This window comes from Mycobacterium sp. 852002-51613_SCH5001154, assembly GCF_001667425.1.
Classification (GTDB): Bacteria; Actinomycetota; Actinomycetes; order Mycobacteriales; family Mycobacteriaceae; genus Mycobacterium.
The window spans coordinates 1-56334 of record NZ_LZII01000025.1; the positions used below are offsets into that span (position 1 = coordinate 1).

54 protein-coding genes and 2 pseudogenes (1 of these 56 only partly in view) are annotated in these 56334 nt (G+C 69.2%); 25 read left to right on the top strand and 31 right to left on the bottom strand.

Annotated features, from left to right (window positions below; all coding sequences use genetic code 11):
• Positions 1 to 149 precede the first annotated feature (149 nt).
• Both aceA and A5750_RS06725 read right to left on the bottom strand, forming a co-directional pair.
• Entirely contained in the window at positions 150 to 1436 is a 1287-nt protein-coding gene (gene aceA, locus A5750_RS06720; RefSeq protein ID WP_066952161.1) for an isocitrate lyase, read from the bottom strand.
• Between the two features lie 269 nt (positions 1437 to 1705).
• Positions 1706 to 2500, bottom strand: a complete 795-nt coding sequence (locus tag A5750_RS06725; RefSeq protein WP_066952159.1) for an acyl-[acyl-carrier-protein] thioesterase — start codon at positions 2498 to 2500, stop codon at positions 1706 to 1708.
• Between the two features lie 161 nt (positions 2501 to 2661).
• On the opposite strand from A5750_RS06725, the gene ramB reads away from it, so the two are divergent.
• Together ramB and A5750_RS06735 are read left to right on the top strand one after the other, a co-directional pair.
• The gene (ramB, locus tag A5750_RS06730) at positions 2662 to 4086 is read left to right on the top strand and encodes an acetate metabolism transcriptional regulator RamB (protein ID WP_066952157.1); all 1425 of its coding nucleotides are present in this window, start codon (positions 2662 to 2664) and stop codon (positions 4084 to 4086) included.
• On the top strand, positions 4083 to 4643 hold the full coding sequence (locus tag A5750_RS06735; RefSeq protein WP_066952155.1) for a carboxymuconolactone decarboxylase family protein: 561 nt from the start codon (positions 4083 to 4085) through the stop codon (positions 4641 to 4643). Before ramB ends, A5750_RS06735 begins: the two co-directional genes overlap by 4 nt.
• Positions 4644 to 4654: 11 nt before the next feature.
• Here the strand turns inward: A5750_RS06735 and A5750_RS06740 are convergent, their stop codons facing one another.
• Genes A5750_RS06740 through A5750_RS06765 form a run of 6 tightly spaced genes read right to left on the bottom strand, consistent with a single transcriptional unit; the run spans position 4655 to position 9226 of the window.
• On the bottom strand, positions 4655 to 4927 hold the full coding sequence (locus tag A5750_RS06740) for a hypothetical protein (RefSeq protein WP_066952153.1): 273 nt from the start codon (positions 4925 to 4927) through the stop codon (positions 4655 to 4657).
• Between the two features lie 4 nt (positions 4928 to 4931).
• Complete coding sequence (gene lpdA / locus A5750_RS06745; protein WP_067261732.1) at positions 4932 to 6326, bottom strand: dihydrolipoyl dehydrogenase; 1395 nt, start codon at positions 6324 to 6326, stop codon at positions 4932 to 4934.
• 33 nt (positions 6327 to 6359) lie between these two features.
• On the bottom strand, positions 6360 to 6929 hold the full coding sequence (locus tag A5750_RS06750) for a hypothetical protein (protein WP_066952149.1): 570 nt from the start codon (positions 6927 to 6929) through the stop codon (positions 6360 to 6362).
• Positions 6922 to 7200: a putative holin gene (locus tag A5750_RS06755; RefSeq protein ID WP_156659441.1), complete on the bottom strand. Its 279-nt coding sequence runs from the start codon at positions 7198 to 7200 to the stop codon at positions 6922 to 6924. The genes A5750_RS06750 and A5750_RS06755 overlap by 8 nt, the downstream gene beginning before the upstream one ends.
• 19 nt (positions 7201 to 7219) lie before the next feature.
• Positions 7220 to 7702 carry a DUF779 domain-containing protein gene (locus A5750_RS06760; RefSeq protein ID WP_066952147.1) on the bottom strand — a complete coding sequence of 161 codons (483 nt, stop codon included), beginning with the start codon at positions 7700 to 7702 and terminating at the stop codon, positions 7220 to 7222.
• Positions 7703 to 9226 carry an aldehyde dehydrogenase family protein gene (locus A5750_RS06765; protein WP_066952145.1) on the bottom strand — a complete coding sequence of 508 codons (1524 nt, stop codon included), beginning with the start codon at positions 9224 to 9226 and terminating at the stop codon, positions 7703 to 7705.
• Positions 9227 to 9293: 67 nt separating this feature from the next.
• On the opposite strand from A5750_RS06765, the gene A5750_RS06770 reads away from it, so the two are divergent.
• The 4 genes from A5750_RS06770 to A5750_RS06785 are packed head-to-tail and all read left to right on the top strand — an operon-like array spanning position 9294 to position 13178.
• Positions 9294 to 11381: a prolyl oligopeptidase family protein gene (locus A5750_RS06770; protein ID WP_066952181.1), complete on the top strand. Its 2088-nt coding sequence runs from the start codon at positions 9294 to 9296 to the stop codon at positions 11379 to 11381.
• 10 nt (positions 11382 to 11391) lie between these two features.
• Positions 11392 to 11703: a hypothetical protein gene (locus tag A5750_RS06775; protein ID WP_066952143.1), complete on the top strand. Its 312-nt coding sequence runs from the start codon at positions 11392 to 11394 to the stop codon at positions 11701 to 11703.
• 7 nt (positions 11704 to 11710) lie between these two features.
• The gene (locus A5750_RS06780; RefSeq protein ID WP_066952140.1) at positions 11711 to 12628 is read left to right on the top strand and encodes a crotonase/enoyl-CoA hydratase family protein; all 918 of its coding nucleotides are present in this window, start codon (positions 11711 to 11713) and stop codon (positions 12626 to 12628) included.
• A gap of 52 nt (positions 12629 to 12680) precedes the next feature.
• Positions 12681 to 13178 carry a DUF5078 domain-containing protein gene (locus A5750_RS06785; protein WP_066952138.1) on the top strand — a complete coding sequence of 166 codons (498 nt, stop codon included), beginning with the start codon at positions 12681 to 12683 and terminating at the stop codon, positions 13176 to 13178.
• 119 nt (positions 13179 to 13297) lie between these two features.
• Here A5750_RS06785 and A5750_RS06790 read toward each other — a convergent pair whose 3' ends face one another.
• The 3 genes from A5750_RS06790 to A5750_RS06800 all read right to left on the bottom strand — a co-directional run bounded on the left by A5750_RS06790 (position 13298) and on the right by A5750_RS06800 (position 17514).
• A complete protein-coding gene (locus tag A5750_RS06790; RefSeq protein WP_067261735.1) occupies positions 13298 to 16228 on the bottom strand; it encodes an RND family transporter in 2931 nt (976 codons plus the stop codon).
• Positions 16225 to 16773, bottom strand: coding sequence for an MmpS family transport accessory protein (locus tag A5750_RS06795; protein ID WP_066952134.1), 549 nt, complete (start codon positions 16771 to 16773; stop codon positions 16225 to 16227). The genes A5750_RS06790 and A5750_RS06795 overlap by 4 nt, the downstream gene beginning before the upstream one ends.
• A gap of 72 nt (positions 16774 to 16845) precedes the next feature.
• Positions 16846 to 17514, bottom strand: coding sequence for a TetR family transcriptional regulator (locus tag A5750_RS06800; RefSeq protein WP_066952132.1), 669 nt, complete (start codon positions 17512 to 17514; stop codon positions 16846 to 16848).
• Between the two features lie 100 nt (positions 17515 to 17614).
• Here A5750_RS06800 and A5750_RS06805 point away from each other — a divergent pair, with 100 nt between their 5' ends.
• The gene (locus A5750_RS06805) at positions 17615 to 19294 is read left to right on the top strand and encodes a cytochrome c biogenesis protein DipZ (RefSeq protein ID WP_067261738.1); all 1680 of its coding nucleotides are present in this window, start codon (positions 17615 to 17617) and stop codon (positions 19292 to 19294) included.
• Here A5750_RS06805 and A5750_RS06810 read toward each other — a convergent pair.
• Together A5750_RS06810 and A5750_RS06815 are read right to left on the bottom strand one after the other, a co-directional pair.
• The gene (locus A5750_RS06810; protein WP_067261740.1) at positions 19291 to 20160 is read right to left on the bottom strand and encodes a hypothetical protein; all 870 of its coding nucleotides are present in this window, start codon (positions 20158 to 20160) and stop codon (positions 19291 to 19293) included. The genes A5750_RS06805 and A5750_RS06810 overlap by 4 nt on opposite strands.
• A 12-nt stretch (positions 20161 to 20172) precedes the next feature.
• Positions 20173 to 20697 (bottom strand): mycothiol transferase, encoded by a 525-nt coding sequence (locus A5750_RS06815; protein ID WP_066952126.1) that lies wholly within the window; start codon positions 20695 to 20697, stop codon positions 20173 to 20175.
• Between the two features lie 54 nt (positions 20698 to 20751).
• Here A5750_RS06815 and A5750_RS06820 point away from each other — a divergent pair, with 54 nt between their 5' ends.
• The 4 genes and pseudogenes from A5750_RS06820 to A5750_RS06835 all read left to right on the top strand — a co-directional run bounded on the left by A5750_RS06820 (position 20752) and on the right by A5750_RS06835 (position 24142).
• Positions 20752 to 22491 carry an amidohydrolase family protein gene (locus A5750_RS06820; protein ID WP_067261742.1) on the top strand — a complete coding sequence of 580 codons (1740 nt, stop codon included), beginning with the start codon at positions 20752 to 20754 and terminating at the stop codon, positions 22489 to 22491.
• Between the two features lie 38 nt (positions 22492 to 22529).
• A pseudogene (locus tag A5750_RS06825) lies at positions 22530 to 23102 on the top strand (PPE family protein); the annotation flags it as partial.
• Between the two features lie 62 nt (positions 23103 to 23164).
• A complete protein-coding gene (locus A5750_RS06830) occupies positions 23165 to 23563 on the top strand; it encodes a hypothetical protein (RefSeq protein ID WP_067261745.1) in 399 nt (132 codons plus the stop codon).
• 18 nt (positions 23564 to 23581) lie between these two features.
• Positions 23582 to 24142 carry a carboxymuconolactone decarboxylase family protein gene (locus tag A5750_RS06835; RefSeq protein WP_067261747.1) on the top strand — a complete coding sequence of 187 codons (561 nt, stop codon included), beginning with the start codon at positions 23582 to 23584 and terminating at the stop codon, positions 24140 to 24142.
• Here the strand turns inward: A5750_RS06835 and A5750_RS06840 are convergent.
• The 3 genes from A5750_RS06840 to A5750_RS06850 all read right to left on the bottom strand — a co-directional run bounded on the left by A5750_RS06840 (position 24131) and on the right by A5750_RS06850 (position 27506).
• Entirely contained in the window at positions 24131 to 24955 is an 825-nt protein-coding gene (locus tag A5750_RS06840) for an SDR family oxidoreductase (RefSeq protein WP_067261790.1), read from the bottom strand. The genes A5750_RS06835 and A5750_RS06840 overlap by 12 nt on opposite strands.
• A gap of 155 nt (positions 24956 to 25110) precedes the next feature.
• On the bottom strand, positions 25111 to 26736 hold the full coding sequence (gene groL / locus A5750_RS06845; RefSeq protein ID WP_066952118.1) for a chaperonin GroEL: 1626 nt from the start codon (positions 26734 to 26736) through the stop codon (positions 25111 to 25113).
• 203 nt (positions 26737 to 26939) lie between these two features.
• Complete coding sequence (locus A5750_RS06850; RefSeq protein ID WP_066952116.1) at positions 26940 to 27506, bottom strand: TetR/AcrR family transcriptional regulator; 567 nt, start codon at positions 27504 to 27506, stop codon at positions 26940 to 26942.
• 102 nt (positions 27507 to 27608) lie between these two features.
• Between A5750_RS06850 and A5750_RS06855 the strand changes: the two genes are divergently transcribed.
• Positions 27609 to 28523: an SDR family NAD(P)-dependent oxidoreductase gene (locus A5750_RS06855; protein ID WP_066952114.1), complete on the top strand. Its 915-nt coding sequence runs from the start codon at positions 27609 to 27611 to the stop codon at positions 28521 to 28523.
• Here A5750_RS06855 and A5750_RS06860 read toward each other — a convergent pair.
• On the bottom strand, positions 28504 to 29238 hold the full coding sequence (locus A5750_RS06860) for a M24 family metallopeptidase (protein ID WP_066952112.1): 735 nt from the start codon (positions 29236 to 29238) through the stop codon (positions 28504 to 28506). The genes A5750_RS06855 and A5750_RS06860 overlap by 20 nt on opposite strands.
• Here A5750_RS06860 and A5750_RS06865 point away from each other — a divergent pair.
• The gene (locus A5750_RS06865; protein WP_066952110.1) at positions 29237 to 29731 is read left to right on the top strand and encodes a cupin domain-containing protein; all 495 of its coding nucleotides are present in this window, start codon (positions 29237 to 29239) and stop codon (positions 29729 to 29731) included. The genes A5750_RS06860 and A5750_RS06865 overlap by 2 nt on opposite strands.
• Positions 29732 to 29741: 10 nt before the next feature.
• Here the strand turns inward: A5750_RS06865 and A5750_RS25755 are convergent, their stop codons facing one another.
• The 3 genes from A5750_RS25755 to A5750_RS06875 all read right to left on the bottom strand — a co-directional run bounded on the left by A5750_RS25755 (position 29742) and on the right by A5750_RS06875 (position 31888).
• On the bottom strand, positions 29742 to 29900 hold the full coding sequence (locus tag A5750_RS25755) for a hypothetical protein (protein ID WP_156659437.1): 159 nt from the start codon (positions 29898 to 29900) through the stop codon (positions 29742 to 29744).
• Between the two features lie 81 nt (positions 29901 to 29981).
• Positions 29982 to 31424 (bottom strand): NAD(P)/FAD-dependent oxidoreductase, encoded by a 1443-nt coding sequence (locus tag A5750_RS06870; RefSeq protein WP_067261749.1) that lies wholly within the window; start codon positions 31422 to 31424, stop codon positions 29982 to 29984.
• Entirely contained in the window at positions 31415 to 31888 is a 474-nt protein-coding gene (locus A5750_RS06875) for a VOC family protein (RefSeq protein WP_067261751.1), read from the bottom strand. Before A5750_RS06875 ends, A5750_RS06870 begins: the two co-directional genes overlap by 10 nt.
• Positions 31889 to 32044: 156 nt before the next feature.
• Here A5750_RS06875 and glp point away from each other — a divergent pair, with 156 nt between their 5' ends.
• Entirely contained in the window at positions 32045 to 33250 is a 1206-nt protein-coding gene (gene glp, locus A5750_RS06880; RefSeq protein ID WP_067261754.1) for a gephyrin-like molybdotransferase Glp, read from the top strand.
• A 2-nt stretch (positions 33251 to 33252) separates the two neighbouring features.
• Here the strand turns inward: glp and A5750_RS06885 are convergent, their stop codons facing one another.
• Positions 33253 to 34449: an MFS transporter gene (locus tag A5750_RS06885; RefSeq protein ID WP_067261756.1), complete on the bottom strand. Its 1197-nt coding sequence runs from the start codon at positions 34447 to 34449 to the stop codon at positions 33253 to 33255.
• Positions 34450 to 34514: 65 nt separating this feature from the next.
• Between A5750_RS06885 and A5750_RS06890 the strand changes: the two genes are divergently transcribed.
• The 3 genes from A5750_RS06890 to A5750_RS06900 are packed head-to-tail and all read left to right on the top strand — an operon-like array spanning position 34515 to position 38271.
• Entirely contained in the window at positions 34515 to 35234 is a 720-nt protein-coding gene (locus A5750_RS06890; protein WP_067261759.1) for a phosphatidylserine decarboxylase, read from the top strand.
• Positions 35234 to 36097 carry a CDP-diacylglycerol--serine O-phosphatidyltransferase gene (gene pssA, locus A5750_RS06895; RefSeq protein WP_066952099.1) on the top strand — a complete coding sequence of 288 codons (864 nt, stop codon included), beginning with the start codon at positions 35234 to 35236 and terminating at the stop codon, positions 36095 to 36097. Before A5750_RS06890 ends, pssA begins: the two co-directional genes overlap by 1 nt.
• On the top strand, positions 36094 to 38271 hold the full coding sequence (locus A5750_RS06900) for an AAA family ATPase (protein WP_067261761.1): 2178 nt from the start codon (positions 36094 to 36096) through the stop codon (positions 38269 to 38271). The genes pssA and A5750_RS06900 overlap by 4 nt, the downstream gene beginning before the upstream one ends.
• On the opposite strand, the gene A5750_RS06905 is transcribed toward A5750_RS06900, so the two are convergent.
• The gene (locus tag A5750_RS06905; protein WP_066952095.1) at positions 38245 to 38841 is read right to left on the bottom strand and encodes a TetR/AcrR family transcriptional regulator; all 597 of its coding nucleotides are present in this window, start codon (positions 38839 to 38841) and stop codon (positions 38245 to 38247) included. The two genes, A5750_RS06900 and A5750_RS06905, sit on opposite strands and share 27 nt — an antisense overlap.
• 21 nt (positions 38842 to 38862) lie before the next feature.
• Here A5750_RS06905 and A5750_RS06910 point away from each other — a divergent pair, with 21 nt between their 5' ends.
• Complete coding sequence (locus tag A5750_RS06910; protein ID WP_066952093.1) at positions 38863 to 39645, top strand: hypothetical protein; 783 nt, start codon at positions 38863 to 38865, stop codon at positions 39643 to 39645.
• The gene (locus tag A5750_RS06915; protein ID WP_067261764.1) at positions 39642 to 40583 is read left to right on the top strand and encodes an SDR family NAD(P)-dependent oxidoreductase; all 942 of its coding nucleotides are present in this window, start codon (positions 39642 to 39644) and stop codon (positions 40581 to 40583) included. The genes A5750_RS06910 and A5750_RS06915 overlap by 4 nt, the downstream gene beginning before the upstream one ends.
• On the opposite strand, the gene A5750_RS06920 is transcribed toward A5750_RS06915, so the two are convergent.
• Genes A5750_RS06920 through A5750_RS06950 form a run of 7 tightly spaced genes read right to left on the bottom strand, consistent with a single transcriptional unit; the run spans position 40537 to position 45679 of the window.
• On the bottom strand, positions 40537 to 41349 hold the full coding sequence (locus A5750_RS06920; RefSeq protein ID WP_066952089.1) for an enoyl-CoA hydratase/isomerase family protein: 813 nt from the start codon (positions 41347 to 41349) through the stop codon (positions 40537 to 40539). The two genes, A5750_RS06915 and A5750_RS06920, sit on opposite strands and share 47 nt — an antisense overlap.
• Entirely contained in the window at positions 41346 to 42368 is a 1023-nt protein-coding gene (locus tag A5750_RS06925; RefSeq protein ID WP_066952087.1) for a TIGR03617 family F420-dependent LLM class oxidoreductase, read from the bottom strand. The genes A5750_RS06920 and A5750_RS06925 overlap by 4 nt, the downstream gene beginning before the upstream one ends.
• Positions 42369 to 42384: 16 nt before the next feature.
• Positions 42385 to 43011, bottom strand: coding sequence for an LON peptidase substrate-binding domain-containing protein (locus A5750_RS06930; protein ID WP_066952085.1), 627 nt, complete (start codon positions 43009 to 43011; stop codon positions 42385 to 42387).
• Positions 43011 to 44141 carry a glutamate--cysteine ligase gene (locus A5750_RS06935; protein ID WP_066952083.1) on the bottom strand — a complete coding sequence of 377 codons (1131 nt, stop codon included), beginning with the start codon at positions 44139 to 44141 and terminating at the stop codon, positions 43011 to 43013. Before A5750_RS06935 ends, A5750_RS06930 begins: the two co-directional genes overlap by 1 nt.
• Positions 44131 to 44850 (bottom strand): superoxide dismutase family protein, encoded by a 720-nt coding sequence (locus A5750_RS06940; RefSeq protein WP_066952081.1) that lies wholly within the window; start codon positions 44848 to 44850, stop codon positions 44131 to 44133. Before A5750_RS06940 ends, A5750_RS06935 begins: the two co-directional genes overlap by 11 nt.
• A 28-nt stretch (positions 44851 to 44878) precedes the next feature.
• Positions 44879 to 45352: a LytR C-terminal domain-containing protein gene (locus A5750_RS06945; RefSeq protein ID WP_066952079.1), complete on the bottom strand. Its 474-nt coding sequence runs from the start codon at positions 45350 to 45352 to the stop codon at positions 44879 to 44881.
• A gap of 18 nt (positions 45353 to 45370) precedes the next feature.
• Entirely contained in the window at positions 45371 to 45679 is a 309-nt protein-coding gene (locus tag A5750_RS06950) for a DUF3263 domain-containing protein (RefSeq protein ID WP_007167558.1), read from the bottom strand.
• A 202-nt stretch (positions 45680 to 45881) separates the two neighbouring features.
• On the opposite strand from A5750_RS06950, the gene A5750_RS06955 reads away from it, so the two are divergent.
• The 5 genes from A5750_RS06955 (at position 45882) to A5750_RS06975 (ending at position 53198) form a co-directional block, all read left to right on the top strand.
• Complete coding sequence (locus A5750_RS06955; protein ID WP_067261768.1) at positions 45882 to 46475, top strand: peptide deformylase; 594 nt, start codon at positions 45882 to 45884, stop codon at positions 46473 to 46475.
• Complete coding sequence (locus A5750_RS06960) at positions 46475 to 47254, top strand: GCN5 family acetyltransferase (protein ID WP_067261771.1); 780 nt, start codon at positions 46475 to 46477, stop codon at positions 47252 to 47254. Before A5750_RS06955 ends, A5750_RS06960 begins: the two co-directional genes overlap by 1 nt.
• Positions 47255 to 47256: 2 nt before the next feature.
• On the top strand, positions 47257 to 48078 hold the full coding sequence (locus tag A5750_RS06965; RefSeq protein ID WP_066952074.1) for an exodeoxyribonuclease III: 822 nt from the start codon (positions 47257 to 47259) through the stop codon (positions 48076 to 48078).
• A gap of 213 nt (positions 48079 to 48291) precedes the next feature.
• A complete protein-coding gene (locus A5750_RS06970) occupies positions 48292 to 48741 on the top strand; it encodes a hypothetical protein (RefSeq protein ID WP_067261773.1) in 450 nt (149 codons plus the stop codon).
• A 50-nt stretch (positions 48742 to 48791) separates the two neighbouring features.
• Positions 48792 to 53198 carry a cation-translocating P-type ATPase gene (locus A5750_RS06975; protein ID WP_156664290.1) on the top strand — a complete coding sequence of 1469 codons (4407 nt, stop codon included), beginning with the start codon at positions 48792 to 48794 and terminating at the stop codon, positions 53196 to 53198.
• Here A5750_RS06975 and A5750_RS26515 read toward each other — a convergent pair.
• Positions 53164 to 53241, bottom strand: a pseudogene (locus A5750_RS26515) (hypothetical protein); the annotation flags it as partial. The gene A5750_RS06975 and the pseudogene A5750_RS26515 overlap by 35 nt on opposite strands.
• Before the next feature lie 63 nt (positions 53242 to 53304).
• Here A5750_RS26515 and A5750_RS06980 point away from each other — a divergent pair.
• Positions 53305 to 53580: a hypothetical protein gene (locus A5750_RS06980; RefSeq protein ID WP_156659746.1), complete on the top strand. Its 276-nt coding sequence runs from the start codon at positions 53305 to 53307 to the stop codon at positions 53578 to 53580.
• Positions 53581 to 53587: 7 nt separating this feature from the next.
• Here A5750_RS06980 and A5750_RS06985 read toward each other — a convergent pair whose 3' ends face one another.
• Positions 53588 to 56334 carry the 3' portion of a SpoIIE family protein phosphatase gene (locus A5750_RS06985; protein WP_066957106.1) on the bottom strand. 1099 nt of this gene lie beyond the right edge of the window, so only the last 2747 of its 3846 coding nucleotides appear in the window; its start codon lies beyond the right edge, outside the window; the stop codon is at positions 53588 to 53590.

Genomic DNA, 56334 nt, shown 5'->3' on the forward strand with positions numbered 1-56334 from the left:
GTCTGGCCCCCTCGCGGGCCGAGGCCCGCTCGTCCTCAGTGCCTCAAGCCATCGGTTTCACTTCGTCCTCGCGGGCCGAGGCCCGCTCGTCCTCAGTGCCTCAAGCCATCGGTTTCACTTCGTCCTCGCGGGCCGAGGCCCGCTCGTCCTCAGTGAAACTGACCCTCTTCGGTGGAGCCGGTCAGCGCGGTGGTCGACGAGGTGGGGTCAACCGTGGTGGCGATGCGGTCGAAGTAACCGGCACCGACCTCGCGCTGGTGCTTGGTCGCGGTGTAACCGCGCTCCTCGGCGGCGAACTCGCGCTCCTGCAGCTCCACGTACGCGGTCATCTGGTTGCGGGCGTAGCCGTAGGCCAGATCGAACATCGAGTAGTTCAGCGCGTGGAAGCCGGCCAGCGTGATGAACTGGAACTTGAATCCCATTGCGGCAAGCTCCTTTTGGAACTTCGCGATGGTGGCGTCATCCAGGTGCTTGCGCCAGTTGAACGACGGCGAGCAGTTGTAGGCCAGCATCTGGTCGGGGAACTCAGCCTTGACGCCCTCGGCGAACTTGGCGGCCAGGTCGAGGTCCGGTGTGCCGGTCTCCATCCAGATCAGGTCGGCGAACGGCGCGTAGGCCTTGGCCCGGGCGATGCAGGGCTCCAGGCCGTTGCGCACCCGGTAGAAGCCTTCCTTGGTCCGCTCACCGGTGATGAACGGCTGGTCACGCTCGTCGACGTCGGAGGTGATCAGGGTCGCCGCCTCGGCATCCGTCCGGGCGATGACGACGGTCGGCACGTCGCAGACGTCGGCCGCCAGGCGGGCCGAGGTCAGCGTCCGGATGTGCTGCTGGGTCGGGATGAGCACCTTGCCGCCGAGGTGACCGCACTTCTTCTCCGACGCGAGCTGGTCCTCCCAGTGCGAGCCCGCGACGCCCGCCGCGATCATCGCCTTCTGCAGCTCATAGACGTTCAGCGCACCGCCGAAGCCGGCCTCACCGTCGGCCACGATCGGGGCCAGCCAGTTCTCCACCGAGGTGTCGCCCTCGACCCGGGCGATCTCGTCGGCGCGCAGCAGCGCGTTGTTGATGCGACGCACCACCTGCGGCACGGAGTTGGCCGGGTACAGGCTCTGGTCGGGGTAGGTGTGGCCGGACAGGTTGGCGTCACCGGCGACCTGCCAACCCGACAGGTAGATCGCCTTCAGGCCGGCGCGGACCTGCTGAACGGCCATGTTGCCGGTCAGAGCGCCGAGCGCGTTGATCCATTCCAGGTCGTGCAGCTGCTCCCACAGCACCTCGGCGCCGCGGCGAGCCAGCGTGTGCTCCTCGACCACGGTGCCCTGCAGGGCGACGACGTCCTCGGCGCTGTAGGTGCGGGTGACACCCTTCCAACGCGGGTTGGTGTCCCAGTCCTTCTGGATCTGTTCCGGGCTCTTGGGGGTGCCAACGACAGACATTGGGCATGCTCCTTAACGAATCTTCACTACTGGGTGGATGAAACGCTTCACCGGCGGCAGCTAGCGGCTCAACTTCGCTGGTGTGCTAATTCGAAGATGGCACAGCCATTGGCGCAGGTCCACCCGTTTCATTTGCCAATTTCGGCAACGACTCCGCCCCGATTAGCAAATCTTGCGAAGATGAACGGGAACTTAACCGTTTCAGAAACTACCGGTCAGTAACCCAATATCCGCTGGTCAGCGGTAATTTAGCGGGACGCTTGTCCGGTTTAGCGGTTGAAGAGCGCGGCGACCGCTTTCGTCTCGTCGCCGACCACATATGTGAGCGTTGTAACAGGGCGGTCGACCAGCCCGGGACCGAACTGCTCGGTCGAACCGGCCGGATGGATGTGCGAGATGATCTCCAGCTTGTCGCCCAGCGCCACCGGCGCCTCGTGCTCGATCGTGATGCGTAGCGGCCGCGCCATCAATGCCAGGTGCGATGCCAAATAGTCCTCGACGACGCTCCAGTACACGGAGTTGTTCATGTGGTCGAACAGGTCGATGTCGGTGACGCGGACGGGAAACTCGTGGATCTCCTGCGCGTCGTCGCGGCTGCCCGGCTTCAGGTAGCCCTTCCACCGCAGGCGGTCGACGGAGGTGGTCTTGTGCAAGCCCGCGAGGAAGTCGTCGGAGATGCGCGACGGCATCTGGGTTTCCCGGTTGATGTTGATCCAGAAGGCCTCGGACTCGATCAGTCCGCCCTTGCGCCCGTCGACGCGGACCCGCATCTCACACCACCGGTTCGAGGTGCCCGAACACCACCTGCGACAGCGCAGCATGTCCTGGAATTCGATCGGACGGATCAGGTCGAGCATCGTGCGGCGAACGATCCACAGCGGGTGCGTCTCCTCGAAACCCATCTCGCGCAGCTGGTCCTGGCCGATGTCCTGGATGTGCCGGCACGCTGCGTCCAGCCGCAGCCGGCCCGTGCGGTCGATGTCGGCCACCCGCAGCGGCCATTCGCGATCGAACACATCGGGGTGGCCGTCGGGAACCGGCATCAGTTCTTTGTCCAGGCTCACGGCTGTGCTCCCCGTTTCCTCCTCGTGGGCACCCCAGGCCAACCCTGGGGCCTCCGTTGCGAATCATGCCAACGCCCCCGGCCAAAAACCAATTGCGACGCGATCCGCGCCGCTGCGAACTCTGCCAACCTCCACTTCGCAACCCCGGTACCCTGGGGGAAGTGTCCAAGACCTTCGTCGGCTCCCGGGTCCGCCAACTGCGCCACGAGCGCGGCTTCTCCCAAGCCGCCCTAGCCCAGATGCTGGAGATCTCCCCGAGCTACCTGAACCAGATCGAGCACGACGTGCGTCCCCTCACGGTGGCGGTGCTGCTGCGGATCACCGAGGTGTTCGGCGTGGATGCGACGTTCTTCGCCTCGCAGGACGACACCCGGCTGGTCGCCGAGCTGCGCGAGGTGACCATGGACCGCGACCTGGACATCGACGTCGACCCGACCGAGGTGGCAGAGATGGTCAGCGCCCACCCCACCCTGGCCCGCGCGGTGGTCAACCTGCACCGGCGCTACCGGATCACCACGGCGCAACTGGCCGCCGCGACCGAGGAGCGGTTCTCCGACGGCAGCGGCAGCGGCTCGATCACCATGCCGCACGAGGAGGTGCGCGACTACTTCTACCAACGCCAGAACTATCTGCACGAGCTGGACACCGCCGCCGAAGATCTCACGATCCAGATGCGGATGCACCACGGCGACCTGGCCCGCGAGCTGAACCGCCGGCTGACCGAAGTGCACGGCGTGCACATCAACAGGCGGATCGATCTCGGTGACACCGTGTTGCACCGGTACGACCCCGGGACCAAGACGCTCGAGATCAGCAACCACCTCTCGCTCGGTCAGCAGGTGTTCAAGATGGCCGCCGAATTGGCCTACCTCGAGTACGGCGACCTCATCGATCACCTGGTGGAGGAGGGCAAGTTCACCAGCGACGAGTCGCACACGCTGGCGCGACTGGGGCTGGCCAACTACTTCGCCGCGGCCGCGGTGCTGCCCTACCGCCAATTCCACGACGTCTCGGAGAACTTCCGCTACGACGTCGAGCGGTTGTCCTCCTTCTACTCGGTGAGCTACGAGACCATCGCGCACCGGCTTTCGACGCTGCAACGGCCATCGATGCGCGGCGTGCCGTTCTCGTTCGTCCGCGTCGACCGTGCCGGCAACATGTCAAAACGCCAGTCCGCCACCGGGTTCCACTTCTCGTCCAGCGGTGGCACCTGTCCGCTGTGGAACGTGTACGAAACGTTCGCCAACCCGGGCAAGATCCTGGTCCAGATCGCCCAGATGCCCGACGGCCGCAACTACATGTGGGTGGCCCGGACCGTGGAGCGACGGGCCGCCCGGTATGGTCAGCCGGGTAAAACCTTCGCGATCGGGCTGGGCTGCGAGCTGCGCCATGCGCACCGGCTCGTCTACTCGGAAGGACTCGACGTCTCGGGGGATTCAGGAACAGTGGCCACACCGATCGGCGCGGGTTGCCGGGTCTGCGAACGCGACAACTGCCCGCAGCGGGCGTTCCCGGCCTTGGGGCGCGCCCTGGATCTCGACGAGCACCGCAGCACGGTCTCCCCGTATCTGGTGAAGCAACCGTGACCGGCGCTGCGAACGGCCGCATCCCGTCGGGGCGGTTCCGCGAACTGGGCCCGGTCAACTGGGTTCTCGCGAAGCTGGCCGCGCGCACGGTCCGGGCGCCCGAGATGCATCTGTTCACCACGCTGGGTCAGCACCGCCTGCTGTTCTTGGCGTGGAGCATTTACAGCGGCCGCGTGCTGCGGGGCCGGCTGCCGGCGATCGACACCGAGCTGGTGATCCTGCGGGTCGCGCATGTGCGCGGTTGCGAATACGAACTGCAGCACCATCGCCGGATGGCCGCCAAGCAGGGGCTCGACGCCGACCTGCAGGCCGCCATCTTCGCGTGGCCCGAACGGCAGGACCGCGTCGAGGCGCGCCTGACCGTGCGCCAGCAGGCGCTGCTGACGGCCACCGACGAGTTCGTCAAGGACCGCACCATCACCGACGCCACGTGGCAGCAGCTCGCGGAGCACCTGGACCGGCGTCAGCTGATCGAATTCTGCTTGCTGGCAAGCCAATACGACGGCCTGGCCGCGACGATGGCGGCCCTGGACATTCCGCTGGACAACCCCCGCTAGACCCGCGCCCGTCAGAGGTAGACGCTGGCGAGCACGGCAAGCGTCAGCAGCAGCGGCGGCACGGAGAGCCCGAACCCGAATCCCGACCAGGCGTATTTCCTGCGCCGGCGCAGCAATGACGCCCACATCGTGGCGCAGACCGCCAGCGCGAGCGACAGCAGCAACACCGTCGGGGCCCACTGCCCCACCGCCGCGTTGTCGTCGGCGATCGAAAAGGCCGCCAACCACAGGACGTAGCCCGCGGCGAGGCCGCCGATGGCCCCCAGAACGATGTCGCTGCGCATGTGGTCAGAAGTTGATCATGTGGCCGACCAGGCCGTGGAAGCACTCCTGCAGCGCCTCCGACATGGTCGGATGCGTGTGCACGTTGCGCGCCAGCTCGTTGGCGGTCAGGTCCCACTTCTGCGCCAGCGTCAGCTCGGGCAGCAGCTCGGACACGTCGTGGCCGATCAGGTGCCCGCCGAGCAGCTCGAGATGCTTCGCGTCGGCGACCAGCTTGACGAAGCCGCTGGGGTCGCCCAGGCCATGCGCCTTGCCGTTGGCGGTGAACGGGAACTTCGCCACCACGACGTCGTGGCCTTCGTCGCGTGCCTGCTGCTCGGTCAGCCCGAAGCTGGCCACCTGGGGCTGGCAGAACGTGGCCCGCGGCAGCATCCGGTAGTCGCCGAGCGCCAAAGTCTCTGCGCCGGCGATGGTTTCGGCCGCCACCACACCCATCGCCTCGGCGACGTGGGCCAGCATCAATTTCCCGGTGACGTCACCGATGGCGTAGATGTGCGGCACGCTGGTGATCATGTATTCGTTGATACCGATGGCCTTGCGGTCGGTCAGCGCGACGCCGGCATTCTCCAGGCCATAGCCCTCGACGTTGGGCGCAAAACCGATGGCCTGCAACACTTTTGCGGCCTTGATTTCCTCGGAATTACCGCCCTTGCTGACCACGACGGTCACCTCGGCACCGTTGTCGGAGATGGACTCGACCTTGGTCCCGGTGAGGATCTTGATGCCCAGCTTCTTGAATTGCTTCTCGATCTCCTTGGAGACGTCGGCGTCCTCGTTGGGCAGCGCGCGCGGCAGGAACTCCACGATGGTCACGTCCACGCCGTAGTTCTTCATGACGTAGCCGAACTCCATGCCGATCGCGCCGGCACCGGCGATGACGATCGACTCGGGCAGCTCGCGGGAGAGGATCTGTTCCTCGTAGGTCACCACGTTGGCCGACAGCGACGTTCCGGGCACCAGCCGGGTGCTGCTGCCGGTGGCGATGATGGCGTTGTCGAACGTAAGGGTCTCGGTCCCGCCGTCGTTGAGGTCCACCGACAACGTGTTGGCGTCGGTGAATCGGCCGTACCCGTTGATCTCGGTGATCTTGTTCTTCTTCATCAAGAAGTGCACGCCCGCGACCCGACCCTCGGCCACCTTGCGGCTGCGATCGAAGGCGGCGCCGTAGTCGAACGTCGCCTCGCCGTTCATCCCGAAAGCCTTGGCCTCTTTGGTGAAGATGTGGACCAACTCGGCGTTGCGCAGCAACGCCTTGGACGGGATGCAGCCGACGTTGAGGCAGACTCCGCCCCAGTATTTCGGCTCGACGACTGCGGTGTTCAGGCCGAGCTGTGCGGCGCGAATGGCTGCGACATATCCGCCGGGACCGGCCCCGAGGACGACGACGTCAAAATGGGTCACGGCCCCTACCCTAGTGGCCGTCCGGGCGGGGCGTTAATACGGAATGAGGCCGAGGAGGCAGTGGCCCACCCGCGCGCAGTGGTAATAGCCGTGCAGGGGCGCCGCGGCGGCCAGGGAGGCGAACGGCCCCGACATCACCGCCAGCGAGAGCGCCGAGACCAGCGGCCTGCCCTCGACCATCGCGAGCAGCACGCCACCGACGGCGCACGCCACCACGTACACCAGGACCGCGAAGAGCGCTGCGGTCTGGTCGGTCGAGTGATACCACCAATAGAACAGGCCGAACCCGACGACGGCCGCCACACACCACACCCCGAGGATCGTCAGCAGCAGCTTCCACCACTTCAGGTAGAGGTAGCGCCCGGGAACGGTGACGGGTTGCACCGGCGCGACAGCGGATTCGGCGTCGGCGCCCTGTTCGGACGCGGCCGGCTCGGCCCTTTCCGGTTCGTCCTTCGCGGCGGCGGGCTGCTCGCCGGCGTCCTCGGAGTCGTCCGAGAAGTCCGGCACCCACGATTGGGTGCCGGTGTCCTCGTCGGAATCGGAGAAGTCGGGCTTCCACGCCTGGGTGCCCGGGCTCGACGGGGTGTCGTCGTCAGCCATGGGCGGTCACCTGGAGGGCGACGAGCACACCGAACCAGCCGGGCGCCAGCGCCAGGATGAACGCGCCGAGCATCGTCACCCACCGACGTCCGGAGAAGAGGATTGTCAGCAGCCCGGCGACGCTCGGAATCCCGACCACCAGCGCGACGGCGAAGACCGGGCGGTAGCTCGGATGGACGGTCCCGGCGAGTCCCACCCCCGCCAACAGCCCGACGGCGGCGCCGATCAGCATGGCGCCGGCCAACAACCGCGGACGCGGGAGGGGGATCACGATTTCGACATTACTGGTGTCACCGACCCGGAGGGCACGTTCGGAATGCCGCGTCAGTCACCACCTGACCGCGCGCGCAAGGGCGTTCGCCACGTTCGTAGTCGGCGCCGGTGATGACCCGGGCGTCCCGCAGCCCGGCCTGTTCGTCGTCGGTGAAGACGCGGCCGCGGGACAGGAACCGCACCCCTTCGGGCGCCTCCAGGCTGAACCCGCCGCCCCGGCCCGGGACCACGTCGATGACGAGCTGGGTGTGCTTCCAGGTCTGATACTGCGGGCCGGAGATCCACACCGGCACCCCGTCCGTTCCGACGTCGAGCACCCCGAGCAACACGTCGCGGTCGCCGACGAGGAAATCACCGAGGGGGTAGCACATCGGCGACGACCCGTCGCAGCAGCCGCCGGACTGGTGGAACATCACCGGGCCGTGCCGGTCCTGCAGTCGCTCCAACAATTCGGCGGCGTCCGCGGTGATGACCACCCCTGTTACGGGACCCGATGCCATCTAGAAGAAGCCCTGCGCCTTATCGGAGTAGGACACCATCAGGTTCTTGGTCTGCTGGTAGTGGTCGAGCATCATCTTGTGGTTCTCCCGGCCGATGCCCGATTGCTTGTAGCCGCCGAACGCGGCGTGGGCGGGATACACGTGGTAGCAGTTGACCCACACCCGACCGGCCTGGATGTCCCGCCCGGCCCGGTAGGCGGTGTTGCCGTCGCGGCTCCACACCCCCGCACCCAGACCGTAGAGGGTGTCGTTGGCGATCGAGATCGCGTCGTCGTAGTCGGAGAACGACGTCACCGCCACCACCGGGCCGAAGATCTCCTCCTGGAAGATCCGCATCTTGTTGTTGCCGGCGAAAATCGTCGGCTGCATGTAGTAACCGCCGGACAGGTCGCCGCCAAGCTCGGCGCGCTCCCCGCCGGTGATGACCTTGGCGCCCTCGTCCTTGCCGATCTCGATGTAGGACAACACCTTTTCCAGCTGGTCGTTGGATGCCTGCGAACCCAGCATCGTCTCGGTGTCCAGCGGATCACCCTGCCGCACCGCCTTGGTCCGGATGGCGGCCAGCTCCAGGAACTCGTCGTAGATGTCGGACTGGACCAGGCTGCGCGACGGGCAGGTGCACACTTCGCCCTGGTTGAGGGCGAACATGGTGAAGCCCTCGAGCGCCTTGTCCTGGAAGTCGTCGCCCTTGGCCATCACGTCGGAGAAGAAGATGTTGGGGCTCTTGCCGCCGAGCTCGAGGGTGACCGGGATCAGGTTCTGCGACGCGTACTGCATGATCAGCCGTCCGGTGGTGGTCTCCCCGGTGAACGCGATCTTGGCGATCCGGTTGCTCGACGCCAGCGGCTTGCCCGCCTCGGCGCCGAACCCGTTTACGACGTTGACCACACCCGCGGGCAACAGGTCACCGATCAGCGACATCAGGTAGAGCACCGAAACCGGCGTCTGCTCGGCGGGTTTGAGCACCACCGCGTTGCCGGCCGCCAGCGCGGGGGCCAGCTTCCAGGTGGCCATCAGGATCGGGAAGTTCCATGGAATGATCTGCCCGACCACGCCGAGCGGCTCGTGGAAGTGGTAGGCGACGGTGTCCTCGTCGATCTGGGACAGTGAACCCTCCTGCGCGCGGATCGCCCCGGCGAAGTAGCGGAAATGGTCGACCGCCAGCGTGATGTCGGCGCCCAGCGCCTCGCGGATCGGTTTGCCGTTGTCCCACACTTCGGCCACCGCCAGCGCGGCCTTGTTCTCCTCGATCCGGTCGGCGACCTTGTTCAGGATCGCCGCCCGTTCGGCCGGTGGGGTCTTGCCCCACCCCCCTGCCGCCCCGTGGGCCGCGTCGAGCGCCTTCTCGACATCGGCCTCGTCGGACCGGGCCACCTCGCAGAACGGCTGGCCGGTCACCGGTGTCGGGTTCTCGAAATAGCGGCCCTGCGCGGGCCGGACCCATTCGCCCCCGATGAAGTTGTCGTAGCGGGCTTCATACGACATCAACGCCCCAGCGGAACCTGGACGTGCGAAAACAGTCATCTGCTCTCACTCCTCGCTCACCTGTGTAATACACCTCACACTACCGCCGGAGGCCACAATGGCGGTCATGACATCGCAAGCCCCTGCGGCCCCCGACGACGACCGTGACCCCTACCTGTGGCTCGAAGACGTCACCGGCGAGGAGGCGCTGGATTGGGTGCGGGCACGCAACGAACCGACGCTGGCGACCTTCCGCGACGCGGAGTTCGAGCGAATGCGCACCGAGGCGCTCGAGGTGCTCGACACCGACGCCCGCATCCCGTACGTGGTCCGCCGCGGCGAGTACCTCTACAACTTCTGGCGCGACGCCGACAACCCGCGCGGGCTGTGGCGGCGCACCACGCTGGAAAGCTATCGGACCGATGCCCCCGCCTGGGACGTGCTGATCGATGTCGACGAGTTGGGCCGCACCGACGACGAGAAGTGGGTGTGGGCCGGCGCCGGCGTCATCGAACCGGAGTACACGCGCGCCCTGGTCGCGCTGTCCAGGGGCGGCTCGGACGCCTCCATCGTGCGTGAATTCGACATGGCCACATGCGAATTCGTCCGTGACGGATTCGCGCTGCCGGAGGCCAAGTCGCAACTGGCGTGGGTGGATCCCGATACCGTCCTGGTGGGAACGGACTTCGGCGCCGACTCGCTCACCGATTCGGGCTACCCGCGGGTGATCAAGCGGTGGCGGCGGGGCACCCCGCTGGCCGACGCGGAAATCGTGTTCGAAGGCGCGCGCAGCGACGTCCGCGTGTCCGCCTCGGTGGACCGCACCCCAGGCTTCGAGCGCACCCTGCTGGGGCGGGCCCTCGACTTCTGGAACGAAGAGGTCTACGAACTGCGCGGCCCCGAGCTGATCCGGATCGACGCGCCCACCGACGCGAGCCTGTCGATACACCGGGAGTGGCTGCTGATCGAACTGCGCACCGATTGGTTCTACGGCGCTCAGAGCTATCCCGCCGGCTCCCTGCTGGCGGCCAACTATGACGAATTCTTATCGGGCACGGCCGAATTGAGCGTGGTGTTCGAGCCGGACGAGCACACCGCGCTGAACCACTACGCCTGGACGCGCGACCGCCTGTTGATGGTCACCCTCGCCGACGTGGCCAGCCGGGTGGAGATCGTCACGCCGCCCTCGCGTGACGACCCCCTGCGCCCGGCTTCGCCGCGCTTGCGATCGTCACCGAGTATCTGGCGGCGCGAGCCGGTCGCCGGCATCCCCGACGCGACCAACACCGTCGTCGTCGCCGCCGACGACACCGGCGACGAGTTCTTCCTCGACTCCAGCGGATTCGTCACGCCCTCGCGGCTCATGCGCGGCACCGGCGCCGGCCCACTCGAGCAGATCAAGTCGGCGCCCGCCTTCTTCGACGCCGGGAACCTCACGGTGGCACAGCATTTCGTGAACTCGCAGGACGGGACGCCGATCCCGTACTTCGTGGTGCGGCCCGCCGATGCGCGGGGGCCGGGGCCGACCATGCTGTACGGCTACGGCGGCTTCGAATCCGCGAATACCCCCGCCTACAGCGGCGTGCTCGGCCGGCTGTGGCTGGCCCGCGGCGGCACCTACGTGCTGGCCAACATCCGCGGCGGCGGTGAGTACGGGCCCGGCTGGCACACCCAGGCCATGCGCGAGAACCGGCACAAGGTGGCGGAGGACTTCGCCGCGGTGGCAACCGATTTGGTGAATCGCGGCATCGCAGGCGTCGACCAGCTCGGCGCGCAGGGCGGCAGCAATGGTGGTCTGCTGATGGGCATCATGCTGACCCAGTACCCGGAGCGATTCGGCGCGCTGGTCTGTAGCGTGCCGTTGCTGGACATGAAGCGCTACCACCTGCTGCTCGCGGGCGCCTCGTGGATGGCCGAATATGGCGACCCCGACAACCCGGACGACTGGGCGTTCATCTCCGAATACTCGCCCTACCAGAACATCTCGGCTACGCGTCACTACCCGCCGGTGCTGATGACCACGTCCACCCGCGACGATCGGGTGCATCCGGGCCACGCCCGCAAGATGACGGCCGCGCTGGAGGCGGCGGGTCATCGCGTCTACTACTACGAGAACATCGAGGGCGGCCACGCCGGGGCGGCCGACAACCAACAAGTCGCGTTCAAATCGGCGCTGACCTACTCGTTCCTGTGGCGGATGCTGACCAGGCCATAAGATCGTCGGCGTGTCAGCGACCCAACGCATCGAACTCACCCTGCTGGCGACCGGATTGATCTTCGTCCTGGTCTCGGCGGCGCAGGCACGCTACCGCTTCATCGGTGACCGCCGTGCCGGCCGCCGGTTCTACTGGGCGACCGCGATCATCGGCACCGTCTGCTTCGCGGCCGGCACGGGCAGGCTCTGGCCCAACGCCGTCTGCGTGGCGGTGATCTTCTCCGGCCTCGTCGTCCTGTCGGCTTACCTGACGACGCCGTATCTGAAGATCGGCGACCGCATCTACGCGTCGTTACCGGAAAACCGTCAGCCCGACCCGTAAGGAAGCCATGCCGACCAGCGACTTCGAGACGCTCCTGTACACGACGGCCGGCCCGGTGGCCACCATCACGCTGAACCGTCCGGAGCAGCTCAATACGATCGTGCCGCCCATGCCCGACGAGATCGAGGCGGCCGTCGGGCTGGCGGAGCGGGACCCGGCCGTCAAGGTCATCGTGCTGCGCGGCGCGGGCCGGGCGTTCTCCGGCGGTTACGACTTCGGCGGCGGCTTCGTGCACTGGGGCGAGTCGATGATGACCGACGGCAAGTGGGATCCCGGCAAGGACTTCGCGATGGTCACCTCCCGCGAGACCGGGCCGACGCAGAAGTTCATGGCCATTTGGCGGGCATCCAAGCCGGTCATCGCCCAGGTGCACGGCTGGTGCGTGGGCGGGGCCAGCGACTACGCGCTGTGCGCGGACCTGGTCATCGCCAGCGACGACGCGGTGATCGGCACCCCGTACAGCAGGATGTGGGGCGCATACCTGAGCGGGATGTGGCTCTATCGGCTCAGCTTCGCCAAGGCCAAGTGGCATTCGCTGACCGGGCGGCCGCTGACCGGCGTGCAGGCGGCCGAGGTCGAGCTGATCAACGAGGCGGTGCCGTTCGAGCGCCTCGAGGCCCGCGTCGCCGAGATCGCCGGCGAGCTGGCCCGGATTCCGCTGTCGCAGCTGCAGGCGCAGAAGCTGATCGTGAACCAGGCCTACGAAAACATGGGGTTGGCGTCCACCCAGACGCTCGGCGGCATCCTCGACGGCCTGATGCGCAACACCCCCGACGCCCTGGACTTCGTCAAGACCGCCGAAACCCAGGGCGTTCGGGCCGCGGTCGAGCGCCGCGACGGTCCATTCGGCGACTACAGCCAGGCCCCGCCGGAGCTGCGGCCCGACCCCACGCACGTCATCGTGCCTGATCGGGGCCAATGCTGAGATGGACTAGGAACCTGTCCCCCGGCGCACAAAAAGTGTTACCGTAACAACTATGTCCCGGCTAATCACTGGCCTGCGTGCAGGCGTCGCTGTCTTCGCTTTGGGGATCGCCGCTACGGCGTTCCCGAAAACCGCCGTGGCCGATTCCACGGAGGACTTCCCGATCCCGCGCAGGATGATCAACACCACCTGCGACGCGGAGCAGATCATGGCGGCCACCCGCGACACCAGTCCGGTGTACTACCAGCGCTACATGATCGACTTCGACAACCACCCGAACGTCCAGCAGGCGACGATCGACAAGGTGCATTGGTTCTACTCGCTGTCGCCGGAGGACCGCCGGACGTATTCCGAGAACTTCTTCAACAACGACCCGCTCTGGTACGCGTGGCCGAACCACATGAAGCTCTTCTTCAACAACAAGGGCGTCGTGGCCAAGGCCACTGACGTGTGCGCCCAATACCCGCCCGGCGACATGGCGGTCTGGGACTGGGCCGAGCCAACTGGTCCTCCTGGCTGGCCGGGACCCGTCCGCGGCAGGGCTCAGTAATTCCGCGGTAGGGCTCAAGTAATGCGGTGACGCCGCCGGGAACCAGTCTGTGTTGGGTCGTCCCGGCGCCGTCCTCGTGGTACCGCATGTAGGCGCACCGCCGACCGCAGCACGTCAGATCAGCGCGGCTGTACCAATCCGCCCGCCGGGTGCTCCTCGACGTTCTTCAGGAGCAAATCGCGCACAGCGGGACGCGGTCCATACGGACGCAGCATTGTGCTGGCCGGCCGCGGACGCACGTGCTGCGGCCACCAGAACCAGCGCCCGAGCAGGGTGGCCAGCGACGGCGTCATGAACGACCGCACGATCAAGGTGTCGAACAACAGACCCAGCGCGATCGTCGTACCCACCTGGGCCATCACCAGCAGCGGGCTGAACATGAACGTGGCCATGGTCGCGGCGAACACCAGACCGGCGGAGGTCACCACCGAGCCCGAACCGGCCATCGCGCGGATCGTCCCGGTTTTGAGCCCGGCGTGGATTTCCTCCTTGAACCGCGATATCAGCAGCAGGTTGTAGTCCGAGCCGACCGCCAGCAGCAGGATGATCGCCATCGCCAGCACCATCCAGTGCAACTTCAAGCCCAGGATGTACTGCCACAGGAGCACGGAGAGTCCGAATGAGGCGCCCAGTGACAGCAACACCGTGCCGACGATCACAAAGGCCGCCACGGCGCTTCGGGTGATCACCAGCATGATGATGAAAATCAGTGTGGCTGCGGCAATTCCGGCGATCAGCAGGTCGATGTTCGAGCCGTCGTGCATGTCCTTGTACGTCGCGGCGGTACCGCCGAGGTAGACCTTGGCGCCCTCCCATGGCGTGCCCTTGATCGCCTCGTGCACGGCCTGCTTGATCGGTTCGATGTGGCTGATGCCTTCGGGAGTCGCCGGGTCGCCCTCATGGGAGATGATCAACCGGACCGCGCGCCCATCCGGCGAGATGAACTGTTTGAGACCCCGTGCGAAATCCGGACTCTTGAACGCCTCCGGCGGAAGGTAGAACGTGTCGTCATTTTTCGCTTTATCGAAGGCATCACCTTGGGCGGTGGCGTTGTCGGACTGCGCCTTCGCCTGGTCGTTGAGACCCATCGTGGTCGCGTAGTTCGACATGATGGTGTCCAGGTTGTGCTGCTGACTCTCAATCTGCGGCGGTATCAGCGCCACCAGCTTCGGCTGGATCTGATCCAACTTGTCCAGGTTCGCGCTGAGTTCCACGATGTTCTGAGCCACCTGGTCGATGCCGTCGAGCGCGTTGAAGACCGACCGTAGCGCCCAGCAGGCCGGAATGTCGTAGCAGTGCCTCTCCCAGTAGAAGAAGCTGCGGATCGGCCGGAAGAAGTCGTCGAAGTTGGCGATGTCGTCGCGCAACGCCTCGGTGATCTTCACGGTTTCTTTGGTGAGCCTGGTGGTTTCGTGCGTCGTGTTACTGAGGTCCTGGGTGACCTGCATCTGCTCATGCAGCGTTGCCATCGTCTTGCGCAGCTCGTCCGCCTGCTTGAGCAGGTTTGCCGCCTGCTCCTCCTGATAGTGCTGGGTCTGGATCCGCCCTGCGGCTTGTGCACCCATCTGAAAACCGAGGGTGCTGTGGTCGAGCGGCGTGCCCAACGGCCGGGTGATGGTCTGCACCCGGCCGATACCGGGGATGTGGAAGACCGCCTTGGCGACCTTGTCCAGGACCAGGAAATCGGCCGGGTTACGCAGGTCGTGATCGGTCTCGATCATCAACAGCTCGGGATTGAGCCGAGCCTGGTCGAAGTGCCGGTCCGCGGCGGTATAACCGACATTGGCCGGGGTATCTGCCGGCAGGAAGTGGCGGTTGTCGTAGTCCGTCTTGTATCCGGGCAGGGCGAGCAGACCAACGAGAGCGACCCCGATGGTCACCGCGAGAACCGGTGCGGGCCAGCGGACGACCGCGGTGCCGATGCGACGCCAGCCCCGGGTCTGCAGCTTGCGCTTCGGGTCCAGCAGCTTGAAGAACGATGCCACGGTCAGGACCGCCGGTGCCAGAGTCAAGGCCGCGAGGACCGCGACCAGCATGCCGACGGCGCAGGGTATGCCGAGTGACTCGAAGTACGGCAGGCGGCAGAAGCTCAGGCAGTACATCGCGCCGGCGATGGTCAGCCCGGAGCCCAGCACAACGTGGGCCGTGCTGTGGAACATGGTGTAGAACGCTTGTTCGCGGGTCTCGCCGAGACCGCGCGCCTCGTGGTAGCGGCCGACCACGAAGATCGCGTAATCCGTCCCGGCGGCGATCGCCATCAGCACCAGCATGTTGTTGGCGAACGTGGAAAGCCCCATGACGCCGTAGTTACCGAGCGTCGCTACGACGCCTCGAGCCGCGGCCAACTCGATGAACACCATCGCCAGCATGATCAGCATGGTGGTGATCGATCGGTAGACGAACAGCAGCATCACCACGATCACCAAAAAAGTGACAAGGGTGACGAGCATGACGCCCTTCTCGCCCGCATGGGACTGATCGGCGAACAGCGGACCCGCGCCGGTGACGTATGCCTTGATCCCCGGCGGCGCGGGCACCGAGTCCACGATCTTGCGGAGGGCCAGGGCAGACTCGTTCGCCAGGCCGCCGCCCATGTTGCCGGCGAGGTAGACCTGGACGTACGCGGCCTTTTGATCGTGGCTCTGGGAACCCGCCGCCGTCAGCGGATCACTCCAGAAATCCTGCACGTGCTGAACGTGTTTCGTGTCTTGCTCTGCGCGCCTGACGATCTCGTCGTAGTAGCGGTGCGCTTCGGCCCCGAGTGGCTTGTCGCCCTCCAGCAAGATCATGGCCGAGTTGTCGGAGTTGAACTCTTTGAACGTCGATCCGACCTTCATCATCGACTGAAAGGATGCAGCGGCGGTCGGACTCATCGACACCGAGTGGGTTTTGGCGACGACCTCCAGCTGTGGCGAGATGGTGTTGGTGAGAAATACGATGCCCAACCACACCAGGACGATCGGCAGCGCAAGCCGATGGATCATCCGCGGCAGGAACGGCGGGATCAGCGGCTGGTCGACGCGCGGCGCAGCCACGCCTGCCTCGCTCATGCGGACTTGTCCAGGCAGTAGACGAAGGCATTCACCGTTTCGTTGGGCGGCGAGTGATTCGGAGTCTTGATCACGTCACCGCGCCCGTCGTGGTTGTTCACGACGAATTGGCAGGCGATCCAACTGCCGTCTCCTTGCGCCACCAGGTTTGCCGGGATGCCGGGCTTCGTTGAACTCAATACTTTGCTCCAGGGCAAGGGCACGTTGAGGGCCTGCTGCGGATGGGAGTTTTCGTCGAGGTAGTTGATGGTTGCCGTGCTGCCCGGTGAGCCCCAGACCTGGAGCGTGATCGTCTTGGCGTTGAACTCATCGAGGACCTCGCCCGAGGTGCCGCCACCGAACGAGCCCTTGTGAACACCGAAGACGCCGTGCAATCGGTACACGACGAATCCCGACACCGCGACGACCGCTGCGATCGTGAGCACCAACCAGAAACGCCCCAGCAGCCCCGCTTTCCTGGCGCGCTGCGGAGCGACCTGTTCGCCCTCCCTGCCGCCGGAGCCCTGCTTCTGCAGCGGCTCGGTCCTTGGCTCAGTCGTCGTCATGGGCGCTCGAAGTCCTTCCCGTCCACCGGTTGCAGTTCGCCAAGCCACAGCCCCCCGGCCTCCTCTCTGCGTTCATTGCGATCCCGAGATGAGCCCCACGCACGTGGCGGTCAGCAAGCGAGTGAGGGCGACCGTGAAGTCCAGGTTCCACTCGGGGGGAACCACTTCGGGCTCCTCGGCATACGCGTCGGTGAGCCGCTCGGGTGGGTTGGCGACCTGCCACAGGGTGGCCGCCAGCGAGTACGCCGCCAACAAAATGTCGAGCGACCCCGAGCGGCCGAGTTCGGGAACCGCGCTCTCGATGGAATCGGCGAGCGAGAGCGTGGCGGCGGTGCTGATCCGCTTGACCTCGATCACCCGCTCCGCGTCCACCTCGTGTTCGAGGTGCAGGTGCAGGTTAGCCAGCAGGTCGCAAAACAGCGGGTCGTCGGCCAGGGCGTTGGCCAGCGTCTCGGCGATGCGCGACGGCGATTTCGGCCCGGGTTCGGCCAGCTTTTCCGACACCGTGTTCGACCAGCGCACCCACCCCTCGGCGGACAGGTGCAGCAAAACTTCCTTGTGCGAGGTGAAGTAGCGACGGACGGCGGAATAGTGAATGCCGGCCCGGCTGGCGACGGCGGTCAGCGTGACCGAGGCGACGCCCGTCTCGAGCGCCAGTGAACGCGCGGCTTCCACGAGCGCCTCCGCACGTTGGCGCTTCTTCTCCTCGGTGCGGGCGCGTTGGAAGGTTAACTGCGCCACCGGTGGAGCCTAACGCACATTGTGTGATTTGTATAACGCACGGGACGTGATTTGTGTGGGTCACATGAACCGTTCTGGCCAGGTAGAGGTGTAAGTAGTTATGCACACCATCGCGCTCATCGGATTCCTCGGCGGACTCATCACCGGGATCTCGCCGTGCATCCTGCCGGTGCTTCCCGTGGTGTTCTTCTCCGGAGTCGAGGAAACCCCCGCGCGTCGCCGGGCAACCCGGCCGTACCTCGTCATCGCGGGCCTGGTCTGCAGCTTCAGCGTGGTCACCCTGGCCGGCTCGGCCATCCTGTCTGCGCTGCACCTGCCGCAGGACGCGATTCGCTGGGCAGCGCTGGTGGTGCTGACGCTCATCGGCCTCGGTCTGATCTTCCCACCGCTGCAGCACCTGATCGAGCGGCCGTTCGCCCGCCTGCCACAGCGTCAAACGGGAACGGGCAGAACCGGTTTCGGGTTGGGCCTGACACTGGGTGCGTTGTATGTGCCGTGCGCGGGGCCGGTGCTGGCCGCGATCGTGGTCGCGGGCGGCACCGCATCCATCGGCCTGCCCATTGTGATCCTGACCGCCGCGTTCGCCATCGGCACCGCCTTGCCACTGCTGGTCTTCGCGTTGGCCGGGCGGGGTGTCGCCGAGCGCGTCGGCGCGTTCCGCCGGCGGCAGCGCATCGTGCAGATCGCCGGCGGAATCACCATGATCGTGCTCGCCGTGGCGCTGGTGTTCAACCTGCCTGCGACGCTGCAACGCGCCGTCCCCGACTACACGGCGGCGATGCAGAAAGCGGTCGGCGCCAACAAGATCCGCCAGCAGCTCGGGGCGCCCGCCGGCGGCGCGCTGAGCGACTGCACCGAGGGCGCGGAGCGGCTCGAGGCCTGCGGGCCGGCCCCCGCGGTCAGCGGCATCGCAGAATGGCTGAACACCCCCGGCGGCGCACCCGTCGACCTGGCGTCGCTGCGCGGCAAGGTGGTGCTGATCGACTTCTGGGCCTACTCGTGCATCAACTGCCAGCGCGCCATCCCGCACGTAATCGATTGGTACAACCGGTATCACGACGCCGGGTTCGTCGCCATCGGGGTGCACACCCCCGAATACGCCTTCGAACGGGTTCCGGCCAACGTGGCCAGCGGCGCCGCCGCGCTGCACATCACCTACCCGGTCGCGCTGGACAACGGCTACACCACGTGGAACAACTACCAAAACCTCTACTGGCCGGCCGAATACCTGATCGACGCGACCGGGACTATCCGGCACACCAAGTTCGGCGAGGGCGACTACGACGGCACCGAGAAGCTGATCCGCGAGCTGCTCACCGACGCCCATCCCGACACCCGGCTGCCCGGTCCGACGCATTCGGCGGACACCACACCGCACACCCGACTCACGCCCGAGACATATCTGGGGGTCGACCGGGCCCGAAACTATGGCGGCGGCGGCGATTACAAGTCGGGCGCGTTCGGCTATCCGCCACAGCTGGCCGGTGACACGTTCGCACTGCGCGGCCGGTGGAAGCTGGACGACCAGGGCGCCACCGCGGACAGCGATGACGCCGGCATCCGGCTGCGCTACACCGCCAAGGACGTCTACGTCGTCGTCGGCGGCACGGGCACCCTGACCGTGTCCCGGGACGGCCAGACGACGACGACGGCGATCGGCGGGCCACCCACGCTGCACCCGATCGTGGCCGACCCCGACCAGCTTGGAGCGCCGCGCAGCGACCAGCTCGACATGCGGGTCAGCCCTGGGCTGCAAGTGTTTTCGTTCACCTTCGGCTAGCCCTCCGGCTTCTTCCGCAGGCTGCCCAACATCGCGACGAGCACACCGCCGATCACCAGCGCGACGCCCACGAGCAGCGTCAGGTTGAGCCATTCGTGCAAGCCCGCCTCGGCGTGGCCGACCATCACCTCGGCGATGCGGCGGATGCCGTCGGTGGTGCGGTTGAGCGCGAAGCCGACATGGTGGCCGGCGACCTCGATGCCGGCCCAGCCGGCCGCGCCGACCAGCAGCGCCGAGACCCCGAGGCTGGTGAGCGCCTTCCCGCGGCGGCGCGCGGTGGCCAGCATCAGGACGGCGCAGACGACGCTGAGGGCAACCGCGCCGACGCTCACCCACGGGCCCCAGGTGGCAAGCGGGCTCAGCCGACCCGGCCGCAGCGAACCGTGGGCCGAGGGCGGCGACGCCGTCAACGGAACCGTCAGCGTCGCAGGCACTTTCACGTTGTGGCGGCTGAGGATCCGCTGCATCGAAGCGTCCTTGAGCATCGGCGCCACGTCGATCGCCCACGACTCGCCGGTGCCGTCGACGGTGAACAACCAGCGGTGTGCCGCCCGGTTCGCCTGGGCGAACAGCGCCGGAAAGGCGGGCCCGGCCGTGAAGGCGACGGCGGCCAGGTGCACCTCCGCGCCCTCGACCGGCTGCCGTCCGCCGTTGTGCTCCGCGATGAGCGTCATCGCGCGGTTGGCCAGCTCGTCCGCGGCGGCGGACTGCAGCGCGGGGTCGCCGGCGGCCCGCTGCGCCAGCGCGACGTACCCGCCCTCGCTGACCGCGTTCAGCTGCAGCCACGCCGCCGGGATGGCCACGGCCAGCGCGACGGTGGTCGCCAGCCACAGCACCGCCCTGAAGACGGCGGCCAGGATTCGCACGCCGGGGGAACCCTAGGGCGCGATTCCGCGAACGTACGCGGCCTGCCCGAGGTGCTGGGCGCAGTCGTCGATGATGCTCACCAACCGCGCGCTGGCCGTCACCGGCGGGTCCCAGTTGGTGTCGACCACCCGCTCCAGCTCGGCGGCGGTCACGCCGGCGACGTACTCGAGGGTCAGTTTGTGCACGGCGTGGTAGTAACCGGACAGCAGATCCGCCGGGGCCTTGACCTTCGCGACCTGCTCGGGCTTGTGCCCGTAGCCGGTGTCGTTGCGCGGTAGATCCAGGCCGAACCGGTCCACCCAGCCGTCGCGCAGCCACACCTGCTCGACGCCGGCGACGTCGGCCAGCTGAATGTCCTGCACCCGCGCGCTGTGCCAGAGCAACCAGGCGATGCTGTTGGCGTCCGGGGTCGCCCGGTAGTTGGCGACGTCGTCGGTCAATCCGTCGGCGATCTCATCGACGTGTTCGATCAACCGGGTGAAGGCGTCGCGAAGCAGTTCCTGGACGGCGGCGTCGGGGCTCGAGCTGTTGGCCATACCAGCGACACTAGATCCTGGCACGACCCACCGGCACGGTCGTAGATTGTTTGGATGACGTACGACCTGATCATCCGCAACGGCACCATCGTCGACGGGCTCGGCGGTGAGCCGTATGTCGGCGACGTAGCGGTCAAAGATGGCGTCATCCAACAGGTGGGAGCCGTCGGTCGCCTGAACGGCGAAGGGGCCGAGCGGGAAATCGACGCCGCCGGGCTGCTGGTCACCCCGGGCTTCGTCGACCTGCACACCCACTACGACGGCCAGGCCATCTGGTCGGAACGCCTGACTCCGTCGTCGGCGCACGGGGTGACCACGGTGGTCGTGGGCAACTGCGGGGTCGGCTTCGCCCCGTGCCGCCAGGAGGACCACGACGTGCTCGTCGACGTGATGGCCGGCGTCGAGGACATTCCGGGTGTCGTCATGACCGACGGCCTGCCCTGGACGTGGGAGACGTTCCCCGAATACCTGGACGCGCTGGACGCCGGCCGGCGCGACATCGATGTCGCCGCGTATCTGCCGCACTCCCCGTTGCGCGTCTACGTGATGGGCCAGCGGGGTGCCGACCGCGAGCCGGCCACCGCCGAAGACCTCGCCAAGATGCGGGCGCTCGCCAAGGAGGCGGTCGAGGTCGGCGCGCTGGGCTTCGCGTCGTCCCGGCTGACGATCCACAAGACCGAAAGCGGTTCGCCCATCCCGAGCTACGACGCCGCCCGGGAGGAGATCGAGGAGATCGCCCGCGGCGTCGTCGACGGCGGCGGCGGCCTGCTGCAGTTCGTGCCGGACATCCCGGCCGGCGGTTACGAGCCCGTGCTGCAGACGGTGTTCGACGTCGCCGAGGATGTCGGCCTGCCGCTCACGTTCACCCTCGTCGTCGCCAACGCCGGCGACCCCACGTGGCCGGACGCCATCACCATGATCGAGAAGGCCAACGCCGCGGGCGGTGACATCACCGCGCAGCTGCTTCCGCGCCCGATCGGTCTGATCATCGGGCTGCAGCTGTCCGCCAACCCGTTCGTGCTCTACCCCAGCTATCGGGAGATCGCGCACCTGCCGCTGGCCGAGCGCGTCGCCGAGATGCGCAAGCCGGAGGTGCGGGCCCGCATCCTGGCCGACAAGCCCGGCGTCGGTCACCCGATCCTGTACGTGGCGCAGATGTGGGACTGGATCTTCCCGCTGGGCGACACCCCGGACTACGAGCCGGACCCGGCGACCAGCATCGGGGCCCGGGCCCGGGCCAAGGGCGTGGAGCCGATGGAGGAGGCCTACGACCGGCTGCTCGACGACGACGGCCGGGCCATGCTGTTGGTGGCCACCAGCAACCTGCAGGGCAACTCGCTGGACACCGTCGGGGAGCTGCTGCACCGCGACGACGTGGTGCTGGGGCTCGGCGACGGCGGCGCGCACTACGGGATGATCTGCGACGCCAGCTATTCGACGTACTTCCTGGCGCACTGGGCCCGCGACCGCAAGACGGGCCGGTTCACGGTCCCGGAGGCCGTCCGCGAGCTCACCTCGGTGCCGGCCCGCATCGCCGGGCTGGGCGATCGGGGCCGCGTCGCCGTCGGGTACAAGGCCGACCTCAACGTCATCGATCACGCCGCGTTGCGGCTGCACAAACCGGTGATCAGTTACGACCTGCCGGCCGGGGGGAGGCGGCTGGACCAGACCGCCGACGGGTACGTCGCCACGATCGTGGCCGGCCAAGTGATCGCGGAGAACGGTGTGCCCACCGAAGCCCGCCCGGGCAAGTTGGTCCGCGGCCGGCAACCGCGTCCGCTAGCCGCGCAATAACGCCTCCAAAACCGCCAAATCCCGGGTAAGTTGAGCCGGTGACGAGCCCGCATTTTGCGTGGTTGCCGCCAGAAGTCAACTCGGCACGAATCTTCGCGGGTCCCGGAGCCGGGCCGCTGCTTGCTGCCGCGGAAGCCTGGGACGGCCTGGCCGAGGACCTGGTCTCGTCAGCATCGTCATTTTCTTCGGTCACGTCAAATTTGGCCAACGGGTCCTGGCAGGGCCCGTCGTCGGCGGCGATGATGGCCCTCGCCACGCACTACGTGAGCTGGCTCAGCGCGGCCGCGGCCCAGGCCGAGGCGGTGTCCAGCCAGGCGTCGGCCGTCGCGCACGCGTTCGAGGGGGCGCTGGCCGCCACCGTGCAGCCCGCGGTGGTCGCGGCCAACCGCGCTCTGGCGCAAGCGCTGTCGGCCACGAACTGGCTGGGCCAGAACACCCCCGCGATCGCCGACATCGAGGCCGCCTACGACCAGATGTGGGCGTCGGACGTGGAAGCGATGTACGGCTACCACGCCGACGCGTCGGCGGCGGTGGAGAAACTGGCGCCCTGGCAACAGGTCCTGCAGAACCTCGGCTTCCACTTCAGCAGCAGCGGACAGCTCACCTTCGGCCTGCCCGCGGCGCGGGTTCCGCGCACGCTCTGACGGCCCGGGCCCGCGCCTATCCTGAGACCATGCGCACGAAGAAGAAGGTGGACATCGAGCGGCTCGCCGCCGCGCTCCCCGATTACCCGTACGCGTACCTGGTGACCGTCGACGACGACTACCGCGTGCACACCGTGACCGTCGAGCCGCAGCTGCGCGAGGCGATCGTCGACGTCGGCCTGATCGGCGGCCGCACCCGGCAGAACCTCGCCCAGCGCCGCGACGTCACCCTGCTGTGGCCGCCCAACGAGCCCGGCGGCTATTCGCTGATCGTCGACGGCACGGCCGAGGTGACGGATGCGGGGGACGCCGTACGGCTGGGCGTCGTGCCCACCCGCGCGCTGTTGCACCGCGAGGCCGACTCCGACTCCCCCGGCGCGGCCAAGGGCTGCCTGCACGACTGCGTGGTGTTCTCGCTGCCGGCCTAGCGCCGTACAGTCTGATCCGTGAGTCGCGTCGCACCGCTCGCCCCGCCGTGGAGCGAGGAAGATGCCACCGGGATCAACAGCTGGGGTCACCCGGACCGCACCTATGAGCCGCTGCTTCTGGTGCGCTGCCTGCAACGCCACCCGGCGCTGGCCACCCGGCTGCGCAAGCTCGGCGAATCGCTCTATGTCGCAGCGCTTTTGCCCGCCCGTACGAGGACGATTGCGATCCTGCGCATCTGCGCGCTGATCGGCTGCCGCTACGAGTGGGGCGGACAGGCGGCGTTCTGGGGTCCGATCGCGGGCGTCAGCGATGACGAGTGCGGCGCGCTGGTAACGGGCGGTCCCGCCGACCCGCGGTGGAGCCCGTCCGAGCGGACGCTGATCGGGGCGGTGGACGAGCTGGAGCGCACCGGTTCGTGGTCGGAAGAGACGTGGACGGCGCTGGGGCACTTCCTTACCGACGAGCAGCGGATCGAATTGCTCACGGCCGTCGGGTGGTATCGCACCATCTGCACGCTGTGTAACGCGCTCGCCCTCCCGGTGGAGGGCTGGATGCGACCCTGGCCGTCAGCCGGCTGACCGGTCCCGTTTGAGGCCGGGATGCTGGTTCTTCAGTAGCGGGACCAGCAGCCGTCGCGGCATGAACTGGAACAGTCGGGTGGACAGTTGGCTTGGCAGCCCGGCGATCACGGTGCCGCGGTCGTGCTCGAGCGCGTCGACGCCGGTGCGCGCCACCTCCCGCGGCGGCATCCACATGAACTTCGGGAACGCGTCCGCGAACTTCCGCTCGTCCATGCCCGCGTTCTTCAGGAACTCGGTGCGCACCGGCCCCGGGCACAGCAGCGCGACGGTGACGCCGGTGCCGGCGAGCTCGCCGCGCACCCCCTCGGTGTAGGTCCTCACGAACGCCTTGGTGGCGGCGTAGCCGGCCTGTCCCGGGAACGGGTGGTAGCCCGCGGTGGATCCGACGTTGAGGATCGCGCCACGTCCTCGCGGCACCATCTGCTGGACCGCGCGGGTGGTCAGGTCGATGACGGCCTCGACGTTGACGCGCACCTGGGCGATCTCGTCGTCGACACGCGCCTTCGTCACCGATCCGATGGTGCCGATACCGGCGTTGTTGACCAGGATGTCGGTGGTCAGCCCGCGGCGGTCCACCTCGTCGAGGAGGCCGGCGCGGGCCGTCGCGTCCGCGACGTCGCAGGCGATCACCTCGACACGCACGCTTCGCGCCAGTTCTTCGGCCAGCTCGCGCAGCCGGTCTTCGCGGCGGGCGACGAGCGTGACGCCGTGGCCCCGGTCGGCCAGGTCCCGCGCGATGTCGGCGCCGATGCCCGACGATGCGCCGGTCACGACGGCGGTGCCGGTGGGTGAGGGGGTGGGAAGGGGCACGGTGTTCACCCTAGGCCGCCGAGTGTGAAGCTAGCCGCACGCTCGGCGTCGAATGTGCGGCTAGCTTCACGTTCGGCGTCGAGCAGGCGGGCGCGACACACGAAAAAGCCCGGCCCCACCAGGGAACCGGGCTTTTTCGTAAAGGGACTCGTGACTTAGAAGTCCATGCCGCCCATGCCGCCGGTCGGGTCGCCCGCGGGAGCGGCCGCCTTCTCCGGCTTGTCGGCGACGACGGCCTCGGTCGTCAGGAACAGCGCCGCGATGGACGCCGCGTTCTGCAGCGCCGAGCGCGTGACCTTGACCGGGTCGGCAACGCCGGCCTTGAGCAGGTCCTCGTACTCACCGGTCGCGGCGTTCAGGCCGGTCCCGGCGGGCGAGTTGCGGACCTTCTCGGCCACGACACCAGGCTCCAGACCACCGTTGAAGGCGATCTGCTTCAGCGGAGCCTCGAGCGCCACGCGCACGATGTTGACGCCGGTCGCCTCGTCGCCGGAGAGCTTCAGCTCGTCCAGTGCCGGGGCCGCGTGCAGCAGGGCCACGCCACCACCGGCGACGATGCCCTCCTCGACGGCCGCCTTGGCGTTGCGGACCGCGTCCTCGATGCGGTGCTTGCGCTCCTTGAGCTCCACCTCGGTGGCGGCGCCGGCCTTGATCACCGCAACACCGCCGGCCAGCTTGGCCAGGCGCTCCTGCAGCTTCTCGCGGTCGTAGTCGGAGTCGCTGTTCTCGATCTCCTGGCGGATCTGGGCCACCCGGCCGGCGATGGCGTCGGTGTCACCGGCACCCTCGACGATCGTGGTCTCGTCCTTGGTGACGACGACCTTGCGGGCCTTACCGAGCAGGGCGACGTCGGCGCTCTCCAGCGACAGGCCGACCTCCTCGCTGATTACCTGACCACCGGTGAGGATCGCCATGTCCTGCAGCATCGCCTTGCGGCGGTCACCGAAGCCGGGGGCCTTGACGGCCACCGACTTGAAGGTGCCGCGGATCTTGTTGACGACCAGGGTGCTCAGAGCCTCACCCTCGACGTCCTCGGCGATGATCAGCAGCGGCTTGCCGGCCTGGATGACCTTCTCCAGCAGCGGGAGCAGGTCCTTGACCGTCGACACCTTGGAGCTGACCAGCAGGATGTAGGGGTCCTCGAGGACCGCTTCCTGCCGCTCGGCGTCGGTGACGAAGTAGCCCGAGATGTAGCCCTTGTCGAACCGCATACCCTCGGTGAGCTCGAGCTGCAGCCCGAAGGTGTTGGACTCCTCGACGGTGATAACACCCTCGTTGCCGACCTTGTCCATCGCCTCGGCGATCAGGTCACCGATCGACTGGTCGCCCGCGGAGATCGCGGCGGTCGCGGCGATCTGCTCCTTGGTCTCGACCTCCTTGGCCTGCTTGAGCAGGGTCTCGGTGACCTTCTCGACGGCCTTCTCGATGCCGCGCTTGAGACCCAGCGGGTTGGCGCCGGCCGCGACGTTGCGCAGGCCCTCTTTCACGAGCGCCTGGGCCAGCACCGTGGCCGTCGTCGTACCGTCACCGGCGACGTCGTCGGTCTTCTTGGCGACTTCCTTGACCAGCTCGGCGCCGATCTTCTCGTACGGGTCCTCCAGCTCGATCTCCTTGGCGATGGACACACCATCGTTGGTGATCGTGGGGGCACCCCACTTCTTCTCCAGGACGACGTTGCGACCCTTGGGGCCCAACGTCACCTTTACCGCGTCGGCGAGGGCATTGAGGCCCCGCTCGAGGCCGCGACGGGCCTCTTCGTCGTACGCAATTATCTTGGCCATTGCGAAGTGATTCCTCCGGATCGGGAATGACACCGGGTGACCTTGCGTGGCCACCCCATTACTTACGCTGGCCGGGTGCAGTGCCCGCGACGGACGACCCCAGGTGTCTGCTGGTCTCACCGTCCCGACCTAGCACTCGCCAGTCGCGAGTGCCAACGTCATTCTTAGCACTCGCCTATGCCGAGTGCAAGGACAGTCCGCCCTTATCGCGGCGGGCGTAAACCGTCGATGACGACGTCGGTCGCCCGCCCGGCGAGCGCCGAGTCGTAGGCCTGCATCGCCTGGCACCCGACCAGGATCGCCTTGAGATCCCGCATATCGACGTCGCGGCGCGCGGTCCCCGCGTTCTGAGCGGCGAGCAGCAGCTCGCCGAGCATGGCCTTGAAGGCGTCTTCGGCCTCCGGCGCGGCGCAGGCGATGTCGATCCCGTAGCCGGCCAGGGCGTCGACCAGGCCCCGGTCCGCGGCGCCCCACTGCAGCACCATCGAGCGCAGAAACGCGAAGAGCGCCTCACCGGGCCCCTCGCTTTGCAGCAGGGCGTGCCCGTCGTCCACGAGGCCCCGCATGCGGTTCTCGATGACGGCCGTGAACAACGCCTCCTTGGTCGGGAAGTGCCGGTAGACCGTGCCCGCGCCGACACCGGCGCGGCGGGCGACCTCGTCGATCGGCACGGACAGGCCCTCGGCCGCAAAGGTGTCGTAGGCAACGTCCAGCACGCGCGCGCGATTGCGCGCCGCGTCGGCGCGCAACGGGCGTGCGGGCTGCGCCATCTATTCATCCCTTCCAGGTTGACAAACCGGGGCGCGCGTTCCGTATAGTTTCAATCAACCGGAGCGCTCGCCCCGTTTAGTCTATCCGTTCTAGGAGAAACCATGGCCAACTGGACCGCCGCCGACATTCCCGATCAGACCGGTCGCGTCGCCGTCATCACCGGGGCCAACACCGGCCTCGGCTACGAGACGGCCGCCGCGCTCGCCGACCACGGCGCGCGCGTCGTGCTGGCCGTGCGCAATCTGGACAAGGGCAAGGACGCCGCCGCCCGGATCACCGCCCGCAGTCCGCACACCGAGGTGGCGCTGCAAGAGCTCGACCTGACGTCGCTGGACTCCATCCGCGCCGCGGCCGAGCAACTCAAGGCCGATTACGACCGCATCGACCTGCTGATCAACAACGCGGGCGTCATGTACACGCCGAAGGAAACCACCAAGGACGGCTTCGAGCTGCAGTTCGGCACCAACCACCTCGGCCACTTCGCCCTCACCGGCCTGCTGCTGGACCGGCTGCTGGCGGTCCCCGGTTCGCGGGTCGTGACCGTGAGCAGCATGGGCCACCGCATCCTCGCCGACATCCACTTCGACGACCTGCAGTGGGAGCGCCGCTACAACCGGGTCGCGGCCTACGGGCAGGCCAAGCTGGCCAACCTGCTGTTCACCTACGAGCTGCAGCGCAGGCTCGCCCCGCACGGCACGACCATCGCCGCCGCCGCCCACCCCGGCGGGTCGAACACCGAGCTGGGCCGCTACACGCCCACGGCGTTCCGGCCGCTCGTCAACGTGTTCTTCAACCTGATCGCCCAGGACGCGGCCATGGGCGCGCTCCCCACGCTGCGCGCGGCCACCGACCCGGGGGTCCTCGGCGGCCAGTACTTCGGGCCGGACGGCTTCGCCGAGACGCGCGGCTACCCGAAGCTGGTGGCGTCCAGCGCGAAGTCCCACGACGTCGACGTGCAGCGCCGGCTGTGGGCGGTCTCGGAGGAGCTCACCGGCGTCACGTATCCCCTGGGCTGAGGTCGAGCAGCTGCTCGTAGAAGCCGCCGAAGCCGCGGGCCCGGTCGGCCAGATGGATCTCCAGGATCCAGTGGCAGGTTCGGCCGGCCGGGTCCGTGCGCCGCATCGGCTTGTTCGATCCGGGCATGATGTACCACTGGACGCCGGGGCCGGCGATCTTCTTGTGCGGGAACTCCCCCACCAGGTGGCCGGCAATAGCGCTGGCGAACTCGAAGCCCTCGGCGTGCGCCAGCCCCACGACGAAGTCGTACAGCTCGGCGCCGGTGATGTCCGGGCGCGCGTCGAAGTACTCGCGGCCGGCCTGCCACACCCGGGGCAGCGCGTCTCGGACGGCGGTCTTGTGCGGGTCGTCGCCGAGCACGAAGGTGCGGCCGAAGTCCGCCTCCCACTCCGCGAATATCGGTCCGAGGTCGAGGAAGACGATGTCGCCGTCAGCGACCACCCGGTCCGGCGGGCGCTCACTGAAGGGCCGCAGGGTGTTCTCACCGGCCCGCACGATCCGACGATGCCAGTGCCGGGTGACCCCGAGCAGTTCCGCGGCGAGCTGGTTGATTTCGTCGGACAACTGCTTTTCCGAGACGCCGGGGCGGATCATGGCGCGCCGCTCGATCTCGGCGAACAGTTGCGTCGCCTTCTCCTGGGCGTCGAGCAGCCGTTCCGCCCGAGCTTCTTCGTCCGCCACGCCCGCGATGTTATAGCCGCACACTGGAGGCATGTCCCTCGTCGTCCCGCCCTATCCCCCGCCCCGATACACCAAGGACGAGCCGGAGGTCAGCGCCTGGCTCAAGCGGGCCGACTCGCCGCCCGATTACGAAACCGGCGGCGTCAGATACCACTACCTGGCCAACCAACAGGCCACCGGCGGCGACTACGGGCTGTACCGGGTCGACCTCCCCGCCGGTGGCGGTGGGCCCGGCCCACACTTTCACCGGGCGATGTCCGAGGCCTTCTTCGTGCTGTCCGGGACGATGAAGCTCTACGACGGCACCCAGTGGGTCGACGGCCGGCAGGGCGACTTCCTCTATGTCCCACCCGGCGGCGTCCACGGCTTCCGCAACGGGGCCGACGAGCCGGCGTCGATCCTGATGCTCTTCGCACCGGGTGCCCCGCGGGAGGCCTACTTCGAGGGTTTCGGGGCACTCGCCGACATGACCGACGACGAGCGCAGGGAGTGGTTCGTCCGCCACGATAACTACTGGGTGCAGTAGATCCGCCGGGTTAATGGTGAGCAAACATTCGGCGCTCGGCGGCGATGCGCGCCGTGCGCGCGACGTAGGGTTTGGCCGTGCAGGTGAGGTCGAAGCGGGCTGCGGCGTGGTTGCGGATGAAGGTCGAGACGGCGTTCAGCGCCCCAATCAGGACCGCGGAGCGGGTCAAACGACCGAGGCGCCCGGGCCTCAAACGCGTGCCGACCGCGTCCGCCAGGGTCCGTGGGCGGCGGCTCAGGCGGCCGACCGGTCACCGACCGAAGCGGTAGTCGGCGTCGACCAACTCGCGGGTGCGCTCGAAGAAAATCCGCCCGCTGTAAGGCAATTGGGTGACCACCTTCCCGCTGGGATGGCGGAAGTAGTTGCTGCACGCCAGCCAGACCTTGCCCGCCATCGCGGCCTGGATCTCGTCGTTATAGCGGCGCTGCGCCTCGGGCGTCACCTCCACCGTGCGCGCGCCGCGGCCGTTCATCGCGTCGAGGATGTGGCGGACGAAGGTCGTCTGCGCCTCGTGGATGTAGATGATCGAGTTGACGCCGTTGGTGTTGGGGCCGTACAGCGTGAAGAAGTTGGGATACCCGGCCACCAGCGTGCCCAGGTAAGCCTCGGCGCCGCCGCTCCAGTCATCGGCCAGGCGGCGACCGCCGGTTCCGTACACGTCGATGCTCGCCAGATAATCGGCGGCCTTGAACCCGGTGCCGTAGATGATCGTGTCCACGCTGTGCTCGACGCCGTCCGCGGTGCGTACCCCCCGCTCGGTCAGCTCGGCGATGGCGGTGGTCTCCAGGAAGACGTTGGGCAACGCGAACGTGGGGTACCACTCGCGTGACATCAGCGGCCGCTTGCAGCCCGCGGGATAGTCCGGCATCAGCTTGGCCCGCAGCTGGGGGTCGGCGACCTTGCGCATGAGGTAACTGCGGGCCAGCTCGGTCGCCTCTCGCGTCTGAGCATGTTCGACGTCGAAGCTGGCCGACTCGTAGGCGTCGAACGCCTCGTCCCTGAGCTTGCGCGCCGTCGCGGGGTCACGCTCGAACAGCTCGTGCTGCTCGGGGGTGAACGGGAAGTCAAATCGGGGTGCGATCCAGATCGGGGTCCGCTGAAACACGGTCAGGTGCGCGGTCTTTCGCGCTATCGCGGGGACATACTGGATCGCGCTGGCGCCCGTGCCGATGGACGCCACCCGCTCCCCGGCCGTCGACTTGCTGTGATCCCAGCGGGCCGAATGGAATTGGCGCCCCCGGAACCGCCGCGCGCCGGGAATCTCCGGGATGTGGGGCACGTCGAGCATCCCGACGGCGCTGACCACCATGTCGAATTCGTGCTCGTGCCCGTCGCCGTCGGTCAGCGTCCAGCGGCGGCGGGTGTCCGACCAGCGCACGGCGACGATCGCGGTGTTGGCCCGCAGGCGCGCGCCCAACCCGTGGTCGACGGCGACCTTTTCCAGGTACGCCAGGATCTCGGGCTGGTTGGCGTACGTCTTGCTCCACCGCGGGTTGGGCGCAAAGGAATACGAGTACAGGTGCGACGGGACGTCGCACGCCGCGCCCGGAAAGGTGTTGTGCCGCCAGGTCCCGCCGAATCCGTCGGCGCGGTCGAAGATGGTGAACTCGTAGCCGCCCTCGGCCAGCTGGATGCCCATGGCGATGCCGCCGGCGCCCGCGCCGATGATCGCGACGGTCGGCTTCAGTCCCATTGCGCGTAATACGGTCGCTGCGGGCGGCTCTTCTCCACCAGGATGAACACCACGCCCCAGGGGTCGACGAACCACGTGGTGCGAACCCGCGCCACCTCCGCGATTCCCTTGACCAGAAAGCGCACGCCCTTGCCCTCCAGCTCGGCCCGGGTGGCGTCGATGTCCTCACAGATGAGCCCGACGTGGGACAGTCCGTGGTCGATGAGGGCCCGGCCGCGCCCGACCGGTTGCGCGCCGAGGTATTCGATCACCTCGAGCACGCGATCGCCGTCGCCCGGCAACCCCACGATGGCCGCCTTCATGCTGGGGTCACCCACTAGCTCGCCCATGTCGTCGCGAATGGCGTTACCGGTCATCACATAGGGCGGCGAGAGCACACGCAGGCCCAATACGTCTTGGTAAAACGCCACGGCGGCCTCGCAATCCGGAACACACACCCCGGTGTGGGCCATACCGGTAATCACGTTCTCGACTGTACGTCGAAGCGCCGCCACCCCCAACGAGATGGCCGCTTTTGGCGGCCATGGCTCCCAGCGAGGAGCTGCAACGTCGGCTCTGGTCGGTGTCCGAACAGGTCACCGCGGTCGGCTTCGCAATCTGACTTCGCCGATAATGGCCGGGTGCGGTCGGTCGAAGAACATCAGCGCGTCGTAGCCGAATTGATCCGTCCCCGGCCGGCGGCCACCGCCGCGCTGGCCGAGGCGCAGGGCCTGGTCCTGGCCGACGACGTGGTCGCGCGGCTGGCGCTACCGGTCTTCGACAACTCCGCGATGGACGGATACGCGGTGCGCGCCGAGGACACCTCCGGCGCCACGCCCGAGAACCCGGTGGTGCTCGAGGTCGCCGAGGACATTCCGGCCGGGCGCACCGACGAGTTGACGCTGCAACCGAACACCGCGCACCGCATCATGACCGGCGCGCCGCTGCCCGCCGGGGCGACGGCCGTCGTGCCCGTCGAAGACACCGACGGCGGCGTGGATGTGGTGTCGATCCGCGCGCCGCGCGAGGCCGGCAAGCACATCCGGCGCGCGGGTGAGGACGTCGCCCCCGGCACCACCGTCCTGCGGCGTGGCCAGGTGGTGACGCCGGCCGTGCTCGGCCTGGCCGCGGCGCTGGGAATGGCCGAGCTGCCCGTGCTCCCGCGCCAACGCGTGCTGGTGATATCGACCGGGTCGGAGCTGGTGGCGCCGGGCAACCCGCTGCGGCCGGGACAGATCTACGAGTCCAACTCGATCATGCTGGCCGGCGCCGTTCGCGACGCGGGCGCCGACGTGATCGAGGTGGCCACCGCCGAAGACGATGTCGCACAGTTCAGTTCGCTCATCCAGAAGCATGCCGGCGAGGCGGACCTGATCATCACCAGCGGCGGAGTCAGCGCCGGCGCCTACGAGGTGGTCAAGGACGCGTTCGGCCGCGGGGGCGACCAGGGCGTGGAGTTCGTCAAGGTGGCGATGCAGCCCGGGATGCCGCAGGGCATCGGGCGGGTGGCCGGCGCGACGATCGTCACCCTGCCCGGCAACCCGGTCAGCGCCCTGGTGTCCTTCGAGGTGTTCATCCGGCCCGCGCTGCGCAGAGCCATGGGCCTGCCCGACCCGGAACGCCCGCACCGGGCCGCCGTGCTCACCGAGTCGCTGACCTCGCCGCGCGGCAAGCGGCAGTTCCGCCGCGCGGTGCTGGACCGCGACGCCGGCACCGTCACCAGTTACGGCCCGCCCGCCTCGCACCACCTGCGGTGGCTGGCGTCGGCGAACGCGCTGCTGGACATCCCCGAGGACGTCGTCGAGGTGGCCGAGGGGACCGAGCTGCAGGTGTGGGATCTGGCCTAGCGCTAAGCCGCTGGGGTGGCCACCTGTCGATGGAACTCGTCGGCCCGGTCAAAGGCGGTGGCGCAGCGAATGGCGACGGCGACAACGGTCATCAGCACCGGGATGGTCACCAGGGCCGCGGCCAGTCCGACCCGGTCGGCCAGGTGGCCGATCAGCGGCGGCCCCAGCAGGTAGCCCAGCCAGCCCGTCGCCGCGACGATGGCGATCGCCGAGCCCGCGCCGCCCGCGCCGTAAGCGGCGCTGAACGCGGTGGGCACCAGCAGCGCCACGCCGACCCCCAGACAGGCGAATCCGACAACGCTGACAACGGAATTGGCGGTCGCCAGCGTCACGCCCATGCCCGCCGCGGCGAACAGCGCGAGGGCCGGCAACAGCCGGCGGGCCGACACCCGCGCGTGCAGGCGTATCGCGCCCAGCCGGGTGACGACCATCGTCAGGGTGTACGCCGTGTAGCTCAACGCGGCGATCCCGGGACCGGCGCCGACGACGTTGCGCAGATAGTTGGCCGACCAGTCGGTGGCGGCGCCCTCGCACAGGAACGACACGAAGGCCACCGCCGCGAGGATCGCCACCGTCGGCGTCAGCCAGGCCCCCGCGGCGGGCGATTCCGCGGCGCCGCCCGCCCGGTCCGGAATCAGCCGCCGGGTCAGCGCCCCGACGACGACCAGAACCACGAGCCCGACCGCCGCCAGCTGGGGCGTCAGGCCGATGCCGGCACCGACGCACGCCGCGCCGATCAGGGCGCCCAGTAACGCGCCGAGGCTCCACATGCCGTGGAAGCGGGCCATGATCGGCGCCCGCGCCAGGCGCTCGACCGTGCCCGCTTGGGTGTTCATCGCGACGTCCAGCCCGCCCTGGAACGTCCCCCACAACGCCAGCGCCGCAAACAGCCAGGGCCCGGAGCGGGCCAGCCCCACCGTGGTGCCCGCGACGGCGTAGCCGGCGGCCGTCACGGGAATCAGCCGGTGGCTCCCCCAGCGCGGCAGCGCCCAGTGGCTGCCCAGCGTGGCCACGACCGACCCCAGCGGCGCACCGAACAGCGCCGTTCCCAGCGCCGCGTCGGACAGGCCGAGGTCGGCCTTGACGGCCGGGATGTGGGCCGCCCACGAGGAGAACCCCACGGCGTGGGCGATGAATACGGCGGTGACGGCGATCTTCGCCGGGCGCAGCCGTGGCGCCCAATCGTCATTCGGATGCATATCGAAGGTGGGCGTTCCCCCTGCGGGCCCCAACCAACCGGCCGCGCCTTTCGTAAGATGGCCGCGTGGCACGACGCCCCCGCCCTATCGGCCCCACCGCCGAGGACCCAAGCTTCAGCCCGCAGCACGCGTTGGAGTTGGTGCGCTCGACCATTCCGCCGGTACACCCGGCCGGCCGCCCGTTCATCGCCGGCGGACTGGCGGTGGCGCTGGCCGGCCGCAGGCACCGATGGATCCGGCGGGCCGGCCTGCTGGCGGCCGGCGCCTGCGCGGGGTTCTTCCGCCATCCGCCGCGGGTGCCGCCGACCCGGCCGGGCGCGATCGCCGCGCCCGCCGACGGGGTGGTGTGCGTGATCGATTCCGCCGCCCCGCCCGCCGAACTCGGGATGGGTGACGCGCCGCTCCCGCGGGTCAGCATCTTCCTGTCGCTGCTGGACGCCCACGTGCAGCGCGCCCCGGTGAGCGGCGAGGTGATCGCCATGCAGCACCGGCCCGGCCGGTTCGGGTCGGCCGACCTGGCCGCGGCCAGCACCGAGAACGAGCGCACGAGTCTGCGGATCAGGACGGCCACCGGCGCGGAGGTGGTGGCGGTGCAGGTCGCCGGGCTGTTGGCGCGGCGCATCATCTGCGACGCGCGCGTCGGCGACAAGCTGGCTATCGGTGACACCTACGGGCTGATCCGGTTCGGCTCCCGGCTCGACACCTATCTGCCCCCGGGCGCCGAGCCGCTTGTCCTTGTGGGGCAGCGCGCCATCGCCGGCGAAACCGTGCTGGCCGAGCTGTGATGATCAGCAAGCCGCGCGGCAGGCCGTCGGTCAACCTGCAGATCCTGCCGAGCGCGATGACCGTGTTGTCCATCTGCGCGGGCCTGACCTCGATCCGGTTCGCCCTCGAGCACCAGCCGAAGGCCGCGATGGCGTTGATCGCCGCGGCGGCCATCCTGGACGGGCTGGACGGCCGGGTGGCCCGCATCCTGGATGCCCAGTCCCGCATGGGCGAGGAGATCGACTCGCTGGCCGACGCGGTGAACTTCGGTGTGACGCCGGCGATCGTGCTCTACGTGACGCTGCTGGGGAAGTCGCCGGCCGGTTGGGTGGTGATCCTGCTCTACGCGGTGTGCGTCGTGTTGCGGCTGGCCCGCTTCAACGCGCTGCAGGCGGACGGCAGCCAGCCCGCCTACACCCACGAGTTCTTCGTCGGCATGCCCGCGCCGGCGGGCGCGGTGTCGATGATCGGTTTGATCGGACTGAAATTGCAGTTCGGCGAGGGCTGGTGGACCTCGACGACGTTCCTGTGCATCTGGATCACCGGGACGTCGGTGCTGATGATCAGCAAAATCCCGATGCGCAAGATGCACGCCGCGGCGGTGCCGCCGAGCTGGGCCGCGCCGCTGCTGGCCCTGCTGGCGATCTGCGCGGCCGCGGCGGTCTTGGCGCCCTACGTCCTGATCTGGGTCATCATCATCGCCTACCTGTGCCACGTGCCGTTCGCGGTCCGCAACCAGCGCTGGCTGGCCGCGCACCCCGAGGCGTGGGACGACAAGCCCAAGCAGCGCCGCGCCGCACGCCGCGCGATCCGCCGGGCGCAGCCGAACCGCCGCTCGATGGCGCGGCTGGGGCTGCGCAAACCGGGCGGGCGCCTGCCATGAGCCGACCGGGCGAGGATGCGGCCCGTCAGCTCACGCTCACCGCGCGGTTGAACACCTCCGCCGTGGACTCGCGCCGCGGCGTCGTCCGGTTGCATCCGAGCGCCGTTGCCGCGCTTGGCATTCGGGAGTGGGACGCGGTGGCGCTGACGGGCTCGCGGACCACGGCGGCGGTGGCGGCCCTCGCCGGGCCGGACACCCCGGTCGGCACGGTGCTGCTCGACGACGTGACGTTGTCCAACGCCGGGCTGCGCGAGGGCAACCCGGTGATCGTCGGCGTGGTCACCGTCTACGGCGCCCGGTCGGTGACGCTGTCCGGCTCGTCGCTGGCCCACCAGTCGATCTCGCCGGTCACGTTGCGGCAGGCCCTGCTCGGCAAGGTGCTGACCGTCGGCGACGCCGTCTCGCTGCTGCCCCGCGACCTGGGCCCGGGCACCTCAACGTCGGCCGCGACCCGCGCGCTGGCCGCCTCGGTCGGGATCAGCTGGACATCGGAGCTGCTGACGGTCACCGGCGCCGACCCCGCGGGACCGGTCAGCGTGCAGCCCAACTCGCTGGTCACCTGGGGTGTCGGCGTGCCGTCCGGGGCCGCGCTGTCGCAGGACTTCGTCGACGTCGCCAGCCCCGAGACCGTCGTCGAGGAGCTCAAGGGATCGCAGCCACAGGCCGCCAAGCTCGCCGAGTGGCTCAAGCTCGCACTCGACGAACCGCACCTGCTCAAGACCCTGGGCGCGGGCGCCAACCTGGGCGTGCTGGTGTCGGGTCCGGCCGGCGTCGGCAAGGTGACGCTGGTGCGCGCGGTGTGCGACGGCCGCAGGCTGGTGAAACTGGACGGCCCCGAGGTGGGCGCGCTGACGCCGGAAGACCGGCTCAAGACCGTGAGTTCGGCGGTGCGGGCCGTCCGCGACGGCGGTGGCGTCCTGCTTATCACCGACGTCGACGCCCTGCTGCCCGCCACCCCGGAGCCGGTGGCCGCCCTGATCCTGGGCGAGCTGCGAACCGCGGTGGCGACCGAGGGCGTCGCGTTGATCGCCACCTCCGCGCGGCCCGACCAGCTCGATGCCCGGCTGCGCGCGCCGGACCTGTGCGACCGGGAGCTGAGCCTGCCGCTGCCCGACGCCGGCACCCGCAAGGCGCTGCTGGAGTCGCTGCTGAAATCGGTGCCGGCCGGCGCCCTGGATCTCCACGAGATCGCCTCGCGCACACCGGGTTTCGTGGTTGCCGACCTGGCGGCGCTGCTGCGGGAAGCGGCGCTGCGCGCGGCGTCGCGGGCCAGCATCGACGGCCGGCCACCCGAGCTGAACCAGGACGACCTGCTCGGCGCGCTGACGGTCATCCGGCCGCTGTCCCGGTCGGCCAGCGAGGAAGTGACCGTCGGCAACGTCACGCTCAACGACGTCGGCGACATGGCCGAGGCTCGGCAGGCGCTGACCGAGGCCGTGTTGTGGCCGCTGCAGCATCCGGACACCTTCGCCCGGCTGGGTGTCGAACCGCCGCGCGGGCTGCTGCTGTACGGGCCGCCCGGCTGCGGCAAGACCTTCGTCGTGCGCGCGCTGGCCAGCACGGGGCAGCTGTCCGTGCACGCCGTCAAGGGGTCCGAGCTGATGGACAAGTGGGTGGGCAGCTCGGAAAAGGCCGTCCGCGAACTGTTTCGGCGCGCCCGCGACTCGGCTCCGTCCCTGGTGTTCCTCGACGAGATCGACGCGCTGGCTCCCCGGCGCGGGCAGAGCTTCGACTCGGGCGTGACCGATCGGGTGGTCGCCGCGCTGCTGACCGAGCTCGACGGCGTCAATCCCCTGCGAGACGTCGTCGTGCTGGGCGCCACCAACCGTCCCGACCTGATCGACCCGGCCTTGCTGCGACCGGGCCGCCTGGAGCGGCGGGTGTTCGTCGAACCTCCCGACGCCGCCGCCCGCCGCGAAATCCTGCACACCGCGGGCAAATCGGTCCCGCTGAGCGACGACGTCGACCTCGACGAGGTGGCCGCCGGGCTCGACGGCTACAGCGCCGCCGACTGCGTGGCGCTGCTGCGCGAGGCGGCACTGACCGCGATGCGGCGGTCCATCGACGCCACCGACGTGACGGCGGCCGATATCGCGGCGGCACGCCAAATCGTGCGCCCTTCACTGGATCCCACGCAGGTGGAGGCGCTACGGGCCTTCGCCAAAGGTCCGTAGCACGGCCAGCGCCGACGCCGCGACGTCGCCTTCCAGCCAGTCGGGCATCGGGTCGTCGTGGGCGTGGCGCCGGACCACCGCATAGGGCAGGTCCGCCACCGCACGCGCGACGGCGTCGACGGACTGGGGCGTGTCGTTCCCATAGAGCTGCCGGGCCAACACCGCGATCCGCTCGGTCAGCGGGGCGTTCATCGCCGCCAGCGTCCGCTGGAAGTCCGCGTCGGGCTCCTCGTCGAGCAGGTCGCCGGGCCGGATCGTCAACAACAGCCGGGCGTCGTCGGGCAGCTCGCGCGCGAAGCTGACGGCGGCCACGGCCATGGCGATCGCAGTGTCCGCCGGGGTTTCGCCGTCGGCGGCCAGCGCCCTCGCCTGGAAGCGTTCGAGCGCGCGCAGCCACGCCGCCGTGAGGATGCCGTCGCGGTTGCCGAACCGGTGATAGAGGGTGCCCGCGGGGGCGCCGCTGGTCTTGGCGATGGCCGCGACGCTCGCCGCGCGCGGTCCGCCGCCGAGCACCAGCGTCCGGGCGGCGTCGAGAATCACATCGGTTTCATGCTTCCGCGGAGGTGCCACGATCTAGTACATTCCTTCTATATGGAACGATTAACCTATATCGATGAGCATGCCATAACCATCGACGCGGAGCGCGCGGACACCTGGTCGGCGCTGTTGCGGGTGATGTGCCGGGACCCGGGTGACCCGTCGACCGTGCCGATCGGCTTCGCGCTGGACGAGGCGCGGCCGCCCGCGCGGTTCGCGCTGAAGGGCCGGCACCCCTTCGCGGTGTACCGATGGGTGTTCGAGTTGGACTCGCTGACCGGCAGCCGGACCCGTGTGCGCTCGGCGACTTGGGCCGCCTTCCCGGGCCTGCACGGCAAGGTCTACCGGGCGCTCGTCATCGGCACCGGCGGGCACCGCGTCGCCGTCCGGTGGACGCTCAAACGCATCGCGGCGGCCGCCGAGCGGGCCGACTACACGGACGTCTTCGAAGTCCCACTGCCGCAAGGCGACTCACGCACAGCCGAGCAGATGTTCCGAGACGCCGTGGGGCGGGGCGCGGGCGGTGGCGTTGTCCCGTGGATCCACCGCCACGTGCTGAGATTCCGCCTCGGGCCGTATTCGTCGCCCGAGCACATCATCGGCTGGACGATCGCGGGTTCGGATCGCGACGAACTGGTGCTGACCGCGCGGGGACCGCTCATGCGCGGCGAGCTGACGCTGCGACGCCAGGACGGCCGGGCCAGTCTCACCACTCGCGTGCGGTACTGCCGCAAAACCGCCGCCCGAACGGTCTGGGCTTTCGTCGGCCCGCTGCACCGGGCCGTGGCGCCGCGGCTCATGAAGCGCGCCGCGGTGTGGCAGCGTATACCGGCGTGACCGAGCCACCGACCGCGCTGGACGTCGTCGACGGAATCGACCTGTCCGGCAAGGTCTGTGTTATCACCGGCGCCTCGTCCGGGTTGGGGCGCGAGGCGGCCCGCGCGCTGGCCGCCGCGGGCGCGCACGTCGTCCTGGCCGCCCGCAATCCGGCGGCGCTGGCAGAGGCGGCGCGGTGGATCGGGGCCGAGGTGCCCGGCGCGCGGACCGCTGCCGTCGAGCTCGACCTCACCACGCTGGCGGGCGTCACGGCGGCGGCGGCCGCGATCGGCGACATCGCCCCGGCCATCGACGTTCTGATGAACAACGCCGGAGTGATGCTCACACCGTTCGGCAGGACGCGCGATGGATTCGAGATGCAGATCGGCACCAACCATTTCGGGCACTTCGAACTGACCCGGCGCCTCGTGCCGCAGCTCGCGGCCGCCGGCCGGGCTAATGGTGAGGCCCGGATCGTGAACCTGTCGTCTGCCGGCCACATCATGGGTGACGTCGACTTCGACGATCCCAACTGGGAGCGCCGCGAGTACGACAAGTTCGTCGCCTACGGCGCGTCGAAAACGGCGAACATCCTGCACGCCGTGGCAGCCGACCGCCGCCTGCGCGACGCGGGAATCCGCGCCTACGCCGTCCATCCCGGCACCGTGGCCACCTCGCTCGCGCGGCACATGTCCCGGGCGGACTTCTCGCGGCTGCGCAAACCGACGGGCGAGCGGCTCGACGTCACCACGCCCGATCGCGGCGCGGCTACCCAGGTATGGGCGGCCGTCAGCCCGGAGCTCGCCGGCCGCGGGGGGCTGTATCTCGAAGACTGCCGGGTCAGCGAGGCCGCGGCGCCCTACGCTCGCGACGAGCGGCGCGCGGACCAGTGGTGGGAGATTTCGGAGAAGCTCACGTCTCCGGGAGTGGGGTCCACTCGCGGGACAGCCGCGACGTGAACGACGGCGGCCGGCGCTCGAGGAAGGCGGCCACCCCTTCGCGCGCGTCGGCGCTGCCCATCACCCGTCGGTGCAGCTGGGTTTCCAGCGCGGCGACCTGTCCCGGGGTGTAGTTGTTGATCGCGGTGTCCCACAGCAGCCGCTTGCACAGCGCCGCCGACATCGGCGCCACGTTGACGGCGATGTCGCGCGCCAGCTTCACCGCGTGGTCGAGCACCTGCCTGGCCGGAAGCGCCCTGTTTGCGATGCCGAGCGCCACGGCCTCGGCCCCGCCGAAGGTTCGCCCCGTGAGCAGGATGTCCGCGGCCGCCCCCAGGGTGGTCAGCCGCGCCAGCGTCCAGTGCGACATGCAGTCGGGGATCACTCCCCGGCGGACCTGCACCACACCGTATTTGGCGTCCTCGGCGACGACGCGCAGGTCGGCCTGCAAGGCGATGGTCAGGCCGATGCCGATCGCATGGCCGTTGAGGGCGGCGATCACCGGCTTGCGCAACTCGAACGCGGCCGGGGTGATCGGTGACGCGGAGAACTCCGCGGCCGGCGCGTCGAACGGGCTTGTGTCGCCGGAGAAGTCGGCCCCGGCGCAGAACGCGCGGCCCGCCCCCGTCACGACGATGGCCCGGACGTCGTCGTCGCCGTCGCACTCGGCGTACGCGCTGCTTAGCAGCGCGCCCATCTCGGCGGTGTAGGCGTTGAGCTGCTCGGGCCGATTGAGCGTGAGCACCGCCACGCCGGCGTCGACGTCGACCGTCAGATCGGGGCTCATCGCAGGGCCGGGGCGCGGTGCAGGGCGCCGATCAGGTCGGCGATGTCCGCGGCGCGCGGCGTGTAGCCCGGGAAGTAGCAACACACCTCGGCGGCGTGCTCGGAGAACCGGGCGGCGATCTGCTCGGCGCATTGCTCGGGGGTGCCGACGACGCCGATCCGGGCCACCATCTCGTCGCCGACCAGCCGGCGCATGTCTGCGAAGCGGCCCTGCTTGGACAGCGCGTTGAGCTCGGGCTGGACGTCGGCCCACCCCTCGGCCTCGAGCACGGGCAGGTAGGCCGGGGTGGAGCCGTAGAACGAAATGAGCGCTGCCACACCGTCTACCGCGGCGGCCAGGTCGGCTTCGTCGCGGCCGACGGCGACCATGGCCTGGGCGATGATCTGGAATCCGTCGGAGGATCGGCCCGCGCGGCGCAGCCCGTCGGCGACCGCGGGGACGGTGCGTTCGGCAAAGTGGCGGGCGCTGTTGAACGGCATCACCAGCAGCCCGTCGGCCACCTCGGCGGCGGTGCGCGTCATCACCGGTCCCAGCGCGCCCAGCAGCACCGGCGGCGGTCCGAACGGGTTGGGCCCCGGGTTGAAGTTGGGCGCCATGATGGTGTGGGTGAAGAACTCGCCACGAAAGTCCAGGCGGCGCTGGCCTTCCCAGGCCGCGAAGATCGCCTTGATCGCCGAAATGGTTTCGGCCATCCGCGCCGCGGGGCGCTCCCACTTACTGCCGTAACGCTTTTCGATGTGGGCCTTCACCTGTGAGCCCAGGCCGAGCCGGAACCGGCCGCCGCTGTAGAGCTGCAGGTCGTAGGCCGCGTGCGCCAGGTGCAGCGGGCTGCGCGGCGGGGCGATCGCCACGTTCGTCATCAGGTCCAGGTCGGTCGCCCCGGCGGCGATGATCAGCGGGAAGAAGACGTCGTGCTGGCCCTCGAAGGTGAACAGCCCGTCGGCTCCCGTCGCGGCGATGTCGGCCGCGCTGGCCGCCGCATCCACCGGTGAGCCGTTGACCTGCAGCTGTACCTTCATGTATTCCTCTGTCGAACTATTCGGAGAGCTGAAACTCCACCACCTCGGCGACCGCGTCCACGGCCTCGCGGAGCGCGGTCAGGCGCTCAGCTGCCGACGGCGCCGACAGCACCGTGTACCGGTCGGCCGTGCCGATGGGGATGCGCGACGCCAACGCGTACAGGCGTTGTCCGGGATCGTCGGCCGTGTCGGGGCCCAACAGGTCCGCGCGGTCCGGGAGCGCCACGCCGCGCGCGTCGGCGATCCGCTCGAACAGCGCCATCGCCCGGTCCTCGACGTCGAGCAGCTGGGCCGGGGTGACCGGGTCCCCCGGCTCGTCCGGCCACAGCGTCACCGTCGCGCGCGGGTAGGGATCGTCGGGCAGCCATTCGCACACCCGGATCCGTTCACCGGTCCGGCAGTGCATCGAGTAACGGCCCGCGCCGCGTTCGGCGCATTCGGTGATCCGGGACAGCACGCCGACATCACAGCGCGCGTCACCGCCGCCGACCTCGCGGCCCCGGGAGATCAGCACCACGCCGAACGGGTCGCCGGTGTCGAGGCAGTGCCGGACCAGCGCGCCGTAGCGCGGCTCGAAGATCCGCAGCGGCAGATCCTGGTCGGGCAGCAGGGCCGACTCCAGCGGGAACATCGCCAGCTCCATCAGATCTCCAGCTCGCCCACCAGCGCGTCGACGACGGCCCGCAGGTCGCCGTCGTGTTCCTCGGCCACCCGGCGCTGCCGCTGGTACGAGGCGCCCAGCCTGGGGATCTCGGCCACCGCGGCCAGCTCATCGGCACAGTTCAACGATTTGGCCACGGGCTCAAGGCGATTCAGTACCTCGTCGAGATCCTCGGTGACCAGGCGCTCGTTGCTGTCGGCGTCCTGGATGATGATCGCGTCCAGCCCGTAGCGCGCGGCGCGCCACTTGTTCTCCTGGTTGTGCCACGGCGGCATGGTCGGCAGCGTCTCGTCGGCTTCCAACCGGCGGTCCAGGTCGACGACCAGGCAGTGCGTCAACGCCACCAGCGCGCTCAGCTCCCGCAGGTTGGACACGCCGTCACACACCCGCACCTCGATGGTGCCCAGGTGCGGCGAAGGCCTGATGTCCCAACGGACTTCGTCGACATGATCGATGATGCCGGTCTTCTTCTGGTCGTAGACGAAGCCTTCAAACTCCGCCCAGGTCTGGAATTGGAACGGCAGGCCGGCGGTCGGCAACTGCTGGAACATCATCGCGCGGTTGCTGGCGTACCCGGTGTCCACGCCGGTCCACCACGGCGAGGATGCCGAGAGCGCCAGCAGATGCGGGTAGTACTTCAGCAACGACGTCATGATCGGCATCACCTTGTGCGCCGAGGAAATTCCGACGTGCACGTGCACGCCCCAGATCAACATCTGGCGGCCCCACCACTGGGTGCGCTTGATCAGTTCGGCGTACCGGGGTGCGTCGGTCAGCTTCTGGGTCGACCACTGCGCGAACGGGTGTGCGCCGGCACAGAACAGCTCCATCCCCCGGTCGCGGACGATCCGGTGCGCGGGGCCCAGGGTCTCCCGCAGATCCTCCATCGCCTCCGACGTGGAACGGCAGACACCGCTGACGACTTCGACCGTGTTACGCAGCAACTCCTTGTGTACGCGCGGGTTTTCGCCGATCTCGGCGATGACCGCCGTGGCTTCGTTGCTCAGGTCACGGGTCTGCGCGTCGACGAGCGCGAACTCCCACTCCACGCCGAGGGTCGGCCTCGGTGAACGGGCGAAATCGATGCGCGCGTGGGCCCTGTTAGCCGGCACCGATTACACCGCACGCGACCCGCTTGCCGGCGTCACCGGTGGTCATCGTCATCTGGTCGGGCCCCGGTGTTCCGTTGGTCTGGCTGTAGCGCTCCGGCGGGATGTTGGCGAAGTTGTCGGCGCCCGCATGAATGATGATCGCGGTCTTCTCGCCGGTGACCAGGTCGTCCATGGCGAAGGCGTCCGTCGTGGTCATCATCATCGCGGACCCGTCCTTACGCACCTGGAGCGAGGTCAGGTCACCGCTGGCGGGCTCGGCGGCGTGCCCGGGCACTTGGAAGTGCCCGCCGGCGGACAGGAAATCACCCGGCGCGCCACCGGTCGGAGCGACGGAGTTGGGCTCGCACTTGCCGGCCTTGTGGATGTGCACCCCGTGGAAGCCGGGCGTCAGCACCCCGTTGGCCGTCGTCTCGATGGTGACCGTGGCGTAGCCGTTGTTGAACTGGAAGGTCGCGGTCGCGACCTGGGTGCCGTCGGGCGCCTTCAGGTGGGTGACGATGCTCGGCCCCGACGGCGCGGCGACGGGCCCGCCCTCAGGGGTCCCGGTTCCCGACGGCGCCGGCGATCCGGTCCAAACCGCCGGCGTGGTGCCCAGCGAGGACGAGGCGTGTTGGGGCGACGAACACGCCCCCAGCAGGGCGACGGAAGTGGCTGCGGAAAGCGCGGACATGGTGACGGCGGCAGTGCGGTGACCAGCGAGCTGAGGCATAGCGGAAGCCTAACCGCTTCGGCGGTCGTCAGCCCGCAACGAGCACGATGACCCCGGGTGGTTGGCCGGCCAGCGCGGGAATGCGGGGTTCGACCGGCGCGCCCAAGGCCTTGCCGACCGCGTCGGCGGTCGCGTGCTCGTCGTCGGCGTCGGTGAAATACACCGTGGTGGCCGACACCTCGGGCACGGTCAGGTTGTCGACCTTGGTGACGTTGAAGCCAGCGGTCGTGAGCTGATCCTTGGTGTGGGCGCCGACGCCCTCCTTGGCCGAGATGTTGTACACCTGCACGTCGGACCGGTTGCCCGCGGGCTTAGTGCTCGTCGGCGTGGCCGAGCTGGTGGTGGTCGACGTGGAGACGGCGGCCGACGAGTCCTCGTCGGAGCTGCCGGACGACCCCAGCGCCTGCCAGCCGAGCAGCAGGAAAATGACCCCCAGGAACAACAGCACCATCACCATGGCGCGTAGGGGAAGCCCCGTGGAGTCGGGGACTCGCTCTTTCATCGAGCCCACTGTAGCGAGTCAGGTCACCTCGAAGCCGAGGCGCCGCGCAGCTCGCGCCTTCTGGCGGCTGGCACGCAGCCGCCGCAACCGCTTCACCAGCATCGGGTCGGCGGCCAGCGCCTCCGGCCGGTCCACGAGCGCGTTGAGCACCTGGTAGTAGCGCGTCGCCGACATCGAGAACAGCTCTTTGATTGCTTCTTCTTTTACGCCCGCGAATTTCCACCACTGACGTTCGAAGGCGAGGATGTCGTGCTCGCGGCGGGTGAGGCCATCTGCGATCTCGGCATCGTCCCCCGATCGATTTGCCCGCGCCATGGCGCTGTCCATATAGCTTCCCCTGGACCCTTCCGGCGATTCTCGGCTGCTGTAGATGACTTGACTTACCTGAGGGCGTGTTTCGGCGAATATTGAACCACGGCGCAAACCCTCAAGCCGTCATCCAGACCCGCGAGTCGGCCGATTGCCTCAGATTGCCCGGGCGAACATGGCCGGCTTCGGCGTGCACGGGCGTGCGGTAGCTTAGCCGACCATGGCAGTAGTACCGATCCGGATCGTCGGGGATCCGGTCTTGCACACCCCGACGCAGCCGGTGCGCGTCGGCGCCGACGGGTCGCTGCCGGCGGACCTGCCGAAGCTGATCGCCGATATGTACGAAACCATGGACGCCGCGCACGGAGTCGGCCTGGCGGCCAACCAGATCGGCGTCGCGTTGCGGATCTTCGTCTACGACTGCGCCGACGACCGCGGCCGGACCGACCGCCGCCGCGGCGTGGTCGTCAACCCGGTGCTGGAAACCTCCGAGGTACCGGAGACCATGCCGGATCCGGACACCGATGACGAGGGCTGCCTGTCGGTCCCTGGCGAGTCGTTCCCCACCGGCCGGGCCACCTGGGCCCGGGTCACCGGCCTCGATGCCGACGGCAAGCCCGTCGAAATCGAGGGTACCGGTCTGTTCGCACGGATGCTGCAGCACGAGACCGGCCACCTGGACGGCTTTCTGTACCTCGACCGCCTGATCGGTCGCCACGCCCGCAGCGCCAAGCGCGCCGTCAAGTCCCACGGCTGGGGCGTGCCGGGCCTCTCATGGCTGCCCGGCGAAGGGCCGGACCCCTTCGGCCACTGATGTTCTCGTGGCCGGAGCTGGGCACGCGGGTGACGCTTCGCTACCGGCGCGCGAAAGGCTCGGTCCCGCCGCTGACCGATGCGGTGGGACACCTGCTGGCGGTCGAACCGTCGGTGCGGGTTCGGACCAAGACGGGCGCGGTGGTCGAGGTGGCCGCCGACGACGTGGTCGCGCTGCGGGTGCTCACCGACGCGCCGGTACGCACCTCGCAGATCCGGGCGCTCGAGCACGCGGCCGCCGCGGCGACGCCGGGCAGAGAACGGGCCTGGCTCGAGGGCTGGCTGCTGCGCGCCGGTGAGGGCGTCAATTACGCTGTCCCACTTGATGTTTCGGCTACGGCGGGCGCGATCCCGGCGATCGAGGCCTGGTATGAGCGCCGCGGTCTGACGGCGCGACTGGCGATCCCGGATCGCTTGCTGCCGCTGCCGCCGGGGGTGAGCGCCCAACACACCGAACGCGTTCTGGTCCGCGACGTCTCCGCTTCGACGCCGGTGGAACCCGCCACCGGCGGCGAGCTGGCGCTCGCGCGGGCGACCGTGACCGACGCACCGGACGGCACCCGGTGGGTGGGGCTGTCGCCCACGGGGACCGCCGATGACCCGGCGACCGCGGCCGCCTGCGAGGCCCTGTTGGCCTGGGCCGCGGCCCGCGGCGCCACTCGCGGCTACCTCGTGGTTCCCGGCACGGCTTCCATGGCGCTCGCCGACGCGCTCGGCTTCCGGGCGCACCATCGCCGCCGCTACTTTCCGGCCCGCTCACTCGGCTGGGATACGGTCTAGCCATGCCCGACGGTGTCCTACGGCTGGCCACCTGGAACGTGAATTCGATTCGCAGCCGCCTGCCCCGCGTCGTCGACTGGCTGGCCCGCGCCGAGGTCGACGTGCTGGCCATGCAGGAGACCAAATGTTCCGACGGCCAATTTCCCACCCTGCCGTTTTTCGAACTCGGCTACGAGGTGGCCCATGTCGGCTTCAATCAGTGGAACGGCGTGGCGATCGCCTCCCGGGTCGGCCTCGACGACGTGCAGATCGGCTTCGACGGCCAGCCCACCTGGAGCAGCAAGCCGGAGGTCGCCGCGACGGCCGAGGCGCGCGCGCTGGCGGCCACCTGCGGCGGCATCCGGGTCTGGAGCCTGTACGTGCCGAACGGGCGCGCGCTGGGTGATCCGCACTACACCTACAAGCTGGAATGGCTTGCCGCGCTGCGTGATACGGCGGCCGGCTGGTTGCGCGACGACCCCACCGCGCAGATCGCGCTGGCCGGCGACTGGAACATCGCCCCGACCGACGACGACGTCTGGAGCACCGAGTTCTACGCCGGCGCCACCCACGTCTCCGAGCCGGAGCGCCGGGCGTTCGGCGCCATCGTCGACGCGCAATTCGCCGACGTGGTAAGGCCTTTCGCGCCCGGCCCGGGCGTATACACCTACTGGGACTACACGCAGCTGCGGTTTCCGAAACGGCAGGGCATGCGTATCGATTTCATCCTCGCCTCCCCCGAATTGGCCGGACGTGTGACGGACGCCCAGATCGTCCGCGAGGAGCGCAAGGGGAAGGCCGCCAGCGATCACGCGCCCGTGCAGATCGACATTAGCCATGCCTAAATGGCGTTTTGGCGCATTCTCGCCCCGACCACACCCAGGTTAAGGTCAGGCAAATTAAATGCGGCTGCTCGTTGTCTGCGGGTTTGCAAGGTGGCAGGCTTTGCTTTTGTTAGAAGCGGATACAATGTTTTTTTGCCGTTAACGAACCGTTCAGCGGGTATACCTCGCTATGGCGCAGGTTTAGCGGCACAGGCAGAAAGCCAGGGAGTCAGCATGAGTGTCATCGGCGGAGCGGTACGAGGCGTGAGCCAGGCGGTGAGTCGCGCGGCGACCACGACCACCGCGGCCGCCGGCGCTGTGGGTGGCGCGGCGGTCAACGGAGTCATCGGCGGTGTCACCGGAGCCGCCGAGGGCGTCAAGAAGGGAATGAGCAGCGGCAGCCACTCGGCGCCGGCGGCCGCGGTGGCCTTCGGCGCGCTGGGCGTCGCGGGACTGGTCGAGTGGCCGGTGCTGCTGGCGGTCGGCGGCAGCGCCCTTTTGCTGCAACGGCTGAGCCGCAAGCAAGAGCCGGCAAAGGCGAGCCTCAAGGCGGTACCGGTGGAGCCGGCGCCGCAGAAGGCCGCTCCGCAGAAGGCGGCACCGCAGAAAGCGGCCGGCAAGTCGACGGCCAAGAAGGCCGCCGGGCGCCGGGCCGGCAGCACCCAGTTGCGTAGCACCAACTAACGGGACTGCCCCCAAACGCTTTGAGCATTGCGACCGCGATACGACGATCCATCCCGTTGCGCGCCGTCGCGACGGGCCTCCAGGCCACCACCTCGCTCGTCGAGGCAAGCATCACCATCGCCGCGATTCCGCTGCGCGAGGGCGCCCGGGCGATCTCCGGCGAACTGCCCCAAGACATACCGGCAACGCTGAGCCGGCGCTGCTGGCGCGGCGAGGAGCGCGCCTGGATCGAGGTGCGTGGGCTGGACGGCGCTCCAGACGACGAGCTTGGCCGCGCCGTGCTCGACGCGGTGCTGGCCCATCCCGGGGTCGCCTCGGCGGCCCTGAACTACCCGCTGTCGCGTGTGGTGGTCACCGTGAACGACGCGGAGACGTCGCTGCGCGAGTTGTGCCGCATCGTCGGCGCCGCCGAGAAGCATTGCGCCCCAAAAAAAGTCGTGAAGCCGATGGCACCCCCGACGAGTCTGCCGGCCGACGGTGTGGTGCTGGCGACCCGGACCGCCACGGTGGCCGCCAGCGCGGCGGGGTTGGGCATAGCGCTGACCGGGCGGGCGCTGCGCTGGCCACGCATGCCGATCGGCGTCCTGGCGGCCGTGGTGGCCGTCGACTACCAACCACGGCTGCGCCGCCTGCTCGAGGACCGCATCGGCCGGCCCGCGACCGACACCGTGCTTGCCCTGGCGGTGACGACCGCGGAAACCCTCACGCTGTCTCCCGCGTCGCTGTCGGTGGGTCTGCTGATGCAGTCGCTGAAAGCGGCCGAATGCCGCGCCGAGGCGCGGGCCTGGGTCCAGCACGAGCCGCAGCTGGCCAGTCACGCTGATCACCCGCACACCGATGCGTCGGCGGGGTCGAAGCCGCCGCGTGGCCGCCCCGCCGATCACCACGGCGACCGATTCGCGCTCGTCCAGGCGATCAGCGCCGGAGTCGTCGGCGCCACCACCCGCAACCTGCACCAGGCGGCCCTGGCCGTTCTGGTGACCACCCCCGCGGCCAACCGCACCACGCCCGAAGCCTTCGCGGCGGCGCTCGGCCAGGGGCTGGCCGACCGGCATGCGGTCCTCTCGTTGCGTCCGGAGGCGCTGCGCCGCCTGGACCGGGTGGACGCCATCGTCATCGATCCACGGGTGCTGTGCACCAAGAGCTTGCGGGTGTCGCTCATCCGCGGCGCCCGGGAAGCCGAGCTGTCCGCGGCATGGTCGCGTGCCCAGCTGATGCTGGAAAAGAATCGGTTGCGGCCGGGCTGGCACCCGGTGTCCGGAATCTCGGCGAGTGAGCCGACTGCCAAAGTGGAGGCCCTTTTCTGCTTCAGGCACGATCCGTTGGCGTCGGCCGTTGTCGCCGAGGCGCACCGGACGGGATCCGAATTGGTTTCGGTCGAGGACGATTCGCTGGGTGAACTGCGCCCGGCGTTCGACGAGATCAGGCCGCTGCAGCGCGGCTCCATCGAAGACTCCCTGGCCGCGGCCGTGGCGGATCTGCAGCAGGCGGGCCGCACGGTCGCCGTGCTGTCATCGCCGGGGGCACAAGCGATTTGGTCGGCCGACGTGGCGCTGGGCATGATGGGAGAGCCCGGGGACGGTCCGCCGCCGTGGTACGCCGACCTGCTGCTGCCCGACCTGGCGGCCGCCTGGCGGGTGCTGCACGCGCTCCCGGCGGCGCGGGCCGCCGCCCAACGCGGCGTCGGGATCTCAGCCGGCGCAACGGCAATGGGCTCGTTGCTGATGATCCCCGGTGTCCGCGGCATCGGGCGCGGGCCGGTGACCAGCGGCGCGGCGGCCGGCCTGATGTCGGGATATCTGTTGGCGCGCGGCATCCTCAAGGCGGACACCCCGCGCCCGGCCCCCGTGCAGGAATGGCACGCGATGGCGGTCGAGCACGTCCGCCGGGCGTTGCCGCCGCCCGACTCGGGGCCGGCCGGCGATCCAAGGCAACTCGCGCTGGCCGCCCTCGGCGCCCCGCGACCGCAAACGCGCGCGCGTGCCTTCCTGCAGTTCGTGGCCGCCGTTCGCGCCGAGCTGACCGACCCGCTGACCCCCGTGCTGGCGCTCGGCTCGGCGGCCAGCGCCGTACTCGGTTCGCCGGTCGACGCCGTCTTGGTCTTCTCGGTGCTGGCCGGGAACTCCATGCTCGCGGCCAGCCAGCGGCTGCGCGCCGAAAACCGGCTCAATCACTTACTGGCACAACAAATCCCACCGGCCCGCAAGGTGATGTCCAACGGCGCCGGGGACCGGGTGTACGCCGACGTCATCGCGGCGCAGCTGCAGCCGGGCGACGTCTTCGAGGTGCGTACCCACGAGGTGGTGCCCGCCGACGCCCGGATCATCGAGGAGGTCGACGTCGAGGTCGACGAGTCGACGCTAACCGGTGAATCGCTGTCGGTGGAGAAGCAGGTCGAGCCGACGCCCGGCGCCGCGCTGGCCGAGCGGCGCTGCATGCTGTACGCCGGGACGACCGTGGTGGCGGGCACCGCGGTGGCGGTGGTGACCGCGGTCGGGGCAGACACGCAGGAACGCCGCGCCGCCGAGCTGGTGTCCGGCGACCTGTCGTCGGACATCGGTCTGCAGCACCAGCTCAGCCAGCTCACCAACCAGGCCTTCCCGGTCAGCATGACCGGCGGCGCACTGGTCAGCGTGCTGGGGCTGTTGCGGGGCTCGGTCCTGCGCCAGGCGGTTGCCAGCGGCATCGCCATCGCCGTCGCGGCGGTTCCCGAGGGAATGCCGTTGGTGGCGACGCTGGCGCAAGCGGCGTCGGCGCGCCGGCTGACGAAGTTCGGCGCGTTGGTGCGCGTTCCGCGTTCGGTGGAGGCGCTCGGCCGCATCGACGTCGTCTGCTTCGACAAGACCGGAACGCTCAGCCAGAACCGGCTGCGGGTGGCCGAGGTCGTTGCGGCGCCGGGAACATCGCGCGAAGAGGTGCTGCGCTGCGCCGCGCACGCCGCGCCGGCGTCCAACGGCGGACCGCACGCACACGCCACCGACGTCGCCATCGTCGAGGCCGCCTCAGCCGCATTGGGGGCCGTCAACGGACACAACTCGAACGCACCCGTCGCGCACCTGCCGTTCCGCTCCGGCCGGTCGTTCTCCGCGTCCGTTACCGACACCGAGCTGGCCGTCAAGGGTGCGCCCGAAGTGGTGCTCGCGGCCTGCGGGCAGGTGAGCCCCACCCTGGAGGAGACGGTCGCGGAGATGGCCGGCAACGGCCTGCGGGTGATAGCCGTGGCGCGGCGGCAACTGAGCCCCGCCCAGGCGGCGGCGATCCAGCGGGAGCCCGACGACATCGCCGATTTCGCCCGAGACGGGCTGACCCTGACCGGGTTCCTGGGTTTGTCCGACACCCCACGCGCCGAAGCTGCCGGCCTGCTCGCGGACCTGCGCCGGCTTTCGGTGGGCGTCAAGCTGATCACCGGGGACCATCCGATCACCGCCAAAGCCATCGCCGAGGAGCTGGGGCTGAGCGTGACCGCCGACCAGGTGATCAGCGGCGCCGAATGGGATGCGATGTCGCGTAAGGATCAGGAACGCGTCGTGACCGAGCGGGTGATCTTCGCCCGGATGACCCCGGAGAACAAGGTCCAGGTCGTTCAGATGCTCGAAAGCGCGGGCGTGCGCACCGCGATGGTCGGCGACGGGGCCAACGACGCCGCCGCCATCCGGGCCGCCACCGTCGGGATCGGCGTCGTCGCCGGCGGCAGCGACCCGGCGCACATGGCGGCCGACGTGGTGCTGGTCGACGCCCGCATCGAGGGCCTGCGGCACGCCATCGAAGAGGGCCGCCAACTCTGGCAGCGGGTGCAGGCGGCCGTGTCCGTCCTGCTCGGCGGCAACGCCGGCGAGGTGTTGTTCGCCGTCATCGGCAGCGCGATCACCGGGACCTCACCGCTGAATACGAGGCAGCTACTGCTGGTGAACATGATGACCGACGCGCTGCCCGCGGCGGCCCTCGCGGTAAGCAAGCCCAGCGGCCCGGTCGACCCGGGCATCCGGGGCCCCGATCAGCCCGCCCTGTGGCGCGCCGTCGCCATCCGCGGCGTCACCACGGCGGCCGCGACGACGGCGGCGTGGGCGATGGGAAGCGTCACCGGGCGCCCGCAGCGCGCATCCACGGTCGCGCTGGTCGCCCTGGTGGGCGCCGAGCTGGGTCAGACGCTGCTGGATTCACATGCCCCGCTGGTGGTGTTCACCGCGGCGGGTTCGCTCGCGGCGATGGGGACGCTGATCAGCATCCCGGTGGTCAGCCAGTTGCTCGGCTGCACACCGCTGGGTCCAGTCGGCTGGGCGCAGGGGCTGGGATCCGCTGTCGCGGCGACCGTCGTGATCGGCGTTGCGAATCGTGCGCTGACGGGTCCGGACAAATCGGATGATGCATCCGCTGAGGTGCGCGAACCTCGACGACCCCGGCCCGCCATAGCAGCGCATAGAGTTCCAGTAACGGCACCTTCAGCACCAGAGCAATAGAGGAAACTAGCGGATCGCCCCCGGTGTCGGTCATCGTCGACATAAGTCCGACGGTGGTCCCGCCACCCGGCGAGTCGGCAAACCCTTCGTTACCGAAAGGCAAATGATGGCGGAAAAGAAGACACGCAGGGGGACATCGCAGCGCGATGCGGTGCAAAAGATCCGCGAAGGCGAAACGTTCCACGTCAACCTTCCGGTGCTCGGTCAAATGGAGATTCCCCGGCCGGAGCAGCTGGCCTACTTCGGGGGCCTGGCCGCCCTGGCCGCGCTCGAACTCATCGACTGGCCGGTGGCCGTGGTCATCGCCGCCGGACACCTCCTGGCCAGCAACCACCACAACAAGCTCCTCGAAGAGCTCGGCGAGGCGATGGAAGAGGCCTGACAGAGGGTCAAGCGGTCCCGGCCACACGGTCGAACCGCAGCGTGACCCGGGTGCCCGCCGCGGTGCGAAGCGTGTCGACGTGATCGGCCAGCCCGCCGATCAGTGTCAGACCCCGGCCGCGCCGCCGGCTGCGCAGGCTGGCCGAGGAATCGCCCACCCACCGCCCGGTGTCGCTGACCGTGACCGCGACCGTCTGCCGGCGCAGGAAGGCCTCCACCGACACCGTTCGGCGCGGCTCGCCGTCGCTGCCGTGCTCGATCGCGTTGGTCACGGCCTCGCCGGTCGCCAGCAGGATGTCCATTTCGCGCTTCGGGTCGACGTTGATGCCCGCCAGCCATTGGTGTAACCGCTCGCGCGCCACGGGAATCTGCCCCGGCGTGGCCGTCACCACGGTGGCGAAGCTGCGCGGGCAATCGTGGCTGGGCCGCAACGCGAGCACGACGACGTCGTCGCGGTAGCCGGCGGGCGGGGCCATCCGGGACAGCAGCTCGGCACAGACCGTCTCGACCGGAAGGTCGGCGCATTCCGCGGCCGCGGCCTTCAGGCGATCGAGCCCGTCGTCGAGAGTCTCGCCGGCGCGCTCGATGAGCCCGTCGGTGTAGAGCAGGATCAGGCTTCCCGGTGGCAGATTCACCGTCGCGGTGGCATCGGAGGGATAACTTTTTGCATCGTGTTCCTTGATGGCCACCGGCAGACGCCGCCCGGCCGTCAGGAACAGCGCGCGATGGTCGGGAAAGACCAGCAGCGGATAGGGATGGCCGGCGCAGCTGTACCGGACGGTGGCGCAACCGGTGTCAGGTTCGGTCTCGACGAGCGCGTAGGCCACCGTCGCGCAGCGGGCGCCCGCGACGCTGGCCCCGTATCGGTCCAGCGCCCCCAGCACCGCGCCCGGTTCGCCCGCGGTGAGGGCCGAGGCGGCCACCGCGGCGCGCAGCCTGCTCATCACGATCGCGGCGGCCAACCCGTGTCCGACGACGTCGCCCACCGATATCCCGACCCGGCCGCCGCGATCCAGCGGCGTGACCGAGTACCAGTCGCCGCCGACACGCATCGCCTCACCGGCGGGCTGGTAAACGGCGGCCACCACCGCTGCGGTCGAGCCCCGGTCCAGATCCAGCAGATGCTCCTGGAAGTCGACGGCGATGCGGTGTTCGCGCGCCATGACGCGAACCCGGTCCAACGCCGAGGACGTCAGCTCGGCCATCCGGCCGAACGCGTCGAGTTCGGCGGCGTCGAACTGGCGCGGTGCGGACCACAGCAGGCCCAGCACGCCGATGACGCGGCCCGTGTGATCCCGCAGCGGATGGGCGACGCAGGCCCGGACGCTGTCGGCGGTGTCCTGCACCGCGTGCTGGTACCGCGGGGGCAGGTCGAACGTGTCCGTGACGACCATCGGCTCGCCGGTGCGCACGACGTCAGCCCCGACCACCGGGGAGTCGAGCCCGGTCACGTGGTAGCGGTCGCGCAATTCGGCGGGGAGGTCGCCGGCGTATTCGAACCGGATGTGGCGTTCGCCGTCGAGGACGCCGATCGTGACGGTGGCGGCGTCGGCCGAGCCGAATGGCGACTCCAGCAAGGCATCCATGATTCCGGCGACCGAGTCGGTGGCCTGCAGAGCGGAGTCGAGTTGGACCAGATCGGAGGCCGCCGCCCGGCGCTGGCGGTCACGCTCACGGGCCACCGCGGACAGCCGCGACTTCACCCGGTCGATCAGCTCCTGGGATCGGAACGGCTTGGGCAGGTAGTCGTCGGCCCCACCCGCATACCCCTCGCCTATCGCCTCCGCGCCGGCCCGGGCGGACAGCATGAGGACCGGTGTGGCCGCCAATTCCGGGTCTGCCCGGATGGCCGCCACCAGTCCGAAGCCGTCGATCCCGGGCATCAACACATCGGTGACGACGGCGTCCGGGCGCAGGTTCCGGGTCGCCGCCAGTGCCGACTCGCCGTCTGCGGCAAGGACCGTCTCCCAAAGGGGCGACAGCACGCGGTCGAGATGGTGCCGCATGTCGGCGTTGTCGTCGGCGATCAACACCAACTGGCGCGACCTCTCGGCTGCTGCCACCGACCCGGTGCGTTCCGAGATGGGGGCCAGCCATTGCCGGGCCTCGGCCACGTACGGGTTGGTCTCGTCCAGCGGGCCGGCAGGGGGATGTTCGGCCGCCGTGCCGGCAGATTGCGGCAGCCGGATGGTCACCGTTGTGCCGCAGTCCAATTCGCTGTCGATTTGCACTGTTCCGTTGTGCAGCTCGACGAGGCCGCGCACCAGCGAGAGCCCGATCCCAGTGCCCTCGACGCTGCGGCCCCGGAGGTTGTCGGCGCGGTAGAAGCGGTCGAACAGGCGATCCAGGTCGTCGGCGGCGATTCCCACCCCGGTGTCGCGCATGGTGACGACGCAGTGTGCCGATTCGGCGCGCACCTCGACCGAAATCGAGCCCCGCAGAGTGTATTTGACCGCGTTTGACAGCAGGTTGAGGACGATCGTCTCCCACATGCCCGGGTCGACGTCGGCCAGCACCGGGGAGCAGTCCACCGCGAGATCGAGGCCCGCCCGATGGCACAGCTCGGTAAAAGACGAAGCTATGTGGGCGGTCAGCGCGCCGACATCGGTACACGCCAACTTCGCGTTCGCGCGGCCGGCCTCGATGCGGGAGAAGTCGAGCAGGGAGTCGACCAGGCGCCGCAGGCGCCGCGCGTTGCGGCCCGCCGTGCTCAGCCGATCCGCCAGCACGCTTCCCGGCGCCGCTTGGGACAGCG

Bases quoted from the DNA above. Each gene is read 5' to 3' on its own strand.
- aceA (WP_066952161.1), bottom strand. From the start codon at position 1,436: ATGTCTGTCGTTGGCACCCCCAAGAGCCCGGAACAGATCCAGAAGGAC.
- A5750_RS06740 (WP_066952153.1), bottom strand. From the start codon at position 4,927: ATGCGCAGCGACATCGTTCTGGGGGCCATCGGCGGCCTCGCCGCGGGC.
- A5750_RS06750 (WP_066952149.1), bottom strand. From the start codon at position 6,929: ATGGCTGACGACGACACCCCGTCGAGCCCGGGCACCCAGGCGTGGAAG.
- A5750_RS06760 (WP_066952147.1), bottom strand. From the start codon at position 7,702: ATGGCATCGGGTCCCGTAACAGGGGTGGTCATCACCGCGGACGCCGCC.
- A5750_RS06765 (WP_066952145.1), bottom strand. From the start codon at position 9,226: ATGACTGTTTTCGCACGTCCAGGTTCCGCTGGGGCGTTGATGTCGTAT.
- A5750_RS06770 (WP_066952181.1), top strand. From the start codon at position 9,294: ATGACATCGCAAGCCCCTGCGGCCCCCGACGACGACCGTGACCCCTAC.
- A5750_RS06780 (WP_066952140.1), top strand. From the start codon at position 11,711: ATGCCGACCAGCGACTTCGAGACGCTCCTGTACACGACGGCCGGCCCG.
- A5750_RS06785 (WP_066952138.1), top strand. From the start codon at position 12,681: ATGTCCCGGCTAATCACTGGCCTGCGTGCAGGCGTCGCTGTCTTCGCT.
- A5750_RS06790 (WP_067261735.1), bottom strand. From the start codon at position 16,228: ATGAGCGAGGCAGGCGTGGCTGCGCCGCGCGTCGACCAGCCGCTGATC.
- A5750_RS06795 (WP_066952134.1), bottom strand. From the start codon at position 16,773: ATGACGACGACTGAGCCAAGGACCGAGCCGCTGCAGAAGCAGGGCTCC.
- A5750_RS06805 (WP_067261738.1), top strand. From the start codon at position 17,615: ATGCACACCATCGCGCTCATCGGATTCCTCGGCGGACTCATCACCGGG.
- A5750_RS06815 (WP_066952126.1), bottom strand. From the start codon at position 20,697: ATGGCCAACAGCTCGAGCCCCGACGCCGCCGTCCAGGAACTGCTTCGC.
- A5750_RS06820 (WP_067261742.1), top strand. From the start codon at position 20,752: ATGACGTACGACCTGATCATCCGCAACGGCACCATCGTCGACGGGCTC.
- A5750_RS06830 (WP_067261745.1), top strand. From the start codon at position 23,165: ATGCGCACGAAGAAGAAGGTGGACATCGAGCGGCTCGCCGCCGCGCTC.
- groL (WP_066952118.1), bottom strand. From the start codon at position 26,736: ATGGCCAAGATAATTGCGTACGACGAAGAGGCCCGTCGCGGCCTCGAG.
- A5750_RS06850 (WP_066952116.1), bottom strand. From the start codon at position 27,506: ATGGCGCAGCCCGCACGCCCGTTGCGCGCCGACGCGGCGCGCAATCGC.
- A5750_RS06855 (WP_066952114.1), top strand. From the start codon at position 27,609: ATGGCCAACTGGACCGCCGCCGACATTCCCGATCAGACCGGTCGCGTC.
- A5750_RS06865 (WP_066952110.1), top strand. From the start codon at position 29,237: ATGTCCCTCGTCGTCCCGCCCTATCCCCCGCCCCGATACACCAAGGAC.
- A5750_RS06860 (WP_066952112.1), bottom strand. From the start codon at position 29,238: ATGCCTCCAGTGTGCGGCTATAACATCGCGGGCGTGGCGGACGAAGAA.
- A5750_RS06870 (WP_067261749.1), bottom strand. From the start codon at position 31,424: ATGGGACTGAAGCCGACCGTCGCGATCATCGGCGCGGGCGCCGGCGGC.
- A5750_RS06885 (WP_067261756.1), bottom strand. From the start codon at position 34,449: ATGCATCCGAATGACGATTGGGCGCCACGGCTGCGCCCGGCGAAGATC.
- pssA (WP_066952099.1), top strand. From the start codon at position 35,234: ATGATCAGCAAGCCGCGCGGCAGGCCGTCGGTCAACCTGCAGATCCTG.
- A5750_RS06900 (WP_067261761.1), top strand. From the start codon at position 36,094: ATGAGCCGACCGGGCGAGGATGCGGCCCGTCAGCTCACGCTCACCGCG.
- A5750_RS06910 (WP_066952093.1), top strand. From the start codon at position 38,863: ATGGAACGATTAACCTATATCGATGAGCATGCCATAACCATCGACGCG.
- A5750_RS06920 (WP_066952089.1), bottom strand. From the start codon at position 41,349: ATGAGCCCCGATCTGACGGTCGACGTCGACGCCGGCGTGGCGGTGCTC.
- A5750_RS06925 (WP_066952087.1), bottom strand. From the start codon at position 42,368: ATGAAGGTACAGCTGCAGGTCAACGGCTCACCGGTGGATGCGGCGGCC.
- A5750_RS06930 (WP_066952085.1), bottom strand. From the start codon at position 43,011: ATGGAGCTGGCGATGTTCCCGCTGGAGTCGGCCCTGCTGCCCGACCAG.
- A5750_RS06940 (WP_066952081.1), bottom strand. From the start codon at position 44,850: ATGCCTCAGCTCGCTGGTCACCGCACTGCCGCCGTCACCATGTCCGCG.
- A5750_RS06945 (WP_066952079.1), bottom strand. From the start codon at position 45,352: ATGAAAGAGCGAGTCCCCGACTCCACGGGGCTTCCCCTACGCGCCATG.
- A5750_RS06950 (WP_007167558.1), bottom strand. From the start codon at position 45,679: ATGGACAGCGCCATGGCGCGGGCAAATCGATCGGGGGACGATGCCGAG.
- A5750_RS06955 (WP_067261768.1), top strand. From the start codon at position 45,882: ATGGCAGTAGTACCGATCCGGATCGTCGGGGATCCGGTCTTGCACACC.
- A5750_RS06960 (WP_067261771.1), top strand. From the start codon at position 46,475: ATGTTCTCGTGGCCGGAGCTGGGCACGCGGGTGACGCTTCGCTACCGG.
- A5750_RS06965 (WP_066952074.1), top strand. From the start codon at position 47,257: ATGCCCGACGGTGTCCTACGGCTGGCCACCTGGAACGTGAATTCGATT.
- A5750_RS06970 (WP_067261773.1), top strand. From the start codon at position 48,292: ATGAGTGTCATCGGCGGAGCGGTACGAGGCGTGAGCCAGGCGGTGAGT.
- A5750_RS06980 (WP_156659746.1), top strand. From the start codon at position 53,305: ATGGCGGAAAAGAAGACACGCAGGGGGACATCGCAGCGCGATGCGGTG.